Here is a 46,110-nt window from a genome sequence, read left to right as displayed (position 1 = left end):
TGGGAACCCTCGGCACATTATCGGCGTCGTCGGCCCTGAGCAGAGCCGCACCGATACGGTCGCCCTGGTTGACACGCTGGCGACGTTGGGAATCCCCACCGTCGCGCCAACTCTCTCCCTCGACAGTCTGGCCGACGACCACCGGACCGCCCCCTATTTTCAGATCGGGCCGCAGGACCGGTCAGAAGCCGCAGCCATGGCTACGTACGCGAAGAAATTCCTCGTACCAAAGGGAGTCCAGCCCAGCGCAGTCATCCTCACCTCGAACGACACCAACGACCTGTATCCGTCTGATCTCACCCATGATCTCCAGGAAAATTTACCCACGAATGGAATCGCTGTACATAAGACGATTCCCTACCAAGCAATGAGTGGTGTATCCAAGGACCCGAAGGATGCGAGCATCAACCAGGTTGCCACGCAGTTGTGTCACTGGCCCGATGGAAAAACCTCGGAAACTCCATATCCAGGTATCGTCTTTTTCGACGGCCGCAGCGACGACTTCAAGAATCTGCGCCACGAGATTGTGCACGATTGTAATGCATTCGATTCTTTCGGTCGCGGCCAGTATCCCACGATCGTGGCTGATGATGATATCACTGTTCTCATGGCCGACTCGCGCAACCGCAACACCGACTCGGCGCTCACATTCTACTACGTTTCGTTCGCGGATCCTGGAAATCACGGCGCCAAGCCGTGTGACCAACTATCCACTAATATCGACCTATACAGCTGGCTCTGTAAAGACTCGGTGGGTGTTGACGCCTCGCTTGACGAGCAGGCGCTGCTGTATTTCGACGCCGTCAACGTCTACCTGAGTGCAGGGCAAAGCCTTGGCCAGAAAAGCTTCTCGTGGCAGGCCATTGGTGACGCGCTGAGAAATCAGGCCGAATTCGGCGGGGCGAGTGGGAATATTGCCTGGCGGGAATCCCTTTCGGGGGCGCCATTAAACAAGGCTGTGGTCATCCTCAAGGAAACGATCGATCTCAAGGAACCGGATAAGGGGGCTGCTCCGACCGAGCCGGTAGCCTTTTATCCGTAAAAGCGCGGCAGAACGGAGCAGGAATGGAGGCGCCCGGCCGGGACGCGATCGTGAGACGAGTCGTCCTTGATGCGGAAGCTGTGAACGCACTGCCGCGTTCCGGTCAGAAGAGGAAGTAGCGCTGGGCCATCGGGAGCTCGGTCACGGGTGCGGCTTCGATGGCCTCCCCGTCGATGGTCACGGTGAACGTGTCCGGGGCGACCCGGATGTCGGGGGTCGCGCTGTTCTCGGGCAGGTCGGCCTTACCGCGCTGGCGCACGTCGGCGACGGCGACCATCGCCTTGGCCAGGCCGAGCCGCCGCGGCAGGCCGTCGTCGAGGGCGGCCGGGGCGACGAAGGTCAGCGATGCCGCCGCCGCCGGGCCGGGCGCTGCCCCCCACATCGGACGCGGCAGCACCGGCTGTGGAGTCGGGATGGACGCGTTGGCGTCGCCCATCGCCGCCCACACCACGAACCCACCCTTGATGACGACCGACGGCCGGACACCGAAGAACGCCGGGTCGTAGAGGACGAGGTCGGCGAGTTTGCCCGGTTCCACCGAGCCGATCTCGCGGTCCAGGCCGTGCGCCACCGCCGGGCAGATCGTGTACTTGGCGACATAGCGCCGGGCGCGGGCGTTGTCCGCGGGCCCGTCCCCGGGCAGGGCGCCGCGCCGCGCCTTCATCACGTGCGCGGTCTGCCAGGTGCGCAGCACGACCTCGCCGATACGGCCCATGGCCTGTGAGTCCGAGCCGATCATCGAGATGGCGCCGAGGTCGTGCAGCACGTCCTCGGCTGCGATGGTCGACGGCCGGATCCGGCTTTCGGCGAAGGCCAGGTCCTCGGGCACGGCCGGGTTCAGGTGATGGCAGACCATGAGCATGTCGAGGTGCTCGTCGAGGGTGTTGACCGTGTGCGGCCGGGTCGGGTTCGTTGAGCTCGGCAGCACGTTCGGTGCCGCGGCCACGGTGATGATGTCCGGGGCGTGCCCACCCCCGGCACCCTCGGTGTGGTAGGCGTGGATGGCTCGCCCCGCGATCGCGGCGAGCGTGTCCTCGACGAAACCGGCCTCGTTGAGGGTGTCGGAATGCAGCGCCACCTGCACCCCGGCGGCGTCCGCGACCCGCAGGCAGGTGTCGATCGCGGCCGGGGTCGACCCCCAGTCCTCGTGCAGTTTGAAGCCGGCGGCACCGGCGCGCAGCTGTTCCCACAGCGCGGCCTCGCCGACGGTGTTGCCCTTCCCGAGCAGGACGACGTTCATCGGCACGGTGTCCATCGCGGACAGCATCCGGGCGAGGTTCCACGGGCCGGGGGTGACGGTGGTGGCCTTGGTTCCCTCGGCTGGGCCGGTCCCGCCGCCGATCAGCGTGGTGATGCCGGCGCCGAGGGCTTCGGGGACCTGCTGCGGGCAGATCAGGTGGACGTGACAGTCCACCGCGCCCGCGGTGAGGATCTTCCCGTTGCCGGCGAGGATCTCCGTGCCCGGCCCGATGACCAGACCGGGATGGACCCCGTCCATGGTGTCGGGGTTGCCGGCCTTGCCGAGCGCGACGATCCGGCCGTCCCGGATGCCGACGTCGGCCTTGACCACGCCCCAGTGATCCAGCACGACCGCGCCAGTGATGACCAGATCGGGGGTGCCTTCGGCACGCGAGGCTCGGGCCTGCCCCATGGACTCCCGGATCACCTTGCCGCCGCCGAACACCGCCTCGTCGCCGGTGCCGGTGCCGGCCGGCCCGCGGCTGCGGTCCTCGGTCACCTCGATGAACAGGCCGGTGTCCGCCAGGCGGATGCGGTCACCGACGGTGGGACCGTACAGGTCGGCGTAACGGGCGCGGTCCAGATACCTGTTCACTGATCCGTCCCCAGCGCCGTCCCCGCTTCCGTCCCCGCGCCGGCCGTCCCCGCGTGGCCCGGCCCTGTCCTGATCGGCTTCGCGCTGTCCGGCGCGGCCGGATCCAGCGGGCCGGCCGATTCGGTGCGCAGACCCGGCACGATCCGGCGGCCGGCGAGCGGTACCAGCTCCACCTCGCGTTCCACACCGGGCTCGAAGCGGACGGCGGTGCCGGCGGGAACGGCGAGCCGGTGCCCCCAGGCGGCGTTCCGATCGAACTCCAGCGCGGGGTTGGCCGCGGTGAAGTGATAATGCGACCCGACCTGCACGGGACGGTCACCGAGGTTGCGGACCCGCAGCGTCAGCACGGGGCGCCCTGGGTTGATCTCAACCGGGTCGTCGCCGTGGCGGACCTCGCCCGGCCGGACGCCGGCCGGGGCCCGGGAAGCCGGAGTCCCGGGGGCACTCATGGGATCGGCTGGTGGACGGTCACCAGTTTGGTGCCGTCCGGGAAGGTCGCCTCGACCTGGACCTCGGCGAGCATCTCGGGGACTCCGTCCATGACATCCTCGCGGGTGAGCACACCGCGGCCGGCCGTCATCAGATCGGCGACCGTGCGCCCGTCACGCGCGCCCTCCAGGAGGAAGGACGTGAGAATGGCGGTTGCCTCGGGATGGTTGAGCCGTAGACCGCGGGCTCGTCGCTCCCGGGCAAGCCCGGCCGCGACATGGATCAGCAGCCGTTCCTGCTCATGCGGGCTCAGCAGCACAGCTGGAAGCTTACGGCGTGTTTCGGCGGTCGTCGTTCGATCAGGGAGCCGCGTCCAGGCGGTTCCTGGTAAGGCTGTGGGCCACACCGATACCGGATGAGTTGTACCGGTGTGGCCCAGAACACGACCAGGGGCCACCTGGGCGGCGCGAGCCGGAGACTCCTCTTGCCGGAGCCTCTTAATACGCACGGTTGTTTTTTCATGCGCACGGTGGCCGGTCTGCCGGGGAAGGGCCTCGGGTTGTGTCCGTTCGGGACCATTTGGTTACGGAAGAGTTACAAGCCGCGGGTTCATGGGCGCGATCGGTCTGACTGGCAGCAGAGTGATGCGGCCATACCGCTAAGAGCGCACGGCAACAGGGGCGTGGATCAAGAAGCGGGGCTGGGGCACGTGCGTCGCGAGGCCGAGAAGGGGGTCACCGGAGGTGCTGGGGGGCGACCGGCGACAACGATGCGAGGCGCCGTCTGGCGCCGGCAGGCCCTGGGCGAACTTCCGGCGGCGACCACTACGGCGTGCCTGACGGGTGGTGGTCGATGTGGGCGATGACCAAGAAAATCGATGATCCATTCAGATACACCCTGGGCCGGGCTCGCCAGAACTGGGTTTTCGGAGGTTGTATGATTGCCGAGCGTGACCGCGAACGGGCGCGGCCCGCGTCCGGGCCTGTGCTCCGCTCGCCCGACGCGGCACCGGTGTGGATGACACCGGCTGGTGGGACGGCCCGTGCCGAGCCTCCGGTCCGCGCTGGGCGCTTCGGCACCGTTGCGGTATCCCCCCAGCTGGCTCCGACAGCGGGGGAACGTGAGCGTCTGCGGCGGGTCGCGAACGGTACCCAGGAAGCGGACCTGGCCGTCCGCGGTGGCATGGTCGCTGTCGTCCAGGCTGGTGAGCTGCGGCATCGTGACCTGCTCATCGTCGGTAAATTCATCGCCGCGGTGACACGCCCCGGGGCGCTGCGTGCCCGCCGTACCCTGGACGCGTCCGGTCGTTACCTGTTGCCGGCCTACGTCGACCCGGGCGTCCGGTTGGAACAGACGTTGCTGACGCCCGGCGAGCTCGCCCGTCTCGTCGTGCCCCGCGGGACGGTCACCCTGTTTGTGGACGCGGACCTGCCCGCCGCCCTGTGCGGACCGCGCGGTACGCGGCTCGTGACCGCTTCGGGGACCCCGGTGCGGCTGCTTGCCAGGACCTCTCCGGCAGCTGGCGGCGCCAGCCTCCCGAACGCCGGGATGCGGCTGCCCCCGCAGGCCGTTCCCCGGATCGGACCCGCCGAGCCGCCACCGCCCGACGCCCCCGTGGAACTCGCCGGGGCATGGCAGATCGCTGACATTGCCGAGCACGGTCACCTTGACCGGATTGTCCACCACATGGTCGAGGCCGGTGCGGAGCCGATGACCGCCATCCGGGCGGTGACTCTCGGCCCGGCCCGCCGGTACGGCCTGGAGCACCTGCTCGGATCGCTTGCGCCGGCACGGCTGGCCGACGTCCAGATCGTCACTGACATCGCGGGACCCAGAGCACCGGAGATCGTCCTCGCCAGCGGGCGGATGGCCGCCGAGCGCGGCCGTCCGCTGTTCGACAATCTCGATGCTGTCCCTGAGTGGAGCCGGGAACGGATGGCCCTGCCGGCTGGCCTGCACAGCGGCTCGTTCACCGCCGTGGCGGCCGCGACGGCCGGCATGGTTGACGGTGTACAGGTGAGCGCCGCCGCGGGCAGCGCTCCCGATATCAAGATCATCAAGGTTCGACCTGCTCGTACCGGCGATGGCACCGGTCAGGTGGTGGCTGATCCCGGGCATGACGTGATCAAGATTGCCATGATTGCGCGACAGGCGGACCGAGCCGCCGCGACCCGGGTCGGTTTCATCCGTGGGGTTGGCCTGCGCCAGGGTGCGATCGCGATGACCACCAGCGTGGCTCCCGGCGATCTGGCCATCATCGGAGTCACTGACCAGGACATGATGACCGCGGCGCGGGCGCTGGAGGGAATGTGCGGCGGTTTTGTGGTGGTCGACCGCGGCTGGGTGCTGGCGGCATGCCCGCTACCGGTGGCGGGGTTGCTGAGTGACGCCCCATGGGAAGCTGTGCGTGATCAGCTGGCCGGCGTCGACGCGGCCGCCGCGGTGCTCGGCTGCACGCTGTCATCGCCCTTCCTGACCCTCGCGCCGTTGGGCCGGCGGCTCTGTCGCGATCTTCTTTGCCGGCCCTGATGGCCGGGAGCAACGATCGATATCGATCATCGGAGCCGCCGGTGTGGCGGGCATCGCGGGCGAAGGCGCGGCCGTTGGCCTCCCGCTGACGGGATCGGCGGGAATGTGTCATTCCCTACGCTCAAAAGTAGTGAAATGGTACATTTTGGTGAAGTGTGGCGGCCATGCCTGGTGGGGGCTGAGCGGCGCGTGGGGCCGGCTGGGCGCGTGAACAGCCTGCGTATGGAGGGTGTCTCTCGCTCCGCTGACAGCTGCCGCTTCGAGCGGCGCTCGTCGGCTTGTGCGCCAAAGTTCTGGAAGTATTTCGCGCACCGGCGGCGGGCACAGGTACAGCGACGAGAGGGGTGGCCGACGTGGCTCAGGACTTCACGAAGGTCGGAGTTGTCGGGCTCGGCACCATGGGCGCGGGGATCACCGAGGTGCTGGCGCGTGCCGGCATCGAGGTGGTGGGGGTGGAGCTCGATGGCGAGACACTTGCCCGGGGGCTCGACCACATCCGGCATTCCACCGAGCGGGCGGTCAGTCGCGGCAAGCTGACCGAGGCCGACCGGGACGCCCTGTTCGACCGGATCCACGCCGGCACCGACCTGACGGCCGTGGCGCAGTGCCGGCTGGTCGTTGAGGCGGTGCCCGAGCGGATCGAGGACAAGCGGGCGGTCCTCGCGGAGCTGGACAGGCTGTGCCCGTCCGGCACGATCATCGCTACGAACACGAGCTCGCTGTCGGTCACCGAACTGGCCGCCGGCACCTCCCGGCCGTCGCGGGTGATTGGCACGCACTGGTTCAACCCGGCGCCGGTGATGGGCCTCGTGGAGATCATCCGAACGGTGGTCACCGACCCCGCCGCGCTGGAGGATCTGGAAGCGCTGGTCGCGAAGGTCGGCAAGACCGCGGTGGTCGCCGGGGACAGGGCCGGCTTCATCGCCAACGCCCTGTTGTTCGGGTACCTCAACAACGCCGTGCGGATGCTGGAGGCGCACTACGCCACCAGGGAGGACATCGACGCGGCCATGCGGCTGGGCTGCGGTCATCCGATGGGCCCACTGGCGTTGCTGGACCTCATCGGCCTCGACTCCGCCTACGAGATCCTCGATTCGATCTACCATACGTCCCGGGACCACCTGCATGCCCCGGCGCCGCTGCTCAAGCAGCTGGTCACGGCCGGGATGCTCGGCCGCAAGACCGGTCGGGGGTTCTACACCTACGCGGCGCCCGACTCCTCCCAGATCGTCGACGCCGTCACGCCGGACGCCGTGGCCTCGTCCGATTCCGGGCGATCGGGCGCGGCCGTCAGGCCGGTGCGCACGATCGGTGTCATCGGTACCGGAACCATGGCCGGCGGGATCATCGAGGTCTGCGCCCGTCACGGCTATGACGTGATCTTCCGTGCCCGGGGCGAGGAGAAGCTCGCTGGTGTCCGCAAGAACCTCGAGCGCTCCCTGGACAAGGGCGTCGCCAAGGGCAGGATCTCCTCGGACGACCGGGCCGCGACGCTGGCCCGGGTGCGGGGCACCACCGACCTTTCCGCGCTTGCCGACTGCGACCTCGTCATCGAGGCGGTCGTGGAGGACCTCGCGGTCAAGCGAGCGCTGTTCGCCGAGATCGACGCGGTCATCCGGCCCGGGGCGATCATCGCGACCACCACGTCCTCCCTGCCGGTGATCGAATGTGCGACCGCCACCTCGCGGCCCCAGGACGTGGTGGGGATGCACTGGTTCAACCCGGCCCAGGTGATGCGGCTGGTGGAGATCGTGCCGACCGTTCTGACCGCTGACGACGTCACCGCGACGGTTGCCCAGGTGGCGCGGGCGGCGGGCAAGCACCCGGTGCGCTGTGCGGACCGTGCCGGGTTCATTGTCAATGCCCTGCTGTTCCCCTATCTCAACGACGCCGTGAAGATGCTGGAGGCGCACTACGCGGACGTCGATGCCATCGACACGGCGATGAAGGTCGGCTGCGCGCATCCGATGGGGCCGTTCGAACTCGCCGACGTCGTCGGACTGGACGTGACGCTCGCCATCGTGCGCACGCTGTACCTGGAGTTCCGGGAGCCCGGTTACGCCCCGGCGCCGCTGCTCGAACACCTTGTCAAGGCTGGTTATCTCGGCCGTAAGACCCGGCGCGGCTTCCGCGTCTACTGACCCGGCGAGGGAGCGAGGGGACGGGGGAACGGTCCTGGTTGGTTCGTTTCGTCGCCTACGATGGCGCCGGACTGCATGTTTGTCTGGGCCGGGCACCGGCATGGCTGGTCTGGTCCCGCCGTCGTTTCGGAGGAAGCCACATGGTCTCGCTGGACAAGGACGCCGCGCGGGAGGTCGGCCGCGAGATCGTGACGTTCGTGCCCGATCTCGCGGTGATGCTGCGGCGGGTTCTCGTTGATCCGAGGGTGCCGCAGGCGGCCAAGATGGAGGCGGCGGCGTCGCTGGCCTATCTGGCCTCACCACGCAACCGGCTGACGAACCTGGTTCCCGTGGTGGGTCAGTTCGACGACATCGCGCTCATGGCTTTCGCGTTCCGTCGCCTGCAGCTGGGCGCGGGCGAGGCCATCCTGCGCGAGCACTGGCGTGGCAGCGACCGGACTTTCCAGATCATGATTGGTGCGTCCGCCGCGTTGTCGTCACCGCGAGGGATGATCCGGCGGGTGAAACTGGCCCGGACGCTCGCCGAGTCGACCATTGACCGGTTTGCCGGCTCCCGCCGGAGCGCCGCAGCGGGGAACGACCCGCATCGCATCGTCGAGGGTGAAGTCGTCAACCAGACGCTCGCACCCGACGCGGACCCGAGCGCGTCACGCCCCCGCACAGCGCGGTTCCGCCGCCCGCAAAGCCCGTCGGCGCCGCGGCCGCGGTGACTGGCAGACGGTCGCGGCGCGCGCGGCCGGAGCGACCGCCCAGCTCGCCCATCCTGCCCGTCGTCGGAGCCGAGACGATCGAACAACGCGCGGACGGGGACTGGATTGTGCGCCGGATCAGCGGCGCGGCCGCGCGCAAGTACTACCGCTGCCCCGGCTGCGAGCAGGAGATCCTGCCAGCCACTCCGCACGTCGTCTGCTGGCGCGACGATCACATCGCTGATCGCAGGCACTGGCACACAGCCTGCTGGACCCGTCGTGACCGGCGTATCCCGCCGGGTCTGTGAGATCGGGGGCGCAGAAGCGAGCAACATGGACTGTACGGACAATACGGCAATAAACCGCATGAAATGTACAAGCCGTATGAACGAGAGCGCCCGAGGATAGGGCGTTCGATCAGTGAGCGGCTCATCCGCGCACGGTCCGGCAAGGCGGCGGAGGAAGGCGCCCTGGTGGTGGGCGCCGACTGAGGACAACGCGGCCGGGCGGGATGCGGGGAGCCGGCCGGACAGCCCTATCCTCGGGCGCTCTTATATGAACGGCGTGGACGCTTCAGGAACGGATAGCCGCCGTGTCGTCGCCGCCTACTGGCGACGACGAGGACGAGCCGAGGTCCAGTGGGGCCATGGCCGCGGCCAGCCGGTCGCGCAGCTGACCGAGCTGGGCGGTCACCTGGTCCCGCTGCCGGCCGAGATCAGCCAGCCGGCGGCGGGACTCCTCCTCGGCCGCGGCGGCGGCGGTACGTGCCCCGGAGAGGATGTCCTCCGCTTCGGCCTGCGCCGCTGAGATCATCGCCTGAGCGGCCGCCCCGGCTTCCTGGACCATCCGCTCATGGGTCCGCCGCGCATCGGCGTGTACCCGCTCGGCCTCCTGGAGCGCGACCTCGGCCTCCCGCGTCCGCTCGGCCCGTACCGCGGCGGCCTCCTCCTCCGCGAGCTGGAGGATCTGGGTGATCCGATCGCCGAACTCCTCCCACGCGGGCCGGTTGGCTGCGAGATCATCACGTGCCGCGGCGGCTTCGGAGGCGGCCTCGGACGCCGCGGCCTCGGCGGCCGCCCGATGCGACTCCGCCTCGCGCAGCTGTTCGACGAGCCAGTTGACGTGCGCCTTGACCTGATGTGGGTCGTAACCGCGACGAACCAGATCGAAGTCCGGCGAGGCGTCCGTGCCGTCAGACATCGGGATGAGATCGGTCTGCTCGCTCATAGGACATCAGAGTGCCAGACCTGCCACCGGGAGGTGCGGTGGCAGGTCTGCCATCGGCATGGGCCAGACCGCACCCTCGCCGCTCCCGATGCCGGGATGACCGGTCCTACACGCCGCGGAATCGGTTGATCGCGGCAAGGTGACGCTCGCGGGTGGCGGCGTCGCGGACACCGAGACCTTCCTCCGGCGCGAGGCAGAGTACCCCGACCTTGCCCTGGTGGAGGTTTCGGTGAACGTCGAAGGCGGCCTGGCCGGTCTCGGCGAGCGGGTAGACACGGGACAGGGTCGGGTGGATGAGCCCCTTGGCGATCAGCCGGTTGGCCTCCCAAGCCTCGCGGTAGTTCGCGAAGTGCGAACCGACGATTTTCTTCAGGTTCATCCACAGGTAGCGGTTGTCGTAGGAGTGCATGAAGCCACTCGTGGACGCGCAGGTCGCGATCGTTCCGCCGCGCCGGGTGACGTAGACGGACGCGCCGAAGGTCTCCCGGCCGGGGTGTTCGAAGACGATGTCAGGATCCTCCCCACCGGTGAGTTGGCGGATCTTCTTGCCGAGACGTTGCCACTCCTTGGGGTTCTGGGTGTGCTCGTCGGCCCAGAATCGGTAGTCCTCGGCGGCCCGGTCGATTACCAGGTCGGCGCCCATGCGACGGACGATCTCGGCTTTCTGGGGGGAGGAGACGACGCAGACCGGGATCGCCCCGCCGTTCAGCGCCATCTGTGTGGCGTAGGAGCCGAGGCCGCCACTCGCGCCCCAGATCAGCACCACGTCGCCTTGCTTCATGTTGGCGCCGTTGTGGGAGATCAGCTGACGGTAGGCGGTGGAGTTCACCAGACCGGGGGCGGCGGCCTCCTCCCAGCTCAGGTGCGCGGGCTTCGGCATCAGCTGGTTGGCCTTGACCAGGGCAAGCTCCGCGAGCCCGCCGAAGTTGGTCTCGAAGCCCCAGATGCGCTGCTCGGGGTCGAGCATGGTGTCGTCGTGGCCTTCCGGCCGCTCCAGCTCGACCGACAGGCAGTGGGCGACCACCTCGTCGCCGGGGGACCACATGTGCACCCCGGGGCCGGTCCGCAGCACAACACCGGCGAGATCGGAGCCGACCACGTGGTAGGGCAGGTCATGGCGCTTGCCGAGCGGGGAGGACCGGCCGTAGCGTTCCAGGAAACCGAACGTCGGGAGCGGCTCGAAGATCGACGTCCAGACGGTGTTGTAGTTGATCGCGGAGGCCATCACGGCGACCAGCGCCTCACCCGGACCGAGCTCAGGGGTCGCGACCTCGTCGATGTGCAGGGAGCGCCGAGGGTCCTTGTCCCTGGACGCGAGCCCGGTGAAGAGGTTGACCTCATCCTTGCGGATCACCGCACCCCGGTAGGTCTCGGGTACGGGCAGGGCGGCGAACGCTGCCTCGGAGGTCTCGCCGACGAGAATCGCTTCGACAATTTCCTTCACGATTGGCCTCCCAAACGTCATCCGGCAATGTCGGGCAGATGCTACCGACGGGTATGCCTACAAGTCGCGCGGTTGGGGGTGTGCGCCCGCGCTGGAAGCGATACAACCTGAGAGCAACCATTAGGGGCAGGAGCGCGTCTGACTTGGCGTGACCGCGCCCATGACAGTAGTGGAGGGGTGGCGGCCCGTGCCTGCGCGGAGCGACGCCGCTCGCAGCCAGGTCGCGCGGGATGCCGACGCCGCACTGACCGCTCTGTACGCAGAACACTACCGGTCGTTGGTCCGCCTCGCCGCACTCCTGTTGGATGACGTCGGGCTGTGCGAAGAGGTTGTCCAGGACGCCTACATTCGGGTCCACGCCGCCTGGGGGCGGCTGGAGGACAGGGACAAGGCGCTTGCCTACCTGCGGCAGACGGTGGTCAACCTTGCCCGTTCAACGCTGCGGCGGCGGCTGGTGGCGCTCAAGCACGCACCCAAGCCCATGCCGGACGCGGCCAGCGCCGAGGAGGGTGCCTACACCCTGGTCGAGCGTGCCGCGGTCGTGCAGGCCCTGCGGGAGCTGCCGCGGCGGCAGCGCGAGGCCGTGGTCCTGCGCTACTACGCGGACCTTTCCGAGGCGGATGCGGCCGCGGTCATGAAGTGCAGCGTCGGGTCGGTCAAGGCGTACACGTCCCGCGGGCTGACCGCGCTCGGCAGCAAGCTGGAGGGCCTGCGGTGACCGCGCTCGAACCCGACGAGCTGCGTCGTCTCCTGACCGAGGCGGTGGAGCCGGTCCAGGCCTCCCCGGCGGGCTATCACCGGATCCGCGCCGGTGTCATTCGTCGGCGCCGTCTGCGGATGCCAATGATGACCGTCGGCGGGCTGGCGCTGGCCGGTCTGATCGGCCTTGTCTACCTGGTGATCGAACCCCGCACCTCAGCCACTCTGGTCGAGCCGGCTCGGCCTCCGCTGACCCAGACGACTCCTGACGTGACCTTGTCGCGCCGGTCCGTGACACCGCCGGGCCATGGCGGGACGGTCGGGACCGGCGCGGGGCGGCCGTCGGCGTCGGTGAGCCGATTGGAGACCGCTGCGGTGCCCACCAGCCCCGGCGGCCAGGGGGAGGAGACGCCGTCGGCGGCATCGACCAGCCGTCCGAGCGGAACGCCCAGCAACGTCCATTCTCCGGCGCTCCCGCCGCCGGTGTCCGTGCCGGCGGCGGCCGGCGATGTCGACGGTGACGGCAAGAGCGACCCGGCGACCGTGTCCGACACCACGGTCGTGGTCGCGCTCAGCCTGTTCGGGTCAACCTCGGTGACGTTCCCGGCGGTGGCGTCACCGCTGAGTGTGTCGGTCTTCGATATCGACGCCGATGGGTATGGCGAGCTGATCGTCCAGACCGACAGCAACGGCAGTACCAGGAACTTCGGTGTGGCCAAACTGACGCAGACCGGGCAGCTGCGGATCGTGAGCAACAGTCCGTTGCATGCTGGCCTCAACGGCGCCCACGGTGACGGGTTCCGTTGTGAGGCCGGGAAAGTCGTGGTCGCCGCGGGTGACCGGACCACGGACAGGATCTACCAGGTGACGTCGACGACGTGGGAGCTGATAAGCACGGGCTTCACCGCGCTCGGCTCGCCCACAAGCAGCACGGTGGACCTGGCCTCGGCACAGTCGCCCTTCACCGCCGGCTGCGGGATCGCCTGACCCGTATTTCCGCGCTGCGGAGATACGGGGACCCCAGGACCATGACCTCCATGGCCCGTTCCGTCCGGTGTTTGCCGCGCTCAGTGTCTGCTGTGCTCAGTGTTTGACAGCCTGCACCAGTTCGGTGAGGACACCGCCGGTGTCCTTCGGATGCAGGAACGCGATGCTCGCGCCCATCGAACCGTGTCTCGGTCGCTTGTCGACCAGGCGGACGCCCTGCTCGGCGATGGCGGCCAGGGCGTTCTCGACGTCGTCGACGCCGTAGCCGATGTGGTGGACGCCCTCGCCGTTGCGGGCGAGGAACTTCCCGACCGGGGAGTCCGCCCGGATCGGCTCGAGCAGCTGCACGTACGAGCCACCCGGGGCGGCGTCGGCCACGAGGAGCATGGCCTCACGGACGCCCTGCTCCTCGTTGGTCTCCGCGGCGGTCACCGTGAGCCCGAAGGTCGTCTCGTACCACGTGATGGCCTTGTCCAGATCCCGGACGGCAATGCCGACATGATCGATTCTTGTGAACATCGCGGGCTCGGCTCCCCTCTCGCGGGTATGTCTCGCGGGTATGCCGCGATGCTGCCATACCCGCACCGCGCCGCGCGGGGGGCATCTGAAGCAAGATCACGTTATTGTTGCAGAACACGCAGTCGTCTCCCGGGAGGCCATCCATGCCTGGTTCCGTCATCGTGGCCGGCGCGCGGACTCCGATCGGCAAGCTGTCCGGCGCTCTGAAGACCTTCTCCGCCGTCGAGCTCGGCGGGCTCGCGATCAAAGCCGCCCTGGCGCGCGCGGGCATTGGCGGCGAGCAGGTCAATTATGTGATCATGGGTCACGTGATCCAGGCTGGCCAGGGCCAGATCACCGCTCGGCAGGCCGCGGTCCGGGGCGGAGTCCCGATGAGCGTGCCCGCGATCACGGTGAACAAGGTCTGCCTCTCCGGTCTGGACGCGATCGCGCTGGCCGACACCTACATCGCGAGCGGCGAGTTCGACGTCGTCGTCGCCGGTGGCATGGAGTCGATGACACGCGCGCCGCACCTGTTGTCGTCCCTGCGCGAGGGCGTCCGTTACGGCAACGCCGAACTGGTGGACGCCACCGCCCACGACGCTCTGTTCTGCGCGTTCGATCAGGTGGTGATGGGGCTGGGCACCGAGCGGTACAATGCGGGGCTGGGGATCGGCCGGGCCGAGCAGGACGAGTTCGCCGCCCGCTCGCACCAGCGGGCCGCCGCCGCCATCAAGAACGGCCTGTTCGATGACGAGGTCGTCCCGGTCGAGGTACCGCAGCGGCGCGGCGATCCGGTGTCCGTCGGCCAGGACGAGGGGGTCCGCGGTGACACCACCTCCGAGTCCCTGGCGAAACTGCGTCCCGCCTTCGCCGCCGACGGCACGATCACGGCCGGTTCGGCGTCACAGATCTCTGACGGCGCGGCGGCGGTCGTCGTCATGAGCCGGGCGAAGGCCGCCGAGCTCGGGCTGCCGGTGCTCGCCGAGGTCGGCCACCACGGCTTCGTCGCCGGCCCGGACACCTCGCTGCAGGTGCAGCCGGCCAACGCGATCTCGGCGGCGCTGCGCAAGGAGGGCCTGACCCCCGCGGATGTAGATCTTTATGAGATCAACGAAGCGTTCGCCGCGGTGGGCATCCAGGCCATGCGCGATCTTGGTATTGGCCCGGAGATCACCAACGTCAACGGTGGCGCGATCGCCCTCGGCCATCCGGTCGGCATGTCCGGTACCCGGATCGCCCTCACGCTCGCCCTTGAGCTGCGTCGCCGCGGCGGCGGTACCGGCGCCGCCGGACTGTGCGGCGGCGGTGGTCAGGGAGATGCCCTCATCCTGCGCGTCCCGGCGTGATCCCGGCTTCGGCGCCAGCGGTCCCGGCCCCGGCCCGGCCGCGTACCGCCTCCGCCGCCGATCTGGTGGATGCGGCGGCCGCCGGTAATCCGCGGGCGGTCGCGCGGTTGATCTCGTTGGTCGAGGATGCGGCCGGGCAGCTCCGGGAAATCATGGCCCTGCTCGCGCCACGAGCCGGCCACGCACAGGTGATCGGCCTTACCGGCTCCCCCGGGGTGGGCAAGTCGACCTCGACGTCCGCGCTCGTGGCCGCGTTTCGAGCGCGCGGCCTGCGGGTCGGCGTGCTGGCCATCGACCCGTCGTCGCCGTTCACCGGTGGCGCGCTGCTCGGCGACCGGGTGCGGATGCAGGAGCATGCCACCGATCCGGGGGTCTACATCCGGTCACTGGCCTCACGTGGGCAGCTGGGCGGGCTGTCCTGGGCGGCTCCACAGGCGTTGCGGGTGCTCGACGCGGCTGGTTTCGACGTGGTGCTCGTCGAGACGGTGGGGGTGGGCCAGGCCGAGGTCGACATCGCGTCGCTGGCCGACTGCACGCTGGTGCTGCTGGCGCCGGGGATGGGTGACGGCGTCCAGGCCGCGAAGGCCGGCATCCTTGAGATCGCCGACATCCTCGTGGTCAACAAGGCTGACCGCGACGGCGCGGAACACACGTACCGTGAGCTCAAGAACATGATTGCGCTTACCGGACCGGCGGCCTCCGGGCAGGAGTGGCGGCCGCCGGTCCGCAAGACCGTGGCCGCACGCGGAGAGGGCATCGCCGAGGTGGTGGCGGCGATCGCTGATCATCGTGCCTGGATGGTCGGACACGGCGTCCTTGATGCCCGCCGCCGGCGGCGGGCCGCTGACGAGATCGAGCAGATCGCGCTCACCGCGCTTCGGCGGCGCATGGGTGACCTGCGCGGCGGCGACCTGATCGATGGCCTCGCCGCGCAGGTCACCGCTGGCCGGATAGATCCCTACACGGCCGCCGACCGGGTCGTCGCCGCCCTGGGAACGGGCTGAGGGCTCAGCGCGCCGGGTCCGCGGCGGTGAGGTGACCAGCCGCGGCGATTATCGCGGCGACGTCCAGGGGCGCTCCCACCACGGCCACGGCGCCAGCCTGCCGTAGCCGCACGAGCTCCCGTGGGTCGTCGTCCATGGTGAGCACGACCGCGGGTATCCGTCCCGCCCGAGGGTCCGCCGCGAGCGTTCTGAGCAGGTCTTCGGCGCTGCTGTCCGGTAGCTCCCTGTCCAGCAGCACCAGCGCCGGCCGGGCCCGCCGGACGGCGTCGAGGGCGAGAGCGGCCCGCGGCACCGTGACGGTGTCCGCGCCGAGGGAGTTGCGCAGTACATGGGTGACCATTGTTCTGGTCGCGGGATCACCGCTGATGTGCACGACGCGGAGATGGCCGGCGGGCCGCGACGCCGAGCCCGCTCGTGCGGCCGGGACGGCCGGCACCGGAGCGAATCCGTCGTAATCGTCGTGCCCGTGCCCGTGCCGCCCGTATTCGTATCCGTCGAAGTCGTCATCGCTGTCGAAGCGGACGTCGATGGTGTCCAGAACGACCGCGAAGACGCTGCCCACCCCGAAACGGCTTGCCGCGGTCAGGACACCACCCATCGCGGTTACCAGCGCGTGTGACAGCGCAAGGCCCAGTCCACTGCCCTCGACGCCGGTTCGTTCGGCTCCGAGGCGCTCAAACGGCCGGAACAACCGGTCCATGGCTTCGGGCGGGAGGCCGTTGCCGTCGTCCTCGACCTCGATCCGGACCCGGGCTCCGGTGACGGGAACGATACCCACCCGCAGGGTGCCGCCCTCCCGCCCGTACTTCAACGCGTTGCCGACCAGGTTGAGCAGGACCTGCCACAGCCTGCGGCGGTCAGCGTCGGCGACCAGCGGCTCGGCTGGCGAGATGACACGGCGGATGCCGCGTTGTTCCGCGAGCGGTTCGACCAGCTCGACGACGCCCTGGACGATTTCCAGGACGTTGACGGGCCCCTTGTTGATGTCCCCGCGCCCGGCCCGCAGCCGGGCCAGATCCAGTACGTCGTCGATGAGGGCCTGCATGTGCCTGCCGCCGGTGATGATGCGCTCCACGTCCTCGTGCAGCTCCGCTGGCAGTGGTTCGAGCTCCAGCAGCTGGGCGAAGCCCAGCACCGCGTTGAGCGGGGTGCGCAGTTCGTGGCCGAGCCGTGCGATGAACTCGTCTGTGGCCCGGGACTCCCGTTCGGCCGCCTCCCGGGCACGGATGTCCTCGGTGTCATTCGCGACGATCACTATTGCGCCGGACGGGTCGACCCGTACCGACACCAGATACGGCGCCACGTTGCCCGCGGCGTCAACGAGGTCGACGCTTCCGCGCCACTGCCCGGCGCGGGCCAGCGCCCGCGGCACGACGTCGCGCAGCCGGACCTGTGACGAGGGCTCGACCAGATCGGCCAGGTCTTTGAGGTGGACCGGCTCCGCGCCGGCCAGTCGTTCACCGAGAAAGGTTCTGGCCGCGGCGCCGGCATCGAGCACACGACCGTCCGCACCGACCACCACCACCAGGCTGGTCAGCGCGTCGAGGAGGGTCCGTGGAACCACCTATGCCTCGTCGCCCCGTGTTTTCCACTCCACGGCGGGCAATGGTAGGGCGTGCCGTCAGGGAGCGTTGTCCCGGGTTTGGTTGAAGCCTCGGTTGTGCCGTCCGTGGATTTATGATGTCGCGGACCGTAGCATTTTTCTGGCGGAGTGGCCAGTGGGAGATCATGGTTTTCGTGGCGTGCCCAACGCACCCGGGCGACTGGCCCCCGCGGGCCGCGTGGTAGGTGTGAGCCATGCTTGTGGCGTTCAGCGTGACACCGATCGGGACGGGTGAGGATGTCGGCGGCCTGGTCGCCGAAGCCGTGCGGGTAGTGCGTGCCAGTGGCCTGCCCAACGAGACGACCGCGATGTTCACCACGGTCGAGGGGGAGTGGGAGGAGGTCATGCCTGTCGTGCGACGAGCGGTGGACGCGGTTGCCGCCGGATCCGGCCGGGTCAGCCTCGTGCTCAAGGCCGACATCCGTCCCGGGGTCACGGACGCGCTGCGGGCGAAGGTCGCTTCGATCGAGCAGCGGCTGGCCGAGCCTGGCCCCGCCGATGCCCCGACGGGTCTCCCGCGTCCCCCAGGGGCTCCGGGCGGGCGGCGGGGAACATGACTATCTGTCCCAGGGTTCTTGCCTGATCGGTGGAGCCGGTCCGGCGTGCCCGGGTCTACTGGGATCACGACATGCACGCATCGTAGGCGCCTGCCACGTAGGCCATGTCCGGTTTCGCTGTTCAGATGCAACGATGGAGCCATGCCACGGAGGTCAACCATGTCACCTGGGTCCCGTTCGTCACGATCAGTACCGCCGGGGTCGAGAAACGCAGCGGCCGGGGATCCACGGCTTCCCAGCGAGCTCGCCAGTCTCCGCTTTGCCGGCGCGGTCCCGCTCGACCCCAAACCCGCGCCGTCGCGATCCTCGGCGGGCGCCGCGAGCACCCGGCCCGGCCCGGCCCGCGCCGGGTCCGCGGGGCAGCCCGTCGTCCTGGACGTCACCGAGGCGACGTTCGAGACCGAGGTCCTGCAACGGTCTTTGCAGACCCCGGTGGTGGTCGATTTCTGGGCGGCGTGGTGCGGCCCGTGCAAGCAGCTCAGCCCCGTACTCGAGCGGCTGGCCGAGGCCGACGGCGGGCGCTGGGTGCTCGCGAAGGTCGATGTGGACGCGAACCCGCAGCTTGCCCAGGCCGCCGGCGTCCAGGGGATCCCCGCGGTCAAGGCGGTCGTCGGTGGCCGGATCATCGGTGAGTTCACCGGCGCGGTTCCCGAGCCCGAGGTCCGGGCGTGGCTTGACCAGCTGCTGGCACTTGTCGACGAGGCGGCCGCGGGCCTGGCGGGCGGGCCGGCGGAGGCCGCAGCGGACGCGCACCACAGCGCCGCTGAGGAGGCGCTGGCCAAGGGCGATCTCGACGCCGCGGCCGACGCCTACCGCAGCCGGCTGGCCGAGGCCCCCGGCGACGCGGATGCGACGCTCGGGCTCGCCCGGGTCGGGCTTTTCCAGCGGGTGGCCACGATCGACGTCACCGGGTTGCGCGCCCGGCTGTCGGCTGACCCCGACGATGTCGAGGCGGCCATCATGCTGGCCGACGTCCTGGTTGCGAAGGGCGAGGTCGAAACGGGCCTGACCCGGCTTGTCGGCGTTGTCCGGCGGACCGTGGGCGACGAGCGGGAACGTGCGCGAGCACATCTGGTCAGCCTGTTCGAGGCACTGGGCGATTCCGAGCCGGCCGTCGTGCCCGCGCGCCGCGCGCTGTCAGCCGCCCTCTTCTGATCATTGAGGATGTGGGCGTTGCCAGCTTCCGCCTGCCATTTGTGACAGCTCCGCCGCGTTGGGTGGCGTGGCGGAGCTGTCCGTACCCGGCCGGTCGCTTCTCCCCGGTCAGCTCTGGCCGTTCTGGCCGTTCTGGCCGTCGCACTCGTAGGCCAGCCAGAGGGTGGCCAGCGCGGGCAGGGTCAACCGCACGGATGCGGGCTGGCCATGATGGGCGGCATCGATGGCGACCACCGAGCCCAGGTTCCCCAGACCGCTGCCCACGTAGTCGGTGGCGTCGGTGTTGAGGACCTCGCGCCAGCGGCCGGTGAACGGCAGGCCGAGCTGGTAGCTGGAATGCGGCACACCCGCGAAGTTCGTGACGCAGGCGAGCACCGTACCGGCCGGCCGGCCGGCGGATGTCGAGCCGCCGCCAGCCCAGCGGAGGAATGAGAACACGTTGTTCTCGGCGTCGTTGGCGTCGATCCAGGAGAACCCCTCAGGAGAGGTGTCCCGTTCCCACAGGGCGGGTGTGGCACGGTAGATCCGGTTGAGATCGGTCACCAGCGTGGACACGCCGCGGTGACAGGCGTCATCAAGGTGCCACCAGCCCAGCGAGCGCGCCTCCGACCACTCGGCCTCCTGGGCGAACTCGCCACCCATGAACAGCAGCTGCTTGCCCGGGTGCGCCCACATGTACCCGTAGAGCGCACGCAGGCTGGCAAGCTGCTGCCAGCGGTCACCGGGCATCTTCTGGAGCAGGGAGCCCTTCCCGTGCACCACCTCGTCATGGCTGAGCGGCAGGACGAAGTTCTCCGAGTAGGCGTACATCATGGAGAAGGTCATCTGGTGATGGTGGTAGGCACGGAACACCGGTGCCCGCGAAAGGTAGTCCAGCGTGTCGTGCATCCAGCCCATGTTCCATTTGAAGCCGAAACCCAGGCCACCGAGATGGGTCGGCCGGGTGACACCGGGCCAGGCCGTCGACTCCTCGGCAATCATGACTGCGCCCGGGACACGCCGGTAGACCGTGGCGTTGGTCTCCTGGAGGAAGGACACGGCTTCCAGATTCTCCCGGCCACCGTAGATATTGGCCACCCAGCCGTCGGCGGGCCTGGAGTAGTCGAGGTAGAGCATGGACGCGACAGCGTCGACCCGCAGCCCGTCTATGTGGAATTCCTCGAACCAGTACACGGCGTTCGCGACCAGGAAGTTGCGTACCTCGGGCCGCCCGAAGTCGAAGACGTAGGTTCCCCAGTCGGGCTGTTCGCCGCGCCGCGGATCGGGATGCTCGTACAGCGGTGTGCCGTCGAAGCGGCCCAGCGCCCAGACGTCGCGGGGGAAGTGCGCGGGAACCCAGTCCATGATGACGCCGATGCCGGCCTGGTGCAGCTGGTCGACGAGATGGCGGAAGTCGTCGGGGTCACCGAAGCGCGACGTCGGAGCATAGTAGGCGGACACCTGGTAGCCCCACGAGCCGCCGAAGGGATGCTCAGCGACCGGGAGCAGCTCGACGTGGGTGAACCCCAGCTCCCGCACGTGGCCCACGAGCTCGTCGGCGAGTTCCCGGTAGGACAGTCCCTTGCGCCACGACCCCAGGTGCACCTCGTAGACTGACATCGGCGCGGCGTGCCACGGGGTCTCGCGGCGGCGCGTGAGCCATGCCTGATCGCCCCAGGTGTAGTCGGACTCGAAGACGATGCTCGCCGTGGCCGGTGGGTTCTCGGTGTGCAGCGCGAGGGGATCGGCCTTCTGCCGCCAGACACCGTCGAAACCGAGGATCTCGTACTTGTAGCGGCAGCCGCCGCCGATACCGGGCACGAACAGCTCCCACACGCCTGCCGCCCCCAGCGAGCGCATCGGGTAGGCGCGGCCGTCCCAGAAGTCGAAGTCACCCACGACCCGGACGCCCCGCGCGTTCGGCGCCCACACGGCGAAACCGACTCCGTTGATCTCACCGGCCGCGCCCGGGTAGCACCGTACCCGCGCGCCGAGTGCCTTCCAGAGCTGCTCGTGGCGGCCCTCACCGATGAGATGGCGGTCCATCTCCCCGAGCGTCGGCAGGTAGCGGTAGGGATCGTCGACGACGTGGGTGGCGTCGCAGTAGCCGACCTCGAGGCGGTAGTCGGGGACTGTGCCGGTAGGCAGCGCCACGGCGAACACCCCGCCGCTGTGCAGCCGGGCACATTCGTAGCGTTCACCTTCGGTGAGGACGACGACGCTCACCGCGTCCGGCCGCAGCGCCCGCACGATCGTATAGTCGCCACGGGGATGGGCGCCGAGGATACTGTGCGGATCATGATGCGCGCCGCTCACGAGCCGGTCAAGATCGTCATTCTCGGCGAGCAGGGACAGGACGGGACACTCCTGCTGCGCAGCTGTTGCGACGCGCGGGGAGCGGGTACTGGTGGACTCGCTATCGGAAAGATCGTGCGGGTGGTCCTGGCCAGGACCACCCGCCGCGTCGTCGGTGTCAATCATGGACAACACGCCATCCTTAGAGGCTCCGGCAATAGGACTGTCCGGCTCGCGGCGTCCAGGCGGCGCCTCGCGTCGTTGTCGTCGGTCGACGCCCAACACAGGGCGCCTCCCTCCGCCGCCTCGCGATCCATCCGCCCGGCCGCCGCTCCCTGATCGAACGTCCTGTTGCCGGAGCCTCTAGAAGGCTCTGGCAACAGGACTGTCCGGTTCGCGCCGCCCGGGCGGCGCCTCGCATCATCGCTTCCCATCCATACGCCGCGCGATGCACGGGGTACCCCGGCTCGTCGGTCGATGCCCAGCACAGGGCGCCTGCCTCCGCCGCCTCGCGACGTATCCGCCTGGCAGCCGGCATGCCCCGACGGACCTGCCGGATCGGCTTCGCCAGTCCGGCAGGAGCCCCGACGTCCGGCGGCGGCCACCTGGTCAACGGCAGTCACCCGCTCGTGGCCGTCAGCCGCTCGACCGAGCTGAGCGGAATCGGCAGCCACGACGGCCGGTGCCGTGCCTCGTAGACGACTTCGTACACGGCCTTGTCGAGCTCGAAGGCCCGCAGCAGAACGGCATCCTCACGCGGGTCGTACCCGCCGCTGCCGGCGTACCCGGCGCAGAAGGCGTCACGGTTACGCGTTGCCCATTCCTGCGCGCGGTAGCTCAGCGCGGACTCGCCCTCCCGTTCCAGCAGCATCGACTGGGCCGCATAGTCGAACGACCGGAGCATACCGGCGATATCACGATGAACGGGCTGCAGCGCTGTGCGGTCGGCAACCGGACGTGCTGGTTCTCCCTCGAAGTCGAACAGCACCCACCCCGAGTCAACCCGCAGGACCTGGCCCAGATGGTAGTCCCCGTGAATACGTTGCAGGTTGACCGAGCGCCCGCGATGGGCGAGTTCGTCGAACGACCTGCGCAGCCCGGCTTCAAAAGATCGTAGTTCCGCCACGGCGTCGATCGCGCTGTCCAACCGGCTGTGCATGCGTGCCGCTTCCGCCCGGACGCTCCCGGCGTCGCTGACCGCGCTGGGCAGCGTTTCCGCGAGCAGGCTGTGTACCTGCGCGGTGGCGGCGCCGAGCCGTTCGGACTCGGCGGCGAAGTCACCGCCGACCTCGTCGGCGTGCAGGTCCGCTTCGGCGTAGAGGTCACGGACGCTGGCGAGGGCGAGCCGCCAGCCCTCGGTGCCGCTACGCAGAAATTCCTGCATGAACGCGAACGTGGTGGTGACACCGTCGAGGATGCCGTCCAGCCAGGAGACCGGACGGGCCACGTGCGGGCTGCCGGCGTCGGCGAGCATGCGGGTGATCTCCAGATCCGGGTTGCTCCCGGCCCACAGGCGCCGGAAGACCTTCAGGATGTAGGCATCGCCGTAGACGATCGAGGTGTTGGACTGCTCGGCCCCCACCGCGTGGGCGGGCAAGGCAGCCAGCTCCTCCAGCGTGTACGGCACGAGATCGCCGTGTGGCTCGCGGCCCTGGATGAACGCCAGCAGGGCGGCGCTGCCGTCCGGGTCGTGCAGGCCGTCGTACACCAGCCCGTCCGCGGACTTCCCGAGCAGGAAGCTCTCGTGCCCGTAGGGCGCGTCCGGTCTCGTCACCAGCGGTACCTGGTAGCGATCGATCAGGCCGTGATCGGCATAGCGGACTTCGATGACAAGATGCCGGAGCAGCGCGGACAGCCGCACATCCTGGATGACGCGCAGACCGCCCCAGGCCCGCCCCTTGCCGGCGAACCAGCGCTGCCGTGGCAGCCAGGAGGTCAGCAGGCCGACCAGGTCAGAATCGTCGCCCGCCATCATCGCTCTCCCGTGCGTCATCGCCGGCCCCCGCGGAGCGGCCAGAGCCCGCGGAGCCGCCGGCCGCGCACAGGGAACAGATCGCGCGTCCGGAGCTCCGGCGGACATCCATTTTGTCGACCTTACGTGCTGGTCCGTCAGGGGGTGAATGCCCCCGGCTGGGTGAGCGCGAACCAGTAATGCCCGTGTCCGGGCAAGGTCAGCAGATACGGCAGCTCGCCGATCGGCGGGAAGCGCACGCCGCCCAGCAACTCGACGGGAACCAGCCCGATGAACCTGCGCAGATCAAGTTCGACTGGCTGCGCGAAACGAGAGAGGTTGGCCACGCACAGCACCCGGTCGTCACCGAACTCCCGCACAAAGGCAAAGACGGACGGATTGGACGCGGGCAGCTCCTCATAGCTGCCGAGGCCGAAGACGGGATGCCTCTTCCGCACTTCGATCATGCGCCGTGTCCAGGAGAGAAAGGACGTCGGCATCCGCTGCTCGGCCTCGACGTTGAGCGCCTGGTAGCCGTAGACCGGATCCATGATGGGCGGCAGGTAGAGCCGGGCCGGATCGCCGGTCGAAAAACCGGCGTTGCGGTCCGGTGACCACTGCATCGGAGTCCGGACACCGTCGCGGTCGCCCAGGTAGATGTTGTCGCCCATGCCGATCTCGTCGCCGTAGTAGATGACAGGCGAGCCCGGTAGCGACAGCAGCAGCGCGGTGAAGAGCTCCATCTGGTCACGGCTGTTGTCCAGCAGCGGCGCGAGCCGCCGGCGTATCCCGATGTTCGCCTTCATACGCGGGTCCTTCGCGTACTCGGCGTACATGTAGTCGCGTTCCTCGTCGGTGACCATTTCCAGGGTCAGCTCGTCGTGGTTGCGCAGGAATATCCCCCACTGGCAGTTCGGCGGGATCTCCGGCGTCTGCGCGAGGATTTCTGAAATCGGATAGCGGGATTCCCGGCGGACTGCCATGAAGATACGCGGCATCAATGGGAAGTGGAATGCCATGTGGCACTCGTCGTCGTTACCGAAGTACTCGACCACGTCCGAGGGCCACTGGTTCGCCTCGGCCAGCAGGACCCGGTCGGCATATTTCGCGTCCACCTCCTTGCGGATCCGCCGCAGATACTCATGAGTATCGGGGAGGTTTTCGCCGTTTGTCCCCTCCCGTACGTAGAGGTAGGGGACCGCGTCCAGGCGGAATCCATCGATCCCGAGATCCAGCCAGAACCGGAGGACCTCGAGCATCGCCTCCTGGACATCCGGGTTGTCATAGTTCAGATCGGGCTGGTGGGAGAAGAAGCGGTGCCAGTAGTACTGCCCGCGCACCGGGTCCCAGGTCCAGTTCGACTTCTCCGTGTCGACGAAGATTATCCGCGCGTCCGGGAACTTCTCGTCCGTGTCCGACCATACGTAGAAGTTGCCGTAGGGGCCGTCCGGGTCGGTGCGGGACGACTGGAACCAGGGGTGCTGATCGGATGTGTGGTTCATGACCAGGTCCGCGATGATCCTGATGCCGCGCCGGTGGGCCTCGTCCACCAGCGTGACGAAGTCCCCGAGGTCGCCGAACTCGGGCAGGATGCGGAAATAGTCGGCGATGTCGTAGCCGCCGTCCCGCAACGGTGAGTCGTAGATCGGCAACAGCCACAGGCAGTCGACCCCGAGCCAGCTCAGATAGTCGAGCTTGCCGGTGACCCCGCGAAGGTCGCCGGTGCCGTCGCCGTTGGAATCGGCAAAACCACGGATGAGGACCTCGTAGAACACCGCCCGCTTGAACCACAGCGGGTCACGGGAAAGCTCCTCGGCGCTGCTGCTCGAAGCCGTGCCGCCAGCGGCTGCGCTGCCGGCACGGGAGCCGTTGTCATTCATCCTCGGCGCCGGATGGTGAAGATATGGGCTGGTTCCGTCGCCGGATCCAGTCGGACGTAGTTCTCGTGCCCCCACCTGTAGTTCGCCCCGCTGATCTCGTCGTGAATATCGAATGTGTCCCACCACTCGAGGCCGAGGGCGGGCATGTCGAGACGAACGGTCGTCTCCCGGGCATTATGGGCGTCAAGGTTGACGACGACCAGGACACGGTCGTCGTCCGGTGCCTGCCCAGTCCGCTTGGAAAAGACCATGATTTCGTCGCCGTCCGCGTGGTGAAAGCGGAGGTTGCGCAGCCAGTGCATGGCCGGATGTTCCTGCCGTATCCGGTTCAGCATGGTCAGATATGGTGCCAGTGAACGTCGGGCGGCTTCGGCGCCGGCCCAGTCCCGAGGCCGGTACTGATATTTCTCGGAGTGCAGGTAGTCTTCGCCGCCGGCCCGGAGGGGAATGTTCTCGAAGAGTTCGTACCCCGCATAGACCCCCCACGCCGGGGAAAGCATCGAAGCCAGCACAGCGCGAATCTTGAAAGCTGCCTCACCGCCGTCCTGTAGATACCCCGGCAGAATGTCGGGGGTGTTGACGAAGAAATTTGGCCGCATGTAGTGCGCGGTCGTCAGCAGTTCCCGCCCATAGGCCTCCAGCTCGGCCTTTGTGTTGCGCCAGGTGAAGTAGGTGTAGGACTGGGCGAAGCCCACCTTGGCAAGCGCCCGCATCATGTGCGGCCGGGTGAACGCCTCGGACAGGAACAGTACGTCCGGTTCGGTCGACTTCACTTCGGCTATGAGCCACTCCCAGAACTGGACCGGCTTGGTGTGGGGATTGTCGACCCGGAAGATCCGCACGCCGTGCGAGGTCCAGTACCTGACCACACGAAGCACCTCGTGGTAAAGCCCGACCGGATCGTTGTCGAAGTTGAGCGGGTAGATGTCCTGGTATTTTTTCGGCGGATTCTCCGCATAGGCGATGGAGCCGTCGCTCTTCATAGTGAACCATTCCGGGTGCTGCTTCGCCCACGGGTGGTCCGGTGCGCACTGCAGAGCGAGGTCGAGAGCGATCTCCATACCCAGTGCCCGGGTCTGGGCGACGAACTCGTCGAAGTCCTCGATCGTGCCCAGCGCCGGGTGGACGGCATCGTGGCCACCGCTCTCGCTGCCGATCGCCCAGGGCGAGCCGGGATCGTCGGGACCCGCGACGAGGGTGTTGTCCGGGCCCTTGCGGTTGACCTCCCCGATGGGATGGATCGGTGGCAGGTAGACCACGTCGAAGCCCATCGCGGCGACGGCGGGCAACCGCCGCGCCGCGGTCGCGAAGGTTCCTGAGCGTGGCGGATCCAGACTCGCCCCTTCGGAGCGCGGAAAGAACTCGTACCAGCTCCCGAACAGCGCTCGGGGACGGTCCACCCAGACCCGGTAGAACGGTGAACGGGTGACGAGCTCTCGCAGCGGGCACCGGTCAAGCAGGGCGACCAGCGCCGGGTCGCATGCCGCGGCTATCCGCTCGCGCGGGTGGGTGAGAGCATCATCACGTAACGCGTTGACAGCTCGCTGGATGTCCGCGCGGCGGCCTTCGGGGACCCCCGGCAGCGCGCGGAGCAACAGCCGGGCCCCGTCTTCGAAGTCGACCGCCAGCTCGTCCAGGCTCTGGCCAGCAGCCGTTTTGATCTCAACGGCATGCCGCCAGGTCGCCACGGGGTCGGCCCACGCCTCGATCCGGAAGCCCCACAGGCCTTCTGAATCAACCTGTACCTCGGCCTCGTAGCGGTCGGTTCCCGCGTCGACCGACCGCATCCTCGTGAACGGGGTGCCGCGGCCATCCGGACCTGACAGCGCCACGTTGGCGCCGATCAGGTCGTGCCCATCCCGAAACACCGTCGCGGTGACGGTGAGGATCTCACCCTCTACCGCCCGCGACGGCCACTGTCCACACGATACGGCGGGGCTGATGTCAGAGATGACAACCCGGCCTATTGAGCGTCCGATCATCGCCGCGACCTTATCGAGGGGAACCACCCCTAGATACTCCGCCTCTTTTGTACCGGCTGGTGGCACCCCAACGTGAACAGCGTGGGGCCACTGGGTGGGGTTGTGTTGGTGATACGGAGGCGGTCCGCCGGGCGAGGAGGATGTCGGCATCGGATCGAAGTCTCCATGTTGATGAGCGTTCCGGGTAGGCCTGTTGCCATGGGTGAACCGGCTCACCGTCGGTTTCCGGTCGGAGATACCCCCGCCGGCCATGCTCACGCGGGGGCGGGCCGCGGGGCGGCGCGACGGGGCCACGGCGTCCGGGTGTGCTCAGCTGTCTGGTAGGGAACCCTCGCGTGGTCCCGTTCGTCCCGGAGAAGACGGGCCCCGGTGACCCCATGTCGCCGTGAGCATGCGTGATCGAGTCCAGTAGGCTGCGTCGCGCTCGGTGCGGGGGACGACCAGGGCGCTGGAAGACCCGCGGCACAAGGACAGCCCCGATCGCAATGACAGCAGGAGGAGCAGTGGGAGTCAGCCTCAGCAAGGGCGGGAACGTTTCGCTGACCAAGGAGGCGCCGGGCCTCGCCAACATCGTCGTCGGCCTTGGCTGGGACGCGCGGAGCACCACGGGCGCAGATTTTGATCTTGATGCGAGCGCGATCGCGTGCCGGGCCGACGGCAGGGTGTTGTCGGACGGCCACTTCGTCTTCTTCAACAACCTCAAGAGCCCGGACGGCGCCATTGAGCACCAGGGCGACAACCTGACTGGTGAGGGGGAGGGCGACGACGAAGCAATTAACGTGAATCTCGTCAGCCTGCCAACAGAGATCGACAAGGTAGTGTTCCCGGTTTCGATCTACGATGCGGATTCGCGTCAGCAGAACTTCGGCCAGGTACGCAACGCGTTCATCAGGATCGTGAACGGTGCGGGGGGCGCCGAGATCGCACGTTACGACCTCACCGAGGACGCCTCCACCGAGACTGCCATGGTCTTTGGTGAAGTTTACCGGCACGGTTCGGAGTGGAAGTTCCGGGCGGTCGGTCAGGGCTACGCCACCGGACTTGCCGGCATCGCTCGGGACTACGGCGTTAACGTCTGATCTTCCCGCTGCCTCCGGCGCGGCCCCGTCCCTGTTCCCAGTCCTGGCCCTGCTGCGAATGATCTTACCGCGGTGCCGGTTCGGGCCGTTACGATGCCTGGGGTCGGGCCGTTCATCGGCCGGGTAGGCCACGTGTACGTGATCACGACGCTGGGTGGCGGGCGGAGCCGTCCCACCCGGAGCTCGTCATGGCGGACCTGTCGGAATGCCCTGTGATCCGACGGGTCCGCCGGGGCTTTCGTGCTCGCCGGCCCCGACAGCTGCCACCTGAACCTGCGGTTGACGTGATGCCTCGACGCTCCGGACCGGGGTCGAGGCGCGGTGGTGCTCCCGGCGCCGCGCCAGACCCGGTCCGGGGGAGGTATCTGTCCGCGTGCACACCTTGCGCATTTTTGGTTGGTCACTGACGGTTACGGTAGTGGGTGTCGCTCTGGCGGGAGTGATCGGGGGCTCGCAGACCGCCGCGCTCGTCGCCATCCTCGCTGTACTCGAGATAAGCCTGTCCTTCGACAATGCTGTGATCAACGCGACGATCCTGCGCCGGATGAACGATTTCTGGCAGAAGATCTTCCTGACTGTCGGCGTTCTGATCGCGGTCTTCGGGATGCGCCTGCTGTTCCCGATCGTCATCGTCGCCGTCACCGCTCATCTGGGCCCGCTCGAGGTCTTCGACCTCGCGCTGAACAACCCGGACGAGTACGCGGCGCGGCTGGGGGACGCGCATCCCTCGATCGCCGCCTTCGGCGGGATCTTTCTCTTTATGATCTTTCTGGATTTCATGTTCGACCCCGAACGTGACATCCAGTGGCTGCGCTGGCTCGAGGAACCGTTGCGCAAGGCCGGCCGTCTCGACGTCCTGTCGGTCGTGGTCGCGCTTGTCGCGTTGCTCGTCGTGGCTGAGGTGTTCGCCGATCACGCGACCCAGCAGGTGCTGACGGCCGGTGTCGCGGGGCTTGCGACCTACCTGGGGGTGCGCGGTCTCGGTGAGTTCTTCGAGGCGCGTGGGGTGGGTGAGGACTCGGAGGAGGACGAGGACGAGGCGGGTACCGGGTCGGCCGGTGCCCCGAACGGGGTGGTGCTGGCCGGCGGGAAGGCCGCCTTCTTCCTGTTCCTCTATCTGGAGGTGCTGGACGCCTCCTTCTCCTTCGACGGTGTGGTGGGTGCCTTCGCGATCACCCAGGAGATTTTCATCATCGCGGCCGGGCTTGGTATCGGCGCCATGTACATCCGTTCGCTCACCGTGTATCTGGTCCGCAAAGGCACCCTGCAGGAGTACGTGTACCTGGAGCACGGTGCCCACTACGCCATCGGCGCGCTGGCGGTGATCCTCGCTGTCAGCATCGAGACCGAGGTTCCTGAGATCATCACTGGTCTTGTCGGCGTCGGGTTCATCGCCATCGCGTTGGCGTCGTCCGTCCGCAACCGCAACCGCAACCGGCAGCGGGCCAGCGGCGCCGGGGGACCTGACAGCGACCAGGACGAACGGCCGGGCAAGGTGGCGACGGCCCGCTCATAGCGTCCCGGGCCGGATGACGCGAGGGCGCTGTCCGGGCGGCGGCGCGAGCCGGACAGGCCTGTTGCCGGGCGCTCTAAGCTTGTGTCACGACCACCGCAAGGGAGCGGATTATGCCTATCGACTACAGCAAGCGGTCTGGCGGCCAGGAATCCAGCCCGGGGCGGGTGTCGCTGAGCAAGGTGACGTTGACCAAGAACACGCCTTCGGTCTCCCTGAGCAAGCAGGGCGGAGGTGATCGGCTACATGTCAACCTCAACTGGACAACCCAGGCAGGCGCGGCCACCGGGGGCCGGGGCGGCTTCCTCAAGCGCGTCCTCGGCGCTGTCTCCAGTGGTATTGACCTCGACCTGGCTTGTCTTTATGAGCTCTCCGACGGCCGTAAGGGCGTGGTTCAGGCGTTGGGTGACAGCTTCGGATCCTTTGCGGCGCCGCCGTACATCCAGCTTGACGCCGACGACCGGACCGGTGCTTCTGGCGGCGGGGAGAACCTGTTCGTCAACCTCGCCCGGGTGGGGGAGATCCACCGTTTGCTGGTCTTTGCCTTCATCTATTCCGGTGTCCCCAACTTCGACCAGGCGAACGCCGTGGTGACGCTGACCCCGGCCAGCGGCGCGCCGATCGAGGTACGGCTGGACGAGCGGGCGGGCAACGCCAGGATGTGCGCGATCGCCCTGCTGACCAACTCCAGCGGTAACGACCTTGTGGTGAACAGGGAGGTCCGTTATGTCAGCGGTCATCAGGATCTTGATCGAGCGTATGGATGGGGTCTGAACTGGGCCCCGGGACGCAAGTAGGCGGCGACACGCGATCATGACCCGTTCGGTGACGCCATCTTCTGGGGATGACGGTAGGTACTCGATGTTCCGGCCACGCCAGGAGCCGGTGGCCGACGCGCCGCCCTGGTACCCGTTGGAGCCGCCGTCGTCCGGCAGCGGCCATTCGTCCATGGACGAAGCCGGCAGCGCGCGGGAGGATAGCGTGGCTGCCGAGGACGCTGCGGCCGTGGCGGGGGACGTGCTGAAAGAGGACACGCCGGGCGCCCGCCCGCCCGCGGACGGCGTCCAGGGGAGCGCGGACGGCGTCCACGGGAGCATGGACGGGGATGTCGCCGTGGATGTCTCCCGCCGGGCTGGCCCTGCCGGGCTGACCGTGCCGGCGGAGGCGCGGCCGCCTGCTGGGACCGACGAGCCCGACGAGCCCGACGCGACCGGAGATCCGGCCGGCCGGCGGCCGTCGGGCGCGGGCGCTGTGCCAGTTGCGCTGGAGCCGGCAGAACCGGAGCCGGCACAGCTGGAGCCAGCTGCGTTGGAGTGTTCTGATCCTGATAGCGGGGAGGCTCACGCCGGGCCGGTCGCCGATATCGATCTTTCAATGCTGCCGGCAAGCGTCGCGGACCTGGCGGGCCTCACCGCCGTGAGCGCCGCGGCAACCGTGCGGCTGGACGAGCTCCACCAGCGGGTCGAGGAACTGGCCAGGCTCCGGCGCCACGATGCGGACCTGGTGGATCGCCTGCACGCCGAGAACACCCGGCTCCGGGCAGGCGAGCTGGCTGAGGCGATGGCGCCCCTGCTGCGGGGGCTGATGCGGCTGCACGACCAGATGACCAGCCTCGGCGCGGATGACGGCCAAAGCGTTGCGGGCATCCTGCGCAAACAGCTGTTGCAGGTGATGGACCTCGCCGCGGATGTCCGCCCGTATACCGCCGTGGTGGGGATGCCCTTCGATCCGGCCCGGCACACCGGGATGCGCCGGGTCGGCGTCGACGACCCCAGCCGCGATCGGACGATCGCCCGCACACTCAAGCCCGGATTCGTCCGCGGTGAGTCGACGGTGGTGCGACCAGCCGAGGTGGAGGTTTTTCGGGCACACTGAAACCCGGCGGCGGTTTGTTGGAGGGACCTTATGGCGCGAACAAAGGTGTTCGGAATCGACCTGGGAACGACGTACTCGTGTATCGCCCAGGTGGACGAGTACGGGCGCCCTGACGTGATCCGCAACATCGAGTCGCAGCCGACGACGCCATCGGTGGTGCTGTTCGACGGATCGGCGGGTGGCGGCGTCACTTTTGTCGTCGGTACGCAGGCGAAGCGGCAGTCGCGGATTCGCCCGGACGATGTGGCGAGCCTGGTCAAACGGCACATGGGTGAGGCCGACTGGCGGTTTGTCGTGCAGGGTGAGGAGTACAGCGCGCCAGCCGTGTCGAGCCTCATCCTCAAGGCGCTCGCCGCTGATGCCGGGCGGGCAACCGGAACCGCGGTGACGGACGTGGTCATCACCGTCCCGGCCTACTTCGGGGACGAGGAACGCAAGGCGACGAAGCTCGCCGGTGAGCTCGCTGGGCTGAACGTGCTGGACATCATCAATGAGCCCACGGCCGCAGCCTTCGCGTACGGGTTCGCCCAGGACGGTGTGGCGGACACGACCGTGCTCGTTTACGATCTCGGCGGTGGCACTTTCGACACCACCGTCATCCGCCTGTCGAAGAACGCGATCACAGTCGTGGCCACCGATGGTGACCACGAGCTCGGCGGTGCCGACTGGGACGCGGAGCTGGTGCGCTTCTTGGCCCAGAAGTTCACCGAGGCGCAGCCTGACGCCGGTGACCCGCTCGACGACGTCTACGACGAACAGGAACTGCTGACCTCGGCGGAGGACGCGAAGCTGGCTTTGTCCGGTCGCGACAGCGTTGACGTGCTGGTGGTTCACGGTGGCCGGCGGGCGAGCGTGACCGTGACCCGGACGGATTTTGAGGAGATCACCGCCGCCTTGTTGCAGCGGACGCTCGACCTCACCGGATCGGTGCTTGCCAGGGCCAGGGAGCGCGGGGTCGACAAGGTGGACGTCTGCCTGCTCGTCGGCGGCATGAGCAAGAGTCCGGCGGTCGCCCACAAGATCGCGGACAGCTTCGGTCTGACCCCGCGCCTGGTCGATCCCGATCTTGCTGTAGCCAAGGGGGCCGCGGTGTTCGGGCAGAAGAAGGAGCTGGAGCGGTACGTCCTCGACGACCTGGTCGCCCAGGGCAGGCTCGCCGCCGGAGCGAGCCTGGACGCGGCGGCGCCGGCCGACGTCCAACGCTCGGTGTCGGGCGCGGCGGGTGATTTCGGGCTGGCGACCACCGCGGTCGTGGACCTGGTCAAGACGAAGGTCACCAATGTGACCTCCCGCGGTTTCGGGATCTTCGCGGAGGACCGTGGCAAGGCGGTCGCGGCGTTTCTTGCGCATCGCAACGATCCGCTGCCGATCGAAGTCACCCAGACCTTCTACACGATCTCCGATGATCAGACGGAGGTCGATATCCGCGTGTTCGAGCAGGGGACGAGCGCTGAGTCGTCCATCCTCCAGGACAACAAGGTGATCGTCGAAGGTGCTATCGCGGGGATTCCCGGGGGCCATCCCCGCGGCACCCCCGTAGATGTCACCTTTCTCATGCGCCCGGACCAGACGATCGTCGTCACCGCCACGCATCCCGGCGTGACCGGGCCGCTTGTTCTGCAGGTCACCGCGGGTGTGGGCAGCGAGGTAATGCGGGACGAGGAGACAAAGAAGATCACGCTGCTCAAGCAGCGGGACTGATGTCGCTGGAGCGGTCTCCGGCGGCGCGCGAACATGTCCGGTACATATGGTGCGGCGAGATCGGTGCCGCGTCCGGGCTGGGTTCATACGCTCCGCGGTGGGGACGAAGGTGGAGCGGTGAGCGTGGTGTTCGACGGCAGCGGCTATCGCCAGCGTGTGCTGGCGGAGCTGCAGCGCCGGTCCAATCTCGATCTTGAGGACCCGTTCTTCGTGGCCGCGCTGGACCCGGCCGTCGTTTACACCGAGGCTGAGGTACGCGCACACCTGGCCCGCGTCATCGCGTTTCTGCAGCGGCAGCGGAACTCGGCGCGGTACGCGACGTTGGCGGCGGCACTGGTCCGGCGGAGGGCCGAGTGGGAGGCGCCGCTACTGGACGCGCACAGCCGTGAACAGGCCCGGCTCCGCGTGCTGGCCGCGCGCCGCAGCGGGGATGCCGAACGGCTGGCCAAGGTGGCTCGCAATCTCGCCACTGTGCGTGAGCGTTTTGGTGGGATTCCGCGGTCCCGAATTGCGGGGCTGCGCCGGCTGGCGTCGGCTGACGGGGTGACCACCGAACAGTTCGACGCGATCCTCGCCGGTGAGAAGGTGATCGAGGATGGTTCCGGCGATGAGGCCGAGCCACTCGCGCCGGGGCTGCGGCGCCAGATCCGTGATCGCCTGATCGAGCTGCGGCAGCTACACGACGGAGATCGAGCTGGCACCGCGTCCCTGTGGGCGTTGCTGGGTGTTCCAGCCGACTCCGTGCCGGCCCGGATCCAGGCTGCTTACGACCTCCTTGTCGAGGGTAATCAGCGGCGTCCGCTTGACCGTGAGAAGACGGTGACCGCCGATCTGCTCGCGCAGGTGCGCACCAGGCTGCTCGACGGTGATCCGGCCGCCTACACGGCCGGGCTGATCGCCGATGCCCGTGACGAGATCCGGCCGAAGGTCGAGGAACACGTCGTTCTCGATGGTGAGCTGGGGCCGGCCGCTTTCGAGGGGCTGGTCCGGGAGGTCCTGGCGGCCGGGCGGGGGCTTTCGGCGGCACAGGCGAAGGCCGTGTTGCTCGGTATCGCCCGGGACCTGGGCGCGGCGGTGACGACCGGTGCCGTCGTCGACTACGTTGTCTGCCCGTGTTGCGGCCGCCCGGAGCCGGTGGACGGTTCACGCGTCTGTCGTTATTGCGACGCCGAGCTCTACACCGCGTGTCCTTCGTGCGGCCGGGCGACCGAGGCCGCCGCGGCGGCGTGCCGGTTCTGCGGGCACAGTCTGCGCCAGGCCCGCGAGGCGGCTGATGCCCTCGCCGCGATCCGTCGGGAGCTGGAGAACGGCCATCCCAGGCACGCCGGTGAGCTGCTGGCCGAAGCGCGCTCGGTGCTCGTGGCGGTGGGTGGGCAGGCAGCCCGCGCGGCCGAGGATCTTGACGCGCGGCTGCGGGCCGCGTTGGCCGCCGCCGACGCCGGGTGGCGGGCACTGGTCGAGTACCGCGAAGCCCGCTGCGAGGACGCCGCTGCCGACGGAGCCCGCTGGCTCGTCGCCCAGGCGTCCGATGTGCCCGGCCCGGACGGGCGTTCCGCGGATGAGGTGCTTGCCGAGCTCACCGCCCACCAGGAGGTCATCCGCCGCCGGGTCGACGCGGCGCGGGCGCTGCCGCCAGCTGAGCAGGAGAACGCGCTGGCCGCGGTGCTCGCGACCGTGGCTGACAGCAGAGCGGCGCTGGCGGCGCTGGCGGCGCTGCCACTCCCGCCGCCAACCGAGCTGACCGCGAGCAGCGAGGACGGTGCCGTGGTGCTGCGCTGGCGGGCCTCTCCCTCGGCGCTCGGACCGGTGTCCTACCGGGTGGTCAGGCTGGTGGGGGAGGCGGGCGGTCCGGGGGGAGCAGCGCCGGTCGAACGCAGCCTGGGTACGACTCGGTCCACCGAGCTGTCCGATGCCGGAGCCCCGGCTGGGGTGATGGTTCGTCACGAGGTGACGGCGATCGTGGGCAGCCGGCGGTCGGTAGCGGTGCGTACGCCCGGTATCGTGGTGGTGCGGGATGTAGCGGGCCTGCATGCGGAGCAGGCCGGTGCCGACGTGAGGTTGTCGTGGCGGCTGGCCGGCCCCGTGGACGCAGTCACGATCGATCGGACCGTGGACGAGTCGTCGCCGGTGTTGGTCCCCATGCGTCGGATCCGGGCGAGCGCCGGCCAGTATGTCGACACGGCTGTCCAGGCCGGCGTCACCTACCGCTACTGGGTGTATGTCGAATATCGGGATGTGGACGGGCAGCCCTCCCGGACCGCCGGTTCGGGGATCACGATTACGGTGACGCCACGCCCGCCGCTGGTACGTGATCTGGCGGTCACCACCGTCAACGGGCAGACCGCGTTGTGCTGGAGCAGCATGCCGGACACGCATGTGCGGATCTACGCCGTGCCGGCGGCGGGCCCCGGGTCGCCGTCTCCGGTCGGGGGCGAGGGCGCCGAGATCGACCTGGCGAACATAGCCGAGCGGGCACGGCTGGTTGGGTCGAGTGGGGACGGCCACCTGGTGGACCCCCTGGCCGTCGGAGAGCTGGACTACACACCGGTGGCCGTGCGCGATGGCCGGGCGGTGGTCGGCCGCGGCGTGCGGCATCTGGTGGTCGAGCGCATCCGGGAGCTGCGTGCGGACGACCGTGGTGAGGAGATCGTGTTGTCCTTTCAGCTGCCACCGGGGATCACCGAAGCCCGTGTCCTGTGGCGCCGGGACCAGTTCCCGACCGGGCCGGACGATCCGAGCGCCTTCCAGGCGAAGGTCACCAACGCCAGTCTGGAGATCAAGGGAGGTTGGCATCTCGCCGCGCCGCGTGACGGTTCGCCCTACTTCGTCACCTGCTATCCACTGGTGCGTACCGGCGGGACACTGCGTGCGGTCGCGCTCGGTACGGCAGTTGTAGCCCGCTCGGCTGCCCAACACGAGCCGCACGAGCCGCACGAGCGTAACGGCTATCACGACCATCACGACCGGGAGATGACGGTCACCTACACCCTGGCCCGGTCTGGCTGGCGCCGCCGTACCCTGCGCGTGCAGATCAGCGCGGACGGGCCGTTGCCGGCGATGGTGCTTGTCGCGCGGCCGGGGACGACCCCACCGCACGCGAACGAGGATGGGCACCCGCTGGCGCGCGTGTCGGCGATGCCTGCGACACCCGCGCGCACGCTCGAGGTCTCGCTCGAGGGCGCGGAGCTTCCCTGGGGGGTACGCCTGTTCCTGAGCTCGCCGGAGAACGCGGCCGCGGCCGCGGCGGTCGGCGGGATACCGGGTGACAGGGCCCCCGCTGGGGTGATCCTCCGTCATCCGCCGGACGAAGCCCTGATTGTCAGGTGAACTGCTTGCGCCGTGCCAATGATCATCAAGGCCTCCGGGCGGGTTCTCGTGGGAGCTCTCGAAGAGGTGACCAGCGGGCCCGGTCGCTGCCGATCGGGTGGCGGTGGGTGGCCGCAGGCCTGGTACTGTTCGGCATCGCCGCCGCGGCCGGAGTCCTCGCCATCGGGCCGGCGCTCCGGAATCGCACTTCACCAGCGGTCACTGGCTGGGATACCCGGGGAAGGCTGTCGGGCCTGCCCTGGCTGTCCGGCGTGCACCTGGCGAACGAGCTGGCGCCCTATCTGGCCTTTGGCGCGTGGCGGGACCGGCCGGTCGACGTGGCGCTCGTCTTTACGAGCCGGGACAGGGGGTGGGGCCCGATATCCGAGCCCGACTGGCCGGTGGACGACTTCGCGGCTTTCCCGGGAAAACTGGTCATCAGCCAGCCGACGTTTCCGGAGGGGCAGGGGAGCAACGCCGCGTGCGCCCGCGGCGCTTATGACGAGCACTGGCGGAGATTCGGCTCCTTTCTCACGCGCAAAAACCGGGCTGACTCCATCGTACGGATCGGCTGGGAGTTCAACGGGATGTACATGTACTGGCATGCGGACGCTGACGCCAGGAATTTCACGGAGTGTTTCCGTCGGATCGCCGTTGCCATCCGCTCCGCAAACCCGAAGGCCAGGATTGACTGGACGTTCAATGCCCACAGTTCCCCGGTACCGGCGAGCGGGAATCCATGGGACGCCTACCCCGGTGACGCTTACGTTGACGTCGTCGGTATCGACGCTTACGATCACTACCCGTCGGCGCGGGACGAGGCGGCGTGGCAGCGTCAGTGTGACAGTGTCAACGGTCTCTGTGATCTCATTCGGTTCGCTCGTGCACACGGCCGGAAAGTCGGCGTGGGTGAGTGGGGTGTCACGTCTTGTGGCGGTGATGCTGGCGGCGACAACCCGTTCTACATCCGGAAGATGTATGACAGTTTCATTACGAACGCGGACGTGATCGGCTATGAAAGTTACTTTCACGACTCGTCGCCGGACAATGTGTGTTCGACGATCATGTACGGTGGGCGGAACGCTCGGTCGGCCGCTGAGTACAAGCGGCTGTTCGGCAGGTCGTGACGGGCCCGGTTGAGTATGTGATCCGGCGGCTGGGTGAAATGCGGTCGTCCGCTGGATGACAGCGGTGGGGAAGTTGCCGGACAGCCATTCCACATGGCCGGCGGGCGATGTACCGTCTGGCAAGCCTGACGCCTGACGCCTGACAAAGGATGACGATGATAGGGGGTTCGCTGGGTGCGTCACTTCGGTTTTCTGGACGCGGACCGGACGGACGCGCTGTTTCACCGGTTGCCTGAGGAGATCCTCCCGGATGGGGACCGCCGGCTTGTGGCAACGGCGCTGGGCGCCACCCTCTATGCCCCGGGCACGCGGCCGACGCTGGCCGCGGATGTCCGTCGGCAGGCCGCGGCCGGGGTGACGTCGATGGTGCTCTGCCTGGAGGACGCCATCGCTGACCACGAGGTCGCCGCGGCCGAGGCGAACGTAGTTGCCGCTCTTCGTAACCTGGGGGAAGATCCACCGACCGCTGGCGGCGGGCCGCCGTTGTTGTTCGTCCGGGTCCGCGACACGGAGCAGATACCGCTTCTGGCCGCACGTCTTGATTCCGCCGCGGCCGCGGCGTTCGCCGGATTCGTCCTGCCGAAGTTCGGTCCTGAAAACGGAGAACCGGCGTTGGTGGCTGTGTCGCGTGCCGCCGAGCGGCTCGGCCGGATGCTCTGGGCGATGCCCGTGCTGGAAAGTCCGGAGGTCATTTTCAGGGAGACCCGCGCGGCGGCGCTGTCGGGGGTCCGGGAGCTCGTCGACAAACACGCCGATGTCGTGCTGGCGGTCCGCCTGGGCGCCACCGACCTTTGCGGGCTGTTCGGGTTGCGACGGAATCGGGACCTGACCATCTACGACATCGCGGTGGTCCGTGATTGCATCGCGGATATCGTCAACGTGTGTGCCCGTGGCGGCGACCATGTGGTGAGCGGGCCGGTATGGGAATACTTCGCCCAGCCGGAGCGCCTGTTCGTGAGCGCGCTGCGAGTCACGCCATTCGAGGAAGCTGATCTTGTCGATGACAGTGCGGACGGTGCTCGCCTGCGCCTGCGCCTCGTCTCCGCCGATCTTGATCGGCTCATCCGCGAGGTGGTGCTTGACAAGGCGAACGGATTGCTGGGCAAAACCGTGATCCACCCCAGTCATGTGCCTGCCGTGCATGCGCTGCATGTTGCCAGCCACGAAGAATACGTGGACGCCATAGCGATTCTCGCGGAGGACGCCGGCGGGGTACGGCCGAGTTGCTACGCGAACAAGATGAACGAGCTGGGACCCCATCGGATCTGGGCGCAAGGGGTGCTGCGGCGGGCCCAGGCCTTCGGTGTCCTGCGGGAGGGCCACACGTTCGTCGACGTTCTGGCCGCGACCGGAGTGTCGTGAGGTTCCGGTGACACGCGGATTGTCCCGGATGGCAACAGCGGTGAGGGCGGAGGTCGGGTGAGCCTGGCGGATCACTTCGGGCAGTCTTCGAGCGGCCCGAACTGGCTGTGGGACGAGCTGGGGCTCGACATCAGGATCAGAACCGACACGCTGGGCAGGGGCCTGCACGGGCTGGTCGGGCTTGCGTTGCGGCGCAACCCGCTGCGGGCACATCTGCTGGTCAGCCGAGTACTCGGCAAACATCTTCCGGTGCCTCCGCGGGAATCGCTGGCGGCTGCTCAGCTGCTGGCGGCCCGGGTCCGCGAGAGCTCCTCTGGGCCGGGGGGCGCGCTGATGGCGGTTGGGCCACTGGTGGTCGGTTACTGTGAGACGGCAACCTCGCTTGGGCATGCGGTGGCGGACGGCATTGCGGATTGTGACTATCTGCATACCACTCGTCGGGTGGTACCCGGCGCCACCACCCTGCTCGACTTCGACGAGGCACATTCCCATGCCACCTTCCACTGGCTCATGCCGACCGATCCTGAGCTGGTGCGGGCACCGCGTCCGCTGATCCTGGTGGACGACGAGCTCTCGACCGGCCGGACCGCGCTGGGCACGATTCAGGCGCTGCACGCCTTCGCGCCGCGGTCCTCCTACACCGTGGCGACGCTGTTCGACGCCCGGCCGCCGGAGTCCCGGCGCGCGTTCAACGAGCTCGCGGACCGTCTTGGTGTCCCGGTGCGGGTGGTGTCGCTGCTGTCCGGAGAGCTGGTGGTGCCGCACGACGTAGCTCTGCGCGCGCAACGGCTTCGGGCCCGCTATGGCGGTGACCCTGTCGGTGCGACCGCGCGGGAGCCGTCCACCTGGCGTCATCCGGTCCGCTCCGTGCGGCCTGACTGGCCGGCCGAGCTTCCCGACGGTGCGCGCCACGGTTGGTCGCAGGCGGACCGGGCACTGCTCGACGCGGTCGTGCCGGCGGTCGCCCGGGAGATTGCGGCGGTGCTGACCGAGCCGTCCGGACGCGTTCTGCTGCTTGGCACGGAAGAGCTCATGTACACACCGTTGCGAATCGGGGCCGCGCTCGATGAAATTATCTCGGGCGCGGTGCTTTACCACTCGACAACGCGTTCGCCGGTCTACCCGATCGACGCCGAAGGCTGTGCGATCCGCTGCGCGCTGACGTTCCCGGCGCCGGACGACCCCACCCGGATGAGTCATGTCTACAACGTCCGGCCGGGCCTGTACGACGACATCGTGGTCGTGGTCGATTCGGTCGCCAACGGCGGGCTGGCGGAGGCCGACGTCGCCGGGATGGTCGGGATGCTGCGTCGGTGCGCGCCGGTGACCGTGGTCACGATTCCGGCTCGAGGCCCGGACAGGCGTCCGATGACCTGGCCGACCGGGCGTGTGGCAGGGGGAGCGAGTTGAGCGAGGGTACGGTCCTGGGAGCCATTCCGGGCACGGTGGGTTCGGGGTCCTACGATCCCGCGGATGTGGTCTTTCTGCTGAAGGATCTCAGTGACATCCCGCTGGAGCGCCCCACCGAAGACCGTGAGGAGGATTTCTCCAAGGGACGTCACTACGCTGAGGATCTGCCTGTCGAGTACGAACCCTCGGATTCCTATCTTGCTCTTTTCGAGGATGCCCTCACGCGGTCGGCGGAACGGGTCGCCACCGCGGTCGGTATAGCCACCGAGCTTGTGCTTGCAAGCAAGGACAAGCCGGTTATCGTGTCGCTCGCGCGGGCCGGCACGCCCGCCGGAATCCTCATGCGGCGTTGGGCCCGGTGGAAGCACGGGCTCGAGCTGCCGCACTACTCGGTCTCCATTATCAAGGACCGGGGGCTTGACGAGAACGCGTTGCGGTGGATCCTGGACCGCCATGCCCCCCATGCGCTCCAGTTCGTCGATGGCTGGACGGGCAAAGGCGCTATCCTGAAGGTTCTGCAGGCGGCGGCGGGGCAGTTCGGCGTGGACAGCTCCATGGCGGTGCTCTCGGATCCGGGCCACTGCACGTCGGTTTACGGCACCCGGGACGACTTCCTCATCCCGCACAGCTGTCTGAACTCCACGGTCAGCGGCCTGGTGAGCAGAACCGTGCTGAATTCGGCACTGATCGGTCCGGCTGACTTCCACGGGGCGAAGTACTATCGGCACCTGGCTGACCGGGATTATTCCCGCCGGTACGTCGACACCGTTGTGGCGGCCTTTCCCGCCGCGTCGGACGCGGTCGCGCGCGGGCTGCGCCAAGCGGAGGACCGCACCCCGACCTGGGCCGGCTGGCGCGCGGTCGAAATGCTGGCGAAGGATTATGGAATCACGAATATCGGCCTTGTCAAGCCGGGGGTCGGTGAGACGACAAGGGTGCTGTTGCGACGGGTGCCCTGGAAAGTCGTTGTCGCACCCGACCGGTTGGCGGAACTGGCTCATATCCTCTCGCTTTGTGCGGCCAAAGGAGTGGCGGTGGAGGAAAGGGCGGAGCTGCCGTACTCCTGTGTGGGGATCATCCGGCCGATCGACGGCCGGCCTGACCGGGCGTTGTTCAACGTGCCGTCCTGACATCCGATGGGTACCGATCCGTGGGCACGTTCCAGGTCGTCCAGTATTTTCGTGATCAAATTCCGTTGTCTGATCGGCCCGCGGGCTCGGGTGACATCGCGCAGTTCCGCGACGGTGGTCAGGCGTTGGTGTACGGCGGCGGCGAGGACGGCATGGGAAACCTGTGGCCGCGTCGCCCAGTCGGCCATATCGACAACGGAACGGGCCAGCCGGGTCCGTGGCGGATACGGCCGCGGACACACGTCCGCGGGGCCGAGCTGAGCGCTGTGGCGAATGACGACGCCGGGGCGGGGCCCCGGCCGTCGCCCCAGCGGTACCAGAACGGTGATGCTCTCCTCGTCAAAGCCGCGCAGGCCCTCCAGAGCCGCCGCGCAGGCACCGCCGAGCACAGCTCCGGGGCCGATGGACTCGAGCGCGCACCACAACAACTGCATACGGGTGAGCGGCCCGGGGCGTGTCACGAGCACCCCGGGCAGGGGCCGCTGCCATCGGCCGGCTCTGACCCGCCATCGAATCGCTGACCGGGTCGTCCCGGCCGCGACAGCGGCGCGGATCGAGATGACGCCACACTGCTGGTCGGCTGTTTTCTGCCAGGAGCGCTGACCGGGGTCCGGGGCCATGCCCACGAGCCTCGCCGATCGGTCCGCCGAACGGAACGCCACCCGGCGAGCTGTGGAAAAGCGGCGGCGGGCTTCCCCGGATGTGGACGGACGGCTCATCCTCTGCGGTGCCGAGTGTCATCGGTACTGGTCAGCCGCTGTACATCCTGATGATCAATAAGAGCACCCGAGGATAGGGCGTTCGATCAGCGAGCGGCTCATCCGCTCGTCGTCGACCGCATCCATTCTGTCATCATGATGGGCTGCCGCTGTATGCGGGCGGCAGTTTGCCGCAATGCTGTGGATCGTTCGGGTATCCGCGGCATACAGTTCGGGCATCGACACACGAACCCCGCTGGCGCCATCCCCCGGATCCCCGCCGGGCTCGCGTTGGCTGGTCGCCTGCGATCTCGACCAGACGTTGGTCTACAGCCGGAGGTCTTTCCGCCTGGCGCCGGGCGGCGGTGAACCCGCCCTGGTGACCGTCGAGCATATTGACGGTCAGCCGGCCGCCTTCTGCACCGTCCGCGCGGCCAAGCTGATCGCGTGGCTGGCCGCCGCGGCCACTCTCGTCCCGGTCACCACTCGCACCCGGGCGCAGTACGAACGAATTGATCTTGGCGTGCGTCCCAAGTTCGCGATCACGACAAACGGTGGGCAGCTGCTGGTGGACGGCCGCCCGGATGCGGACTGGGCGGCCCTGGTCCGCGCCCGGATCGACACGCAGGCCGGCCCGCTCGCCGACGTCCAGGCCGTGGCCGAGCGTCTTGCCGCCGACGGCTGGGTCCGGGTCAGCCGGGTCGCCGAGGGCCTGTTCGTGTACCTCGTCGCCCATGAACGTGGCGGTGTCCCCGATCTCCGCGGGGTCGCGGCGGACCTTGCCGCCGACGGGTGGAGGCTGTCTGTCCAGGGACGCAAGGTCTATCTGCTGCCAGCTGTCCTGACCAAGGAAGCGGCGCTCGCCGAGGTGATGCGCCGGGCCGGCGCCGCCGCCCTGGCTGCGGCTGGGGACTCGCTGCTTGACCGCGGGATGCTTGCCGCCGCGGAGCTCGCTGTTCGTCCCGCCCATGGCGAACTGCACGAAAGCGGCTGGACCTGGCCGAATCTGCGCATCACCGCCGCGGCGGGCCTGCTGGGTGGGCAGGAACTGCTGGAAATTCTCGCCACCGCTCTCATGCCGGGCGCCGGAGACCTCGCGACGGATTGACGCATTCGAGTCCTGCCCTTTCGCTCCGTTACCAGCTGGGCTCATTTTTGTACATTTTGCGCTATTTTGTCATCATTTGACCACACTATGCAGCCATGATGGCTGGTTGAATTCGGGTACAGTACGGTACTGTTTTGAAAAACGTCGAACGCTGGGGGCCTGATGATGTGATGCTCTCCTTGCCGCCGTGCGGCTCCGCGCGGGGCCGGCCCCGCGACGACGCGCGAGAACAGGCCATCCTCGACGCCGCGCTCGCGCTGCTGGTCGAGGTCGGTTACGAGCGGATGAGCATGGTCGCCGTCGCGGCCAGAGCCCGCGCGAGCAAGGCGACGATCTACCGGCGCTGGGCCAACAAGGACGAACTGGTTGTTGACGCCATTCGCAGGCGGGGCGCGGACGACGACATAATCCCCGTCGACACTGGCAGTCTTCGTGGCGATCTCATGGACACCATCCGCCAGCTGGTCGACCACGTGTCCCGGCAGGATGCCGCACTGATCGCCGGAGTGCTGCTGGCCATGCGGCAGTCTCCCGACCTCGCGGCGGCGCTGCGAGCCCAGACGATCGAAGAGAAGCGCTGGGTCGGCGATCTCATCGTGAAGCGCGCGCTGGGCAGGGGTGAGCTGCGCTCGCCCGTGGCCGCCGACGTCTTCCGTGAGCTGGCGCCCGCGCTGCTCTTTTTCCGGCTGCTTTTCACCGGTGAGGTTCTTGACGATTCGTTTATCGAACATATGGTCGATGATGTGCTGCTGCCACTGATGACCCTCAGCGAGTGCTGAGGCGTGGAGCGCCCGAGAACAGGACTGTCCGGCTCGCGGCTCCCCGCATCCCGCCCGGCCGCGTTGCCCTCAGTCGGTGCCCAGCACCAGGGCGCCTTCCTCCGCAGCCTTGCCGGATGGGCGCGGATGAGCCGCTCGCTGATCGAACGCCCTATCCCCGGGCGCTCCCGCTGACACCGGATTCCCTGACGCCGCGTCCGGCATCGCGCCAACTGGCGCACGAATTGCCCGTTTGTTTCCTTTTTGGCAGTCGAGGAGTATCGGTGACGACGACTACTGAACGTCTACCTGAGTACAGCGGAACGGAACCCGGGAGCGCTCCCGACCCCCGTCGGTGGCTTGCTCTCGGCATCATCGCCGTGGCTCAGCTGATGGTCGTGCTCGACGCGTCCATTGTGAACATCGCGATGCCCAAGGCCCAGTCTGATCTGCATATCTCCACGGCGGACAGGCAGTGGATCATTACTGCCTACACGTTGGCCTTCGGCGGCCTGCTGCTCCTCGGCGGCCGTGTCGCCGACTTCGCCGGGCGCAAGCGCGCCCTTATCGTTGGTCTGCTCGGCTTCGCGCTGGCATCCGCGCTCGGTGGTATCGCGCCGAACGCCGGGCTCCTGTTTGCCGCCCGTGCGTTGCAGGGAGTTTTCGGAGCGCTGCTCGCGCCGGCCGCGCTTTCGCTGATCACCGTTACGTTCACCGAGACCAGGGAGCGGGCCCGCGCCTTCGGCGTTTACGGCGCGATCGCCGGTGGCGGCGCCGCGCTCGGGCTCATCCTCGGTGGCCTTCTCACCGAATTCGTGTCCTGGCGGTGGTGCCTGCTGGTCAATGTGCCGATCGCGTTGGCCACCGCGGCGGCGGCTGTTCCCATCGTGCGGGAGAGCAAGGCGGAGGGTAAGGCTCACTACGATATTCCCGGGGCGATAACCGTCAGCGCCGGGCTGGTCAGCCTGGTCTATGGCTTCACCAAGGCGGCGCAGGACGGCTGGGGCGCGGCGGTCACGCTCGTGTTTCTCGGGGCCGCCGCCGTACTGCTGGTCGTGTTCGTCCTCATCGAGACCCGCAGCGCCGCGCCGCTGCTTCCGCTGCGGGTGCCCCTGGAACGCAACCGAGGCGCGTCCTTCCTGTCGTCCCTGCTCATCGGCGGTGGCGTGTTCGCCATGTTCCTTTTTCTCACCTTCTACTTCCAGGTGAGTCTCGGGTACAGCGCGCTGCGGGCCGGGTTCGCCTTTCTGCCGTTCAGCGGCGGTATCATCGTCTCCGCCGGGCTTGTCAGCCAGCTCCTGCCGCGTACCGGGCCCAAGATCCCGATGGTTGCCGGAACCGTGCTGAGCGCGTCCGGTTTGCTTGTGCTGACCCAGATCGGGCTCGACACCAGCTATGTGAGCCATGTTCTGCCCGGGGAACTGCTCATCAGCGTCGGCCTCGGGCTGGTGTTCGTGCCGATGTCGAGCCTTGCGCTCGTCGGTGTCGAGCCTCATGACGCGGGTGTCGCCAGCGCTCTGGTCAACGCCACCCAACAGATCGGTGGCTCGTTGGGCACAGCGCTGCTGAACACGGTGTTTGCCACGGCGGTGGCGAACTACCTCGTCAGCCACGGCACCAGTCCGCGTGATGTGGCCCAGGCGCAGATCTCCGGATACACAACGGCGTTCAGCTGGGGTGCGGCGATGATTCTGCTCGCGTTGACGGTGATCGTCGTGCTCGTCCGGGCTGGGAAAGCCGATGTGCCGGCGGATGCGGTTGCCGTGCAC

35 protein-coding genes are annotated in these 46,110 nt (G+C 68.3%); 24 read left to right on the top strand and 11 right to left on the bottom strand.

Annotation, left to right across the window (positions count from 1 at the left end; translation table 11 throughout):
• The coding region (locus MJ797_RS15025) for an ABC transporter substrate-binding protein (protein WP_239335254.1) at positions 1–1,042 on the top strand (1,042 nt) is incomplete at its 5' end.
• A gap of 103 nt (positions 1,043–1,145) precedes the next feature.
• On the opposite strand, the gene MJ797_RS15020 is transcribed toward MJ797_RS15025, so the two are convergent.
• From MJ797_RS15020 to MJ797_RS15010, 3 genes are read right to left on the bottom strand one after another with little or no spacing between them, the layout of a single operon-like run.
• Positions 1,146–2,876: an urease subunit alpha gene (locus MJ797_RS15020; RefSeq protein WP_239335253.1), complete on the bottom strand. Its 1,731-nt coding sequence runs from the start codon at positions 2,874–2,876 to the stop codon at positions 1,146–1,148.
• On the bottom strand, positions 2,873–3,325 hold the full coding sequence (locus tag MJ797_RS15015; protein ID WP_239335252.1) for an urease subunit beta: 453 nt from the start codon (positions 3,323–3,325) through the stop codon (positions 2,873–2,875). The genes MJ797_RS15020 and MJ797_RS15015 overlap by 4 nt, the downstream gene beginning before the upstream one ends.
• Positions 3,322–3,624: an urease subunit gamma gene (locus MJ797_RS15010; protein ID WP_239308550.1), complete on the bottom strand. Its 303-nt coding sequence runs from the start codon at positions 3,622–3,624 to the stop codon at positions 3,322–3,324. The genes MJ797_RS15015 and MJ797_RS15010 overlap by 4 nt, the downstream gene beginning before the upstream one ends.
• A gap of 617 nt (positions 3,625–4,241) precedes the next feature.
• Between MJ797_RS15010 and MJ797_RS15005 the strand changes: the two genes are divergently transcribed.
• From MJ797_RS15005 to MJ797_RS14990, 4 genes are all read left to right on the top strand, one after another.
• Positions 4,242–5,834, top strand: a complete 1,593-nt coding sequence (locus tag MJ797_RS15005; RefSeq protein WP_239335251.1) for an adenine deaminase C-terminal domain-containing protein — start codon at positions 4,242–4,244, stop codon at positions 5,832–5,834.
• 353 nt (positions 5,835–6,187) lie between these two features.
• Complete coding sequence (locus MJ797_RS15000; RefSeq protein WP_255738985.1) at positions 6,188–7,975, top strand: 3-hydroxyacyl-CoA dehydrogenase family protein; 1,788 nt, start codon at positions 6,188–6,190, stop codon at positions 7,973–7,975.
• Positions 7,976–8,115: 140 nt separating this feature from the next.
• On the top strand, positions 8,116–8,685 hold the full coding sequence (locus MJ797_RS14995; RefSeq protein ID WP_239335250.1) for a DUF1232 domain-containing protein: 570 nt from the start codon (positions 8,116–8,118) through the stop codon (positions 8,683–8,685).
• Positions 8,682–8,972 carry a hypothetical protein gene (locus MJ797_RS14990; protein WP_239335249.1) on the top strand — a complete coding sequence of 97 codons (291 nt, stop codon included), beginning with the start codon at positions 8,682–8,684 and terminating at the stop codon, positions 8,970–8,972. The genes MJ797_RS14995 and MJ797_RS14990 overlap by 4 nt, the downstream gene beginning before the upstream one ends.
• Before the next feature lie 265 nt (positions 8,973–9,237).
• On the opposite strand, the gene MJ797_RS14985 is transcribed toward MJ797_RS14990, so the two are convergent.
• A complete protein-coding gene (locus MJ797_RS14985; RefSeq protein WP_239335248.1) occupies positions 9,238–9,891 on the bottom strand; it encodes a sugar-binding protein in 654 nt (217 codons plus the stop codon).
• A gap of 106 nt (positions 9,892–9,997) precedes the next feature.
• Entirely contained in the window at positions 9,998–11,335 is a 1,338-nt protein-coding gene (ccrA, locus tag MJ797_RS14980) for a crotonyl-CoA carboxylase/reductase (protein ID WP_239335247.1), read from the bottom strand.
• A 160-nt stretch (positions 11,336–11,495) separates the two neighbouring features.
• Here ccrA and MJ797_RS14975 point away from each other — a divergent pair, with 160 nt between their 5' ends.
• Both MJ797_RS14975 and MJ797_RS14970 read left to right on the top strand, forming a co-directional pair.
• Positions 11,496–12,053, top strand: coding sequence for a SigE family RNA polymerase sigma factor (locus tag MJ797_RS14975; RefSeq protein WP_308128324.1), 558 nt, complete (start codon positions 11,496–11,498; stop codon positions 12,051–12,053).
• Positions 12,050–13,021 (top strand): VCBS repeat-containing protein, encoded by a 972-nt coding sequence (locus MJ797_RS14970; protein WP_239335243.1) that lies wholly within the window; start codon positions 12,050–12,052, stop codon positions 13,019–13,021. The genes MJ797_RS14975 and MJ797_RS14970 overlap by 4 nt, the downstream gene beginning before the upstream one ends.
• Before the next feature lie 96 nt (positions 13,022–13,117).
• On the opposite strand, the gene mce is transcribed toward MJ797_RS14970, so the two are convergent.
• Positions 13,118–13,540, bottom strand: a complete 423-nt coding sequence (mce, locus tag MJ797_RS14965) for a methylmalonyl-CoA epimerase (RefSeq protein ID WP_239335241.1) — start codon at positions 13,538–13,540, stop codon at positions 13,118–13,120.
• A 143-nt stretch (positions 13,541–13,683) separates the two neighbouring features.
• Between mce and MJ797_RS14960 the strand changes: the two genes are divergently transcribed.
• Both MJ797_RS14960 and meaB read left to right on the top strand, forming a co-directional pair.
• Positions 13,684–14,868, top strand: a complete 1,185-nt coding sequence (locus MJ797_RS14960; protein WP_239335239.1) for an acetyl-CoA C-acetyltransferase — start codon at positions 13,684–13,686, stop codon at positions 14,866–14,868.
• A gap of 62 nt (positions 14,869–14,930) precedes the next feature.
• Entirely contained in the window at positions 14,931–15,872 is a 942-nt protein-coding gene (meaB, locus tag MJ797_RS14955; RefSeq protein WP_374582279.1) for a methylmalonyl Co-A mutase-associated GTPase MeaB, read from the top strand.
• Positions 15,873–15,876: 4 nt separating this feature from the next.
• Here the strand turns inward: meaB and MJ797_RS14950 are convergent, their stop codons facing one another.
• Positions 15,877–17,436: an ATP-binding protein gene (locus MJ797_RS14950; RefSeq protein ID WP_239335237.1), complete on the bottom strand. Its 1,560-nt coding sequence runs from the start codon at positions 17,434–17,436 to the stop codon at positions 15,877–15,879.
• A 233-nt stretch (positions 17,437–17,669) separates the two neighbouring features.
• On the opposite strand from MJ797_RS14950, the gene MJ797_RS14945 reads away from it, so the two are divergent.
• Positions 17,670–18,032: a thiamine-binding protein gene (locus MJ797_RS14945; protein ID WP_239335235.1), complete on the top strand. Its 363-nt coding sequence runs from the start codon at positions 17,670–17,672 to the stop codon at positions 18,030–18,032.
• A gap of 159 nt (positions 18,033–18,191) precedes the next feature.
• Positions 18,192–19,187, top strand: a complete 996-nt coding sequence (locus MJ797_RS14940) for a tetratricopeptide repeat protein (RefSeq protein ID WP_239335233.1) — start codon at positions 18,192–18,194, stop codon at positions 19,185–19,187.
• A 108-nt stretch (positions 19,188–19,295) separates the two neighbouring features.
• Here the strand turns inward: MJ797_RS14940 and glgB are convergent, their stop codons facing one another.
• From glgB to MJ797_RS14920, 4 genes are all read right to left on the bottom strand, one after another.
• Complete coding sequence (glgB, locus tag MJ797_RS14935; protein ID WP_239335231.1) at positions 19,296–21,647, bottom strand: 1,4-alpha-glucan branching protein GlgB; 2,352 nt, start codon at positions 21,645–21,647, stop codon at positions 19,296–19,298.
• A gap of 433 nt (positions 21,648–22,080) precedes the next feature.
• Complete coding sequence (locus MJ797_RS14930) at positions 22,081–23,433, bottom strand: phosphotransferase (protein ID WP_374582277.1); 1,353 nt, start codon at positions 23,431–23,433, stop codon at positions 22,081–22,083.
• A 137-nt stretch (positions 23,434–23,570) separates the two neighbouring features.
• Complete coding sequence (gene treS, locus MJ797_RS14925) at positions 23,571–25,292, bottom strand: maltose alpha-D-glucosyltransferase (protein WP_239335227.1); 1,722 nt, start codon at positions 25,290–25,292, stop codon at positions 23,571–23,573.
• Positions 25,289–27,274 carry an alpha-1,4-glucan--maltose-1-phosphate maltosyltransferase gene (locus MJ797_RS14920; protein WP_239335223.1) on the bottom strand — a complete coding sequence of 662 codons (1,986 nt, stop codon included), beginning with the start codon at positions 27,272–27,274 and terminating at the stop codon, positions 25,289–25,291. Before MJ797_RS14920 ends, treS begins: the two co-directional genes overlap by 4 nt.
• 503 nt (positions 27,275–27,777) lie before the next feature.
• On the opposite strand from MJ797_RS14920, the gene MJ797_RS14915 reads away from it, so the two are divergent.
• The 13 genes from MJ797_RS14915 to MJ797_RS14855 form a co-directional block, all read left to right on the top strand.
• The gene (locus tag MJ797_RS14915; protein ID WP_239311758.1) at positions 27,778–28,353 is read left to right on the top strand and encodes a TerD family protein; all 576 of its coding nucleotides are present in this window, start codon (positions 27,778–27,780) and stop codon (positions 28,351–28,353) included.
• A gap of 373 nt (positions 28,354–28,726) precedes the next feature.
• Positions 28,727–29,869: a DUF475 domain-containing protein gene (locus MJ797_RS14910; RefSeq protein ID WP_239335213.1), complete on the top strand. Its 1,143-nt coding sequence runs from the start codon at positions 28,727–28,729 to the stop codon at positions 29,867–29,869.
• 110 nt (positions 29,870–29,979) lie between these two features.
• Positions 29,980–30,663 (top strand): Tellurium resistance, encoded by a 684-nt coding sequence (locus MJ797_RS14905; protein WP_239335211.1) that lies wholly within the window; start codon positions 29,980–29,982, stop codon positions 30,661–30,663.
• Positions 30,664–30,727: 64 nt separating this feature from the next.
• Positions 30,728–31,741, top strand: a complete 1,014-nt coding sequence (gene grpE / locus MJ797_RS14900) for a nucleotide exchange factor GrpE (RefSeq protein WP_239335209.1) — start codon at positions 30,728–30,730, stop codon at positions 31,739–31,741.
• 30 nt (positions 31,742–31,771) lie between these two features.
• Entirely contained in the window at positions 31,772–33,442 is a 1,671-nt protein-coding gene (locus MJ797_RS14895; protein ID WP_239335207.1) for an Hsp70 family protein, read from the top strand.
• Positions 33,443–33,559: 117 nt separating this feature from the next.
• Positions 33,560–36,769 carry a zinc ribbon domain-containing protein gene (locus tag MJ797_RS14890; RefSeq protein WP_239335205.1) on the top strand — a complete coding sequence of 1,070 codons (3,210 nt, stop codon included), beginning with the start codon at positions 33,560–33,562 and terminating at the stop codon, positions 36,767–36,769.
• Between the two features lie 107 nt (positions 36,770–36,876).
• On the top strand, positions 36,877–37,875 hold the full coding sequence (locus MJ797_RS14885) for a glycoside hydrolase family 26 protein (RefSeq protein ID WP_239335194.1): 999 nt from the start codon (positions 36,877–36,879) through the stop codon (positions 37,873–37,875).
• A 174-nt stretch (positions 37,876–38,049) separates the two neighbouring features.
• Positions 38,050–39,237 carry an HpcH/HpaI aldolase/citrate lyase family protein gene (locus tag MJ797_RS14880; RefSeq protein ID WP_239335183.1) on the top strand — a complete coding sequence of 396 codons (1,188 nt, stop codon included), beginning with the start codon at positions 38,050–38,052 and terminating at the stop codon, positions 39,235–39,237.
• Positions 39,238–39,294: 57 nt separating this feature from the next.
• A complete protein-coding gene (locus MJ797_RS14875; protein WP_239335181.1) occupies positions 39,295–40,647 on the top strand; it encodes a phosphoribosyltransferase family protein in 1,353 nt (450 codons plus the stop codon).
• Positions 40,644–41,777, top strand: a complete 1,134-nt coding sequence (locus MJ797_RS14870) for a cysteine protease StiP family protein (protein WP_239335179.1) — start codon at positions 40,644–40,646, stop codon at positions 41,775–41,777. The genes MJ797_RS14875 and MJ797_RS14870 overlap by 4 nt, the downstream gene beginning before the upstream one ends.
• Before the next feature lie 894 nt (positions 41,778–42,671).
• Positions 42,672–43,583: a sucrose-6-phosphate hydrolase gene (locus MJ797_RS14865; protein WP_239335177.1), complete on the top strand. Its 912-nt coding sequence runs from the start codon at positions 42,672–42,674 to the stop codon at positions 43,581–43,583.
• Between the two features lie 170 nt (positions 43,584–43,753).
• Positions 43,754–44,362 (top strand): TetR-like C-terminal domain-containing protein, encoded by a 609-nt coding sequence (locus MJ797_RS14860; RefSeq protein ID WP_239335175.1) that lies wholly within the window; start codon positions 43,754–43,756, stop codon positions 44,360–44,362.
• A 263-nt stretch (positions 44,363–44,625) separates the two neighbouring features.
• The coding region (locus MJ797_RS14855) for an MFS transporter (protein ID WP_239335174.1) at positions 44,626–46,110 on the top strand (1,485 nt) is incomplete at its 3' end.

Origin of the sequence: Protofrankia sp. CiP3, from assembly GCF_917627345.1 — a bacterium.
GTDB lineage: Bacteria > Actinomycetota > Actinomycetes > Frankiales > Frankiaceae > Protofrankia.
This window is presented reverse-complemented; position numbering and strand designations above follow the sequence as displayed.

Excerpts from the sequence above, each read along its gene's own strand:
- MJ797_RS15015 (WP_239335252.1), bottom strand. The coding sequence starts at position 3,325 with ATGAGTGCCCCCGGGACTCCGGCTTCCCGGGCCCCGGCCGGCGTCCGG.
- MJ797_RS15005 (WP_239335251.1), top strand. The coding sequence starts at position 4,242 with ATGATTGCCGAGCGTGACCGCGAACGGGCGCGGCCCGCGTCCGGGCCT.
- MJ797_RS14995 (WP_239335250.1), top strand. The coding sequence starts at position 8,116 with ATGGTCTCGCTGGACAAGGACGCCGCGCGGGAGGTCGGCCGCGAGATC.
- MJ797_RS14985 (WP_239335248.1), bottom strand. The coding sequence starts at position 9,891 with ATGAGCGAGCAGACCGATCTCATCCCGATGTCTGACGGCACGGACGCC.
- MJ797_RS14975 (WP_308128324.1), top strand. The coding sequence starts at position 11,496 with ATGACAGTAGTGGAGGGGTGGCGGCCCGTGCCTGCGCGGAGCGACGCC.
- mce (WP_239335241.1), bottom strand. The coding sequence starts at position 13,540 with ATGTTCACAAGAATCGATCATGTCGGCATTGCCGTCCGGGATCTGGAC.
- MJ797_RS14960 (WP_239335239.1), top strand. The coding sequence starts at position 13,684 with ATGCCTGGTTCCGTCATCGTGGCCGGCGCGCGGACTCCGATCGGCAAG.
- MJ797_RS14945 (WP_239335235.1), top strand. The coding sequence starts at position 17,670 with ATGCTTGTGGCGTTCAGCGTGACACCGATCGGGACGGGTGAGGATGTC.
- MJ797_RS14940 (WP_239335233.1), top strand. The coding sequence starts at position 18,192 with ATGTCACCTGGGTCCCGTTCGTCACGATCAGTACCGCCGGGGTCGAGA.
- glgB (WP_239335231.1), bottom strand. The coding sequence starts at position 21,647 with ATGATTGACACCGACGACGCGGCGGGTGGTCCTGGCCAGGACCACCCG.
- MJ797_RS14930 (WP_374582277.1), bottom strand. The coding sequence starts at position 23,433 with ATGGCGGGCGACGATTCTGACCTGGTCGGCCTGCTGACCTCCTGGCTG.
- treS (WP_239335227.1), bottom strand. The coding sequence starts at position 25,292 with ATGAATGACAACGGCTCCCGTGCCGGCAGCGCAGCCGCTGGCGGCACG.
- MJ797_RS14920 (WP_239335223.1), bottom strand. The coding sequence starts at position 27,274 with ATGATCGGACGCTCAATAGGCCGGGTTGTCATCTCTGACATCAGCCCC.
- MJ797_RS14905 (WP_239335211.1), top strand. The coding sequence starts at position 29,980 with ATGCCTATCGACTACAGCAAGCGGTCTGGCGGCCAGGAATCCAGCCCG.
- grpE (WP_239335209.1), top strand. The coding sequence starts at position 30,728 with ATGTTCCGGCCACGCCAGGAGCCGGTGGCCGACGCGCCGCCCTGGTAC.
- MJ797_RS14895 (WP_239335207.1), top strand. The coding sequence starts at position 31,772 with ATGGCGCGAACAAAGGTGTTCGGAATCGACCTGGGAACGACGTACTCG.
- MJ797_RS14865 (WP_239335177.1), top strand. The coding sequence starts at position 42,672 with ATGCTGTGGATCGTTCGGGTATCCGCGGCATACAGTTCGGGCATCGAC.
- MJ797_RS14860 (WP_239335175.1), top strand. The coding sequence starts at position 43,754 with ATGCTCTCCTTGCCGCCGTGCGGCTCCGCGCGGGGCCGGCCCCGCGAC.